This is a genomic window from Kribbella sp. CWNU-51 (assembly GCF_054073265.1).
On record NZ_JBSXMZ010000018.1, the window covers coordinates 5021 to 61243 of the forward strand.

At 68.6% G+C, this 56223-nt stretch carries 52 protein-coding genes and 1 pseudogene; 31 read left to right on the forward strand and 22 right to left on the reverse strand.

The window, feature by feature from the left end; all coding sequences use genetic code 11:
• From ACXC9Q_RS21090 to ACXC9Q_RS21130, 9 genes are all read left to right on the forward strand, one after another.
• Positions 1 to 250 (forward strand): hypothetical protein (locus ACXC9Q_RS21090; RefSeq protein ID WP_457058317.1); only part of this gene is annotated, 250 nt, incomplete at its 5' end.
• Positions 251 to 261: 11 nt separating this feature from the next.
• Positions 262 to 1026, forward strand: a complete 765-nt coding sequence (locus ACXC9Q_RS21095; protein ID WP_457058318.1) for an alpha/beta fold hydrolase — start codon at positions 262 to 264, stop codon at positions 1024 to 1026.
• Between the two features lie 104 nt (positions 1027 to 1130).
• Positions 1131 to 2231: an exo-beta-N-acetylmuramidase NamZ family protein gene (locus tag ACXC9Q_RS21100; RefSeq protein ID WP_457058319.1), complete on the forward strand. Its 1101-nt coding sequence runs from the start codon at positions 1131 to 1133 to the stop codon at positions 2229 to 2231.
• Complete coding sequence (locus ACXC9Q_RS21105) at positions 2231 to 3196, forward strand: GNAT family N-acetyltransferase (protein ID WP_457058320.1); 966 nt, start codon at positions 2231 to 2233, stop codon at positions 3194 to 3196. The genes ACXC9Q_RS21100 and ACXC9Q_RS21105 overlap by 1 nt, the downstream gene beginning before the upstream one ends.
• Position 3197: 1 nt before the next feature.
• Positions 3198 to 4475 (forward strand): extracellular solute-binding protein, encoded by a 1278-nt coding sequence (locus tag ACXC9Q_RS21110; RefSeq protein WP_457058321.1) that lies wholly within the window; start codon positions 3198 to 3200, stop codon positions 4473 to 4475.
• Entirely contained in the window at positions 4472 to 5410 is a 939-nt protein-coding gene (locus ACXC9Q_RS21115; protein ID WP_405068127.1) for a carbohydrate ABC transporter permease, read from the forward strand. The genes ACXC9Q_RS21110 and ACXC9Q_RS21115 overlap by 4 nt, the downstream gene beginning before the upstream one ends.
• Positions 5407 to 6285, forward strand: coding sequence for a carbohydrate ABC transporter permease (locus ACXC9Q_RS21120; protein ID WP_457058322.1), 879 nt, complete (start codon positions 5407 to 5409; stop codon positions 6283 to 6285). Before ACXC9Q_RS21115 ends, ACXC9Q_RS21120 begins: the two co-directional genes overlap by 4 nt.
• Before the next feature lie 10 nt (positions 6286 to 6295).
• Positions 6296 to 7024: a PIG-L deacetylase family protein gene (locus tag ACXC9Q_RS21125; protein ID WP_457058323.1), complete on the forward strand. Its 729-nt coding sequence runs from the start codon at positions 6296 to 6298 to the stop codon at positions 7022 to 7024.
• Between the two features lie 74 nt (positions 7025 to 7098).
• A complete protein-coding gene (locus ACXC9Q_RS21130; RefSeq protein WP_457058400.1) occupies positions 7099 to 7305 on the forward strand; it encodes a type II toxin-antitoxin system HicA family toxin in 207 nt (68 codons plus the stop codon).
• A gap of 734 nt (positions 7306 to 8039) precedes the next feature.
• Here ACXC9Q_RS21130 and ACXC9Q_RS21135 read toward each other — a convergent pair.
• Positions 8040 to 10721, reverse strand: a pseudogene (locus ACXC9Q_RS21135) (AAA family ATPase); the annotation flags it as partial.
• 154 nt (positions 10722 to 10875) lie between these two features.
• Between ACXC9Q_RS21135 and ACXC9Q_RS21140 the strand changes: the two are divergent.
• Positions 10876 to 11910: a DUF4331 family protein gene (locus ACXC9Q_RS21140; RefSeq protein WP_457058324.1), complete on the forward strand. Its 1035-nt coding sequence runs from the start codon at positions 10876 to 10878 to the stop codon at positions 11908 to 11910.
• 2 nt (positions 11911 to 11912) lie between these two features.
• Positions 11913 to 13004, forward strand: a complete 1092-nt coding sequence (nicT, locus tag ACXC9Q_RS21145) for a Nickel transporter NicT (RefSeq protein ID WP_457058325.1) — start codon at positions 11913 to 11915, stop codon at positions 13002 to 13004.
• Here the strand turns inward: nicT and ACXC9Q_RS21150 are convergent.
• The 5 genes from ACXC9Q_RS21150 to mce form a co-directional block, all read right to left on the reverse strand.
• Positions 12964 to 14445, reverse strand: a complete 1482-nt coding sequence (locus ACXC9Q_RS21150) for an AI-2E family transporter (protein ID WP_457058326.1) — start codon at positions 14443 to 14445, stop codon at positions 12964 to 12966. The genes nicT and ACXC9Q_RS21150 overlap by 41 nt on opposite strands.
• On the reverse strand, positions 14442 to 16460 hold the full coding sequence (locus tag ACXC9Q_RS21155) for a transposase (protein WP_457058327.1): 2019 nt from the start codon (positions 16458 to 16460) through the stop codon (positions 14442 to 14444). The genes ACXC9Q_RS21150 and ACXC9Q_RS21155 overlap by 4 nt, the downstream gene beginning before the upstream one ends.
• A gap of 117 nt (positions 16461 to 16577) precedes the next feature.
• A complete protein-coding gene (gene ccrA / locus ACXC9Q_RS21160) occupies positions 16578 to 17909 on the reverse strand; it encodes a crotonyl-CoA carboxylase/reductase (protein ID WP_457058328.1) in 1332 nt (443 codons plus the stop codon).
• A gap of 136 nt (positions 17910 to 18045) precedes the next feature.
• Complete coding sequence (locus ACXC9Q_RS21165; RefSeq protein WP_457058401.1) at positions 18046 to 18942, reverse strand: anti-sigma factor RsbA family regulatory protein; 897 nt, start codon at positions 18940 to 18942, stop codon at positions 18046 to 18048.
• Between the two features lie 58 nt (positions 18943 to 19000).
• Entirely contained in the window at positions 19001 to 19432 is a 432-nt protein-coding gene (gene mce, locus ACXC9Q_RS21170; RefSeq protein ID WP_457058329.1) for a methylmalonyl-CoA epimerase, read from the reverse strand.
• 116 nt (positions 19433 to 19548) lie between these two features.
• Between mce and ACXC9Q_RS21175 the strand changes: the two genes are divergently transcribed.
• From ACXC9Q_RS21175 to ACXC9Q_RS21190, 4 genes are all read left to right on the forward strand, one after another.
• A complete protein-coding gene (locus tag ACXC9Q_RS21175) occupies positions 19549 to 20763 on the forward strand; it encodes an acetyl-CoA C-acetyltransferase (RefSeq protein ID WP_457058330.1) in 1215 nt (404 codons plus the stop codon).
• On the forward strand, positions 20763 to 21719 hold the full coding sequence (gene meaB, locus ACXC9Q_RS21180) for a methylmalonyl Co-A mutase-associated GTPase MeaB (protein WP_457058331.1): 957 nt from the start codon (positions 20763 to 20765) through the stop codon (positions 21717 to 21719). The genes ACXC9Q_RS21175 and meaB overlap by 1 nt, the downstream gene beginning before the upstream one ends.
• A 296-nt stretch (positions 21720 to 22015) precedes the next feature.
• Positions 22016 to 22174, forward strand: a complete 159-nt coding sequence (locus tag ACXC9Q_RS21185) for a hypothetical protein (protein ID WP_328519234.1) — start codon at positions 22016 to 22018, stop codon at positions 22172 to 22174.
• A 106-nt stretch (positions 22175 to 22280) separates the two neighbouring features.
• Positions 22281 to 22985, forward strand: a complete 705-nt coding sequence (locus tag ACXC9Q_RS21190) for a PH domain-containing protein (RefSeq protein ID WP_457058332.1) — start codon at positions 22281 to 22283, stop codon at positions 22983 to 22985.
• Positions 22986 to 23001: 16 nt separating this feature from the next.
• Here ACXC9Q_RS21190 and ACXC9Q_RS21195 read toward each other — a convergent pair whose 3' ends face one another.
• The 4 genes from ACXC9Q_RS21195 to ACXC9Q_RS21210 form a co-directional block, all read right to left on the reverse strand.
• Positions 23002 to 24276 carry an RNA polymerase sigma factor gene (locus ACXC9Q_RS21195; RefSeq protein WP_457058333.1) on the reverse strand — a complete coding sequence of 425 codons (1275 nt, stop codon included), beginning with the start codon at positions 24274 to 24276 and terminating at the stop codon, positions 23002 to 23004.
• Positions 24276 to 24623, reverse strand: a complete 348-nt coding sequence (locus ACXC9Q_RS21200) for a YciI family protein (RefSeq protein WP_457058334.1) — start codon at positions 24621 to 24623, stop codon at positions 24276 to 24278. The genes ACXC9Q_RS21195 and ACXC9Q_RS21200 overlap by 1 nt, the downstream gene beginning before the upstream one ends.
• A gap of 72 nt (positions 24624 to 24695) precedes the next feature.
• Entirely contained in the window at positions 24696 to 25433 is a 738-nt protein-coding gene (locus ACXC9Q_RS21205) for a maleylpyruvate isomerase family mycothiol-dependent enzyme (RefSeq protein WP_457058335.1), read from the reverse strand.
• A gap of 31 nt (positions 25434 to 25464) precedes the next feature.
• Positions 25465 to 25911, reverse strand: a complete 447-nt coding sequence (locus ACXC9Q_RS21210) for a DUF4231 domain-containing protein (protein ID WP_457058336.1) — start codon at positions 25909 to 25911, stop codon at positions 25465 to 25467.
• A 32-nt stretch (positions 25912 to 25943) separates the two neighbouring features.
• Here ACXC9Q_RS21210 and ACXC9Q_RS21215 point away from each other — a divergent pair, with 32 nt between their 5' ends.
• The 4 genes from ACXC9Q_RS21215 (at position 25944) to ACXC9Q_RS21230 (ending at position 31168) form a co-directional block, all read left to right on the forward strand.
• Positions 25944 to 26447 (forward strand): MarR family winged helix-turn-helix transcriptional regulator, encoded by a 504-nt coding sequence (locus ACXC9Q_RS21215; protein WP_457058337.1) that lies wholly within the window; start codon positions 25944 to 25946, stop codon positions 26445 to 26447.
• Positions 26448 to 26616: 169 nt separating this feature from the next.
• Positions 26617 to 28290 carry an acyl-CoA mutase large subunit family protein gene (locus ACXC9Q_RS21220; RefSeq protein ID WP_457058338.1) on the forward strand — a complete coding sequence of 558 codons (1674 nt, stop codon included), beginning with the start codon at positions 26617 to 26619 and terminating at the stop codon, positions 28288 to 28290.
• Positions 28211 to 30004: an NAD-binding protein gene (locus tag ACXC9Q_RS21225; RefSeq protein ID WP_457058339.1), complete on the forward strand. Its 1794-nt coding sequence runs from the start codon at positions 28211 to 28213 to the stop codon at positions 30002 to 30004. Before ACXC9Q_RS21220 ends, ACXC9Q_RS21225 begins: the two co-directional genes overlap by 80 nt.
• 213 nt (positions 30005 to 30217) lie before the next feature.
• Positions 30218 to 31168: a co-chaperone YbbN gene (locus ACXC9Q_RS21230; protein WP_457058340.1), complete on the forward strand. Its 951-nt coding sequence runs from the start codon at positions 30218 to 30220 to the stop codon at positions 31166 to 31168.
• 3 nt (positions 31169 to 31171) lie between these two features.
• Here the strand turns inward: ACXC9Q_RS21230 and ACXC9Q_RS21235 are convergent, their stop codons facing one another.
• Complete coding sequence (locus ACXC9Q_RS21235; RefSeq protein ID WP_457058341.1) at positions 31172 to 31618, reverse strand: MarR family winged helix-turn-helix transcriptional regulator; 447 nt, start codon at positions 31616 to 31618, stop codon at positions 31172 to 31174.
• A 100-nt stretch (positions 31619 to 31718) separates the two neighbouring features.
• Here ACXC9Q_RS21235 and ACXC9Q_RS21240 point away from each other — a divergent pair, with 100 nt between their 5' ends.
• From ACXC9Q_RS21240 to ACXC9Q_RS21250, 3 genes are all read left to right on the forward strand, one after another.
• Entirely contained in the window at positions 31719 to 32768 is a 1050-nt protein-coding gene (locus tag ACXC9Q_RS21240; RefSeq protein WP_457058342.1) for an SMP-30/gluconolactonase/LRE family protein, read from the forward strand.
• A 73-nt stretch (positions 32769 to 32841) separates the two neighbouring features.
• Entirely contained in the window at positions 32842 to 33726 is an 885-nt protein-coding gene (locus tag ACXC9Q_RS21245; protein WP_457058343.1) for a MurR/RpiR family transcriptional regulator, read from the forward strand.
• A 47-nt stretch (positions 33727 to 33773) separates the two neighbouring features.
• On the forward strand, positions 33774 to 35153 hold the full coding sequence (locus ACXC9Q_RS21250; RefSeq protein ID WP_457058344.1) for a hypothetical protein: 1380 nt from the start codon (positions 33774 to 33776) through the stop codon (positions 35151 to 35153).
• Here the strand turns inward: ACXC9Q_RS21250 and ACXC9Q_RS21255 are convergent, their stop codons facing one another.
• Positions 35154 to 36314 (reverse strand): citrate/2-methylcitrate synthase, encoded by a 1161-nt coding sequence (locus ACXC9Q_RS21255; protein ID WP_457058345.1) that lies wholly within the window; start codon positions 36312 to 36314, stop codon positions 35154 to 35156. It lies immediately after the preceding gene.
• Positions 36315 to 36387: 73 nt separating this feature from the next.
• Between ACXC9Q_RS21255 and ACXC9Q_RS21260 the strand changes: the two genes are divergently transcribed.
• Positions 36388 to 37527 carry a citrate/2-methylcitrate synthase gene (locus ACXC9Q_RS21260; RefSeq protein WP_457058346.1) on the forward strand — a complete coding sequence of 380 codons (1140 nt, stop codon included), beginning with the start codon at positions 36388 to 36390 and terminating at the stop codon, positions 37525 to 37527.
• A gap of 5 nt (positions 37528 to 37532) precedes the next feature.
• On the opposite strand, the gene ACXC9Q_RS21265 is transcribed toward ACXC9Q_RS21260, so the two are convergent.
• Positions 37533 to 38975, reverse strand: a complete 1443-nt coding sequence (locus ACXC9Q_RS21265) for a flavin-containing monooxygenase (RefSeq protein WP_457058347.1) — start codon at positions 38973 to 38975, stop codon at positions 37533 to 37535.
• A gap of 196 nt (positions 38976 to 39171) precedes the next feature.
• Between ACXC9Q_RS21265 and ACXC9Q_RS21270 the strand changes: the two genes are divergently transcribed.
• On the forward strand, positions 39172 to 39546 hold the full coding sequence (locus ACXC9Q_RS21270; protein WP_457058348.1) for a YciI family protein: 375 nt from the start codon (positions 39172 to 39174) through the stop codon (positions 39544 to 39546).
• A 91-nt stretch (positions 39547 to 39637) separates the two neighbouring features.
• A complete protein-coding gene (locus ACXC9Q_RS21275) occupies positions 39638 to 40882 on the forward strand; it encodes an RNA polymerase sigma factor (protein ID WP_457058349.1) in 1245 nt (414 codons plus the stop codon).
• 37 nt (positions 40883 to 40919) lie between these two features.
• Here ACXC9Q_RS21275 and ACXC9Q_RS21280 read toward each other — a convergent pair whose 3' ends face one another.
• A complete protein-coding gene (locus tag ACXC9Q_RS21280; RefSeq protein ID WP_457058350.1) occupies positions 40920 to 41498 on the reverse strand; it encodes a MerR family transcriptional regulator in 579 nt (192 codons plus the stop codon).
• Between the two features lie 23 nt (positions 41499 to 41521).
• Here ACXC9Q_RS21280 and ACXC9Q_RS21285 point away from each other — a divergent pair, with 23 nt between their 5' ends.
• Complete coding sequence (locus tag ACXC9Q_RS21285) at positions 41522 to 42994, forward strand: MFS transporter (protein WP_457058351.1); 1473 nt, start codon at positions 41522 to 41524, stop codon at positions 42992 to 42994.
• On the opposite strand, the gene ACXC9Q_RS21290 is transcribed toward ACXC9Q_RS21285, so the two are convergent.
• Positions 42954 to 43916 (reverse strand): RNA polymerase subunit sigma-70, encoded by a 963-nt coding sequence (locus ACXC9Q_RS21290; RefSeq protein ID WP_457058352.1) that lies wholly within the window; start codon positions 43914 to 43916, stop codon positions 42954 to 42956. The two genes, ACXC9Q_RS21285 and ACXC9Q_RS21290, sit on opposite strands and share 41 nt — an antisense overlap.
• A 163-nt stretch (positions 43917 to 44079) precedes the next feature.
• Here ACXC9Q_RS21290 and ACXC9Q_RS21295 point away from each other — a divergent pair, with 163 nt between their 5' ends.
• Both ACXC9Q_RS21295 and ACXC9Q_RS21300 read left to right on the forward strand, forming a co-directional pair.
• A complete protein-coding gene (locus tag ACXC9Q_RS21295) occupies positions 44080 to 44478 on the forward strand; it encodes a DUF4870 domain-containing protein (protein WP_457058353.1) in 399 nt (132 codons plus the stop codon).
• Between the two features lie 10 nt (positions 44479 to 44488).
• Positions 44489 to 45304: a phosphotransferase family protein gene (locus ACXC9Q_RS21300; protein ID WP_457058354.1), complete on the forward strand. Its 816-nt coding sequence runs from the start codon at positions 44489 to 44491 to the stop codon at positions 45302 to 45304.
• Here the strand turns inward: ACXC9Q_RS21300 and ACXC9Q_RS21305 are convergent.
• Together ACXC9Q_RS21305 and glgB are read right to left on the reverse strand one after the other, a co-directional pair.
• Positions 45294 to 46172 (reverse strand): NUDIX hydrolase, encoded by an 879-nt coding sequence (locus tag ACXC9Q_RS21305; protein WP_457058355.1) that lies wholly within the window; start codon positions 46170 to 46172, stop codon positions 45294 to 45296. The genes ACXC9Q_RS21300 and ACXC9Q_RS21305 overlap by 11 nt on opposite strands.
• 10 nt (positions 46173 to 46182) lie before the next feature.
• A complete protein-coding gene (gene glgB, locus ACXC9Q_RS21310; protein ID WP_457058356.1) occupies positions 46183 to 48435 on the reverse strand; it encodes a 1,4-alpha-glucan branching protein GlgB in 2253 nt (750 codons plus the stop codon).
• 88 nt (positions 48436 to 48523) lie between these two features.
• Between glgB and ACXC9Q_RS21315 the strand changes: the two genes are divergently transcribed.
• Both ACXC9Q_RS21315 and ACXC9Q_RS21320 read left to right on the forward strand, forming a co-directional pair.
• Complete coding sequence (locus ACXC9Q_RS21315) at positions 48524 to 48760, forward strand: ribbon-helix-helix domain-containing protein (RefSeq protein ID WP_457058357.1); 237 nt, start codon at positions 48524 to 48526, stop codon at positions 48758 to 48760.
• 2 nt (positions 48761 to 48762) lie between these two features.
• Positions 48763 to 49164, forward strand: a complete 402-nt coding sequence (locus tag ACXC9Q_RS21320) for a type II toxin-antitoxin system VapC family toxin (protein WP_457058358.1) — start codon at positions 48763 to 48765, stop codon at positions 49162 to 49164.
• Positions 49165 to 49196: 32 nt separating this feature from the next.
• On the opposite strand, the gene ACXC9Q_RS21325 is transcribed toward ACXC9Q_RS21320, so the two are convergent.
• The 5 genes from ACXC9Q_RS21325 to arfA form a co-directional block, all read right to left on the reverse strand.
• Positions 49197 to 50609, reverse strand: a complete 1413-nt coding sequence (locus tag ACXC9Q_RS21325) for a maltokinase N-terminal cap-like domain-containing protein (RefSeq protein ID WP_457058359.1) — start codon at positions 50607 to 50609, stop codon at positions 49197 to 49199.
• Entirely contained in the window at positions 50609 to 52324 is a 1716-nt protein-coding gene (gene treS, locus ACXC9Q_RS21330) for a maltose alpha-D-glucosyltransferase (protein WP_457058360.1), read from the reverse strand. Before treS ends, ACXC9Q_RS21325 begins: the two co-directional genes overlap by 1 nt.
• 566 nt (positions 52325 to 52890) lie before the next feature.
• Complete coding sequence (locus ACXC9Q_RS21335) at positions 52891 to 53094, reverse strand: type II toxin-antitoxin system HicB family antitoxin (RefSeq protein WP_457058361.1); 204 nt, start codon at positions 53092 to 53094, stop codon at positions 52891 to 52893.
• Positions 53095 to 53117: 23 nt separating this feature from the next.
• Positions 53118 to 53834 (reverse strand): sunset domain-containing protein, encoded by a 717-nt coding sequence (locus ACXC9Q_RS21340; RefSeq protein WP_457058362.1) that lies wholly within the window; start codon positions 53832 to 53834, stop codon positions 53118 to 53120.
• Positions 53835 to 53950: 116 nt separating this feature from the next.
• Positions 53951 to 55039 (reverse strand): channel-forming protein ArfA/OmpATb, encoded by a 1089-nt coding sequence (gene arfA / locus ACXC9Q_RS21345; RefSeq protein WP_457058363.1) that lies wholly within the window; start codon positions 55037 to 55039, stop codon positions 53951 to 53953.
• Positions 55040 to 55609: 570 nt separating this feature from the next.
• Between arfA and ACXC9Q_RS21350 the strand changes: the two genes are divergently transcribed.
• Positions 55610 to 56206, forward strand: a complete 597-nt coding sequence (locus ACXC9Q_RS21350) for a winged helix-turn-helix domain-containing protein (protein ID WP_457058364.1) — start codon at positions 55610 to 55612, stop codon at positions 56204 to 56206.
• Positions 56207 to 56223 lie beyond the last annotated feature (17 nt).

A 56223-nucleotide genomic window follows, 5' to 3' on the forward strand; every position in this document is an offset into this window, starting at 1 on the left:
CCGCCCGCTGCTCGGTGGTACCCAGGCCCGTGAGGAGCGATCCGACGGCGAGTGGATCGTCCGCCGCCTGTCCGGCTCCGCGTCGGCCAAGTCCTATCGTTGTCCCGGCTGCGACCAGCAGATCCTGCCCGCCACGCCCCATGTCGTGGTCTGGCCGGAGAACCCCAGCCTGCTCGCCGCGATCGGCGGCGCCCAGTCCCTCGACGAGCGACGCCACTGGCACACTGCCTGCTGGCAACGCCGCCGCTGAAAGGTATGCGGATGAAGCTTCCGGTCACGTCGTACGGCGCATCGGGCACGCCCGTCGTGGTGATGCACGGGCTGTTCGGATCCGGCCGGAACTGGATGACCGCGGCCCGGCGGCTCGCGGACCAGCACCGGGTCTTCGCGTTCGACCTGCGGAACCACGGGACGTCGCCGCATACGGACACGATGAGCTATCCGGAGATGGCCGAGGACGTCCGGGAGACGATCGAGGCGCTCGGCGTCGGGCCGGTCGCGCTCGTCGGTCACTCGATGGGTGGCAAGACGGCGATGCTCACCGCGCTGCAGTTCCCACAGGTCGTCGAGCGCCTGGCCGTGGTCGACGCCGCACCGGTCGCCTACCCGCCGGCCTTCGTCGAGTACGCCCACGCGATGCGTAACGCCGACCTCTCCTCGGTGCAGCGCCGCGCCGATGTCGACGCCCAACTGGTTGCCGCCGTACCCAATCCCGGCACCCGCGCCTTCCTCCTGCAGAACCTCATCCTCGATTCCTCGGGTGCGCGCTGGCGCCCCAACCTTCCGGTCATCGAGGCCGCGCTGCCCGCCATCTCCGGCTGGCCGGCGGTCGAGGGACTCCGGTACGACGGCCCGACGCTGTTCATCTACGGCGGCAAGTCCGACTACGTCCAGCAGGACCACCGCGCCACCATCGCGTCGTACTTCCCGCACGTCCAGTACGCCGAAGTCCCCGAAGCCGGCCACTGGGTCCACGCCGAGCGCCTCGACGACTTCCTTGCCGTGCTGGCCCCGTTCCTGCCCTGATTTGGCAAACGGTTCCCGGTAATCCATTGACCTTTACCTGACCACGTCGGTAAGTTTTTGCCCAGTTCCTGTACGATCCACGATCTGGGGCGGCGGTGGTGGCGATGGCGGTCCGGACCGGTGCCGAGCGGTTGGCCGGAGAACCAGGGCTGGTGGCGGACGGGCGTCTCGGCCTGATCACCAATTTCACCGGCGTCGTGCCGGACCTGCGGCCGACTGCCGTCGCGCTGCTGGAGTCCGGACTTCGGTTGACTGCGCTCTTCGGTCCCGAGCATGGTCTGCGCGGAACGGCCCAGGCCGGCGCATCTGAGGCCGAGGGCAACGATCCGGACACCGGGCTACCGGTCTTCGACACCTACCTTCGGCAAGGGCCGGCGCTGGACGAGCTGTTCTCCGGCGTGGATGCGGTGCTCTTCGACATCCAGGACATCGGTGCGCGCTTCTACACCTACATCTGGACGATGTACGACTGCCAGCAGGCGGCCGCACGCCTCGGCAAGCCGTTCATCGTCCTCGACCGGCCGAACCCGCTGGGCGGCGTACGCGTCGAAGGTCCGCTGCTGCAGCCGGGCTTCGAGAGCTTCGTCGGTCGCGCCCCGATCCCGCTCCGGCACGGCCTGACCGTCGGCGAGTTGGCCCTTCAGTTGGGTGAGGCAACGGTCATCCCGATGGAGGGCTGGTCCCGCTCGCTGCCGTCCGGGCTGCCGTGGGTGCCGCCGTCGCCGAACATGCCGACGATCGACACCGCGCTCGTCTACCCCGGCACCGGCCTCTTCGAGGGCACCAACCTCAGCGAGGGACGCGGTACGACGCGACCGTTCGAGACGATCGGGGCGCCGTACGTCGACGATCGGCTGGTTCCGGCGTTGCGCTCGTGCGACCTGCCTGGAGTCATCTTCCGTCGTACGTGGTTCGAACCCGTCTTCAGCAAGTACGCCGGCCAGGCGGTGTCCGGCGTACAACTGCATGTGGTCGACCGGTCGGCGTTCGAGCCGGTGCGGACCGCGCTGGTGATGCTGCGGGTGCTGAATGAGCTCTACCCGGACGACTTCGGGCTGCTGCCGTCGCTCGACAGGCTGTGGGGATCCGACTGGCTCCGCAAGGCGCTCGAGTCGGGTGACGACCCGGTCGCTCTCTTGCCTGAGGCAACCACACCGGCCGGTTGGGTGCGGCCCGGCGTACTGCTCTACGAAGGGACAGCGTGATGATCCGCTCGTTCGAGGTCGGCGACGGCCCGGCGCTCGCCGCGGCCTGGACGGCGGCGGCCCCGGCCGATCCGATCGGCTATCCGCGCTTTCGTGACCTGTTCCTGCTCGACCGCAACTTCGACGCCGCCGGTCTCAAGGTCGCGATTGTCGACAATCAGATCGTCGGCGCGGCCTACGCCGTACGACGTCTGATCGCGGTCGACGCGGACGACCTGGAACCGGTGAGTGGGTGGATCCCGTTCTTCTTCGTCCACCCCGATCACCGGGGCCGCGGCCTCGGCCGGGAACTGTTGACCGCGGCAATGGACTGGCTCCGCGACCACGGGCGCTCCGAGGTCTTCTTCTCGTCGTACACCCCGAACTACTTCCTCCCCGGCCTCGACGCAGCGCGCTACCCGGCCGCCGGCCGGCTGCTGCCGGCGCTCGGCTTCGAGCGGCAGTACGACGCGGTCGCGATGGACCGGAGTCTGGTCGGGTACGAGATCCCGGCGGACGTCGGGAAACGGATCGAGACGTTGACGGCCGAGGGCTATAGCTTCGGCACCCCGACCGGCGACGAGCTGACGTCGCTGATCTCCATTGCCGGTGGCGAGTTCAACCCCGACTGGGCGCGCGCGATCCGCGAGGCCGTCGTCGCGGGGATGCCACTGGACCGCATCGTGGTGGCCCGTGATCCGGGCCGCGGGATTCTCGGCTGGGCGATGCACGGGACCTACGAGTCGGTGATCGATCGCTTCGGGCCTTTCGGCGTCCTGCCGGCCTCGCGCGGGACCGGGCTCGGCAAGGTGCTGCTGCACCTGACGCTCGAGCGAATGGTTGCCCTCGGCGCGCACAGCGCCTGGTTCCTGTGGACCGGCGAGAACTCGCCGGCCGGGCAGCTCTACCTGAAGACGGGGTTCAGCATCACCCGCACGTTCACCATCCTCCGGGCGCCACTGGCCCCGGCCGAAGGGACTGACTGACATGCGAATCTGCAAGGGACTCCGGCTGGCTGTCGTCGTGGGGCTGCTCGCCACGGGCGCCGCGTGCGGTGGTGGCAGCGGCGGCTCGGGTGGTGGCGGCAAGGTCGAGCTGACGCTGCTGAGCCACTACAGCGACGGCCCGTCGAAGACCGGTCTGGACAAGATGATCGCGGAGTGGAACAAGGACAACCCGAACATCCACGTCAAGGCGGAGGTCGTCAAGTTCGACGACCTGCTGACCACGATGACGGTCCGGCAGACCGGCGGCCGGGGCGCCGACATCGTCAGCGCCTACGGCTTGTGGGGCGGGCAGTTGCAGAAGGCGAACGTCGTCGCCAAGGTGCCGGACGACATCGCGTCGAAGATCAAGGCCGAGTACAGCCCGGCGGCGCTGGGCGCGGTCACCACCGGCGACACGCTGCTCGGATACCCGACCGAGCTGAACACCTACGTGCTCTTCTACAACAAGAAGATCCTCGCCGCCGCCGGCATCGCCAAGCCGCCGAGCACCTGGGCCGAGCTCGAGGACGCGGCGAAGAAGACGGTCAAGCGGGACAGCAAGGGCAACATCCAGGTCGAGGGCCTGAGCCTGATCCAGGACGGCGACAACAAGTCGGTGCACCCGTTCCTGTCGCTGCTCGACTCCGCGGGCGGGAAGTTCCTCGCTCCCGACGGGACGCCGCAGTTCGACAACGAGCAGGGCAAGGCCGCGCTGAAGCTCGAGAGCGACCTCGCGACGGCGAAGGCGACCAATCCGTCGATCTCGCCGACCAAGCAGTTCCGCAGCGGCGGGGTCGCGATGGCGATCCAGGCCGGCTGGTGGATCGGCAGCCTGCGGGAGCAGATGAAGGACAAGTACTCCGATGTCGGGGTCGCTGCGATCCCCGGACCGGCTGCGGGCGACAAGGGCTCGCTGGCCTACGGGTTCTTCATGGGCGTGAACCAACGCAGCAAGCACGCGGACGAGGCGTGGAAGTTCCTCACCTGGCTGAACGAGCACAAGACCGAAGATGGTGTCACCGAGGTCGGCAAGTGGCTGGCCGACCAGGGTCTGATCCCGCCGCGGACCGCGGACCAGGCGACGTACAAGAAGTCGCTCTCGGACCCGAACCTGATCCCGATCTACGACGCGACGACGTACGCGATGGCCGAGCCGAACCAGCCGGGGGCGTACGAGGCGAAGACCGCGCTGCACAACGCGATCATGACGGTGCTTGCCGATGGCAAGAGTCCTGACGACGCGCTGGCCCAAGCGGCCAAGGAGGTCAATTCCCAATGACCACCGCGGTCAGCAGGGTCGGCGCCGTCGCGGCGCCGGCCCAGCGGGTCGGCAGACTGCATCGCGAGGGCCGGGCGGCGTACCTGTTCCTCACGCCGGTGCTGCTGTTCTTCTGTGTGTTCCTGATCCTGCCGTTCATCTTCGCGATCGTGCTCGCGTTCTCGGACTGGGGCGGGTTCGACCTCGGCACGATCCAGTGGGCCGGCGTCGCGAACTTCCGGGAGGTGCTCAGCTTCGACGGCACCTTCGTCAAGCCGATCCTGGTGAACACGCTGCTGTTCGCCTTCGGGTCAGTGCTGCTGGCAACGTTCGGCTCGGTGCTGGTTGCCTACTGCATCGACCGGCTCAGCTTCCAGGGGTTCTGGCGAGTGCTGTACTTCCTGCCGGTGGTCGCGACAGTGGTGGCCATCGGCAACGTGTGGAAGATGATGTACCAGCCGGCCGGCTTGATCAACGGCGTGCTGAACAAGCTCGGCGTCAACAGCATCGGCTTCCTCTCGGATGCGTCGTACGCGCTGCCGTCGGTGACGATCGTCCATGCGTGGGCTTCGATCGGTGGCGCGGTACTGATCCTGACCGCCGGGCTGAAGGCGATCCCGGAGATGTACTACGAGGCCGCGGAGGTCGACGGGGCCGGGTCCTGGCACATGTTCTGGTCCATCACGTTGCCGTTGCTGCGGCCGGCGTTGCTCTTTGTGCTGATCACCCAGTTCATCGGTGGGCTGCAGTCCTTCGCGCTGATCATCGTGATGACGGGTGATGGTGGGCCGGTGAACGCGACGAACGTGGCGGCGTTCGAGATGTATCAGCGGGCGTTCAAGTTCGGCGCCTGGGGGACCGCGAGCGCGATGGCGATGGTGCTGTTCGTGATCATCCTCGTGATCACGCTGCTGCAGTTGTGGATCGCCCGCCGGCGGGGAGAGGAGACCTCGTGAGACGACGTCGTGGTGGGTTCCCGTGGTTCGCGTACCTGATCGTCGTCCTCGGTGCGGTCGCGATGGTGATGCCGTTCCTCGACATGGTGATGAGCTCGTTCAAGGGCCCGGGGGAGTACGGCGTCATCCCGTACAAGCTGCTGCCCAAGTCGTTCAACCTGGACAACTACCGTGACGCGATCTCACAGCTGGAGCTCGCCCGGTTGTTCCGCAACAGCGTGATCGTCACGATCAGCGTGACCGTGTCGGTGCTGATCACGTCGTCGATGGCCGGCTACGCGCTGGCGAAGCTGCGGTTCCGCGGGCGGGCGGTGATCTTCCGGTTCATCCTCGCCACGATGATGCTGCCGCCGTTCCTGCTGCTGATCCCGACCTTCCTGATCATGCTGAACTGGCCGCTGGCCGGCGGCAACGACATCCTCGGCCGCGGCGGCGACGGCGGACTCACCACCAGCCTGATCGCGCTGATCCTGCCGTTCGCGGTCAGCGGGTTCGGGATCTTCCTGATGCGCCAGTTCATGGTGTCGCTGCCGGACGAGATGCTCGAGGCGGCCAAGATCGACGGGGCCAACCAGTGGCAGATCTGGCGCCTGATCGTGCTCCCACAGACCAAGCCGGTCGCGATCACGCTCGGCCTGATCACGTTCATCGGCACCTGGAACGAGTACATCTGGACCCTGCTCATCTCGTCGTCCGACCCCGCTCTGCAGACCCTGCCGGTCGGCATCCAGCTGCTGCAGAGCTTCCTCGACCCCGACCGCACCATGCCGATCGTGATGGCCGGTCTGGTGATCAGCACCCTCCCGGTGCTGGTCGTGTTCCTGCTGTTCCAGAAGTACTACGTCCGAGGCGTCGTACTGAGTGGCCTGAAGTGAGGAGACCCCTTTGAGCAGAACAGTGCTTGCCATCGGAGCGCATATCGGCGACATGGACCTGACCGCCGGCCCGACGTTGGCCAAGCTGGTCCTGGAAGGCGCCAACGCCACCATCGTCGCCCTGACCCCGGGGGAGCGTGGCCACCCCCGGCTGTCGCCGTCGGAGTACAAGAAGCAGAAGATCGCGGAGGGCGAGGCCTTCGCGACCGCGATCGGCGCCGACTTCATGGTCCTCGACCACAGCGACGGCTTCCTCCCCGACACCGACGAGGTGGCCGTGGAGCTCGCCACGATCATCCGCGAGAAACAACCCGACACGATCATCACCCACTGGAAGAACTCCATCCACAGCGACCACGAACACGCAGCTCGTCTGGCCGAACGCGCCCGCTTCCTGGCCGGCCTCCCGATGGACCCCTCATCGGAGAACGCCGGCCCGGTGCGCAAGCTGGCCGACCTCCCCCGCCACGGCGTCCGCACCTTCCTGCACGCCGAGAACTGGGAGGACATGGAAGGCTTCCACCCCTCCCTCTACGTCCCCATCCCCGACGAAGCCTTCTATCGCTGGGTCTCCGCCATCCGCCACCAGGCCTTCGCCCGCGGCGAAACCTACGGCTTCCGCTACATCGACTACTACACCGCCCTCATGACCACAAGAGGCTGCCTGGCCTCCTACCCCCGAGCCTGCGCCTTCCACACCAACCCCACCCCCGAAGTAACCAAACTCGCCGGCCCATAGATTCATCCCACGCGCCGTTGTGCGCTGTCTAGTGAGATTGCCTTGAAAGTGGCTATCCCTCTAGACTATTATGTGTGGTCAGTGAGCAGCCGACGCGTAGGGTCGTCAAGGCCTTCAAGGACGCGGGCTGGCGGCGGGTTCGGACGGAGGGGTCGCACAGTGTGTATGGGTGTCCCTGTGGGCAGCACGTGTTCACTCTGCCCGATGGACATCGGGCGATCTCTCCTGGTGTCGTCCGCAAAGCCGGCAAGGCGCTCGCCGAGTGTGAGGGGCAGGGCTGATGAAGAGCTATGAAGCGGTGGTGACTCGCGAGGGTCGCTGGTGGATGATTGAGATTCCTCAGCTGGACGGTCTCACTCAAGCTCGCCGGCTCGACGAGGTTGAGAGGGCAGCGCGCGAGTACGTCGCGGTGACGACTGACGTTCCGCTCTCTCAGGTTGCGGTTGAGATTTCCGGCATCCAGGTTGCTGGGCAGGATCTCCTCGAGGCGAAGGCGCTCGTTGACGACTTGCGGGGCCGCGCAAGGCAGCTCGAAGCGCTCGTTGGCGATCTCACACGTGAGGTCGCGTCGGCTCTGACGGATGCGGACGTTCCCGTCAGGGATGTGAGCAGCGTTCTTGGGGTGTCGCACCAACGAGTCTCGCAGTTGGTGCAGGCAGTCGCTGACGGAGGAGCGTCTGACCTGGCACAACTTCTGCGCGCAGCAAAAGGTGAGTACGCGCACGATCTGGTTGTCCGTCTCAAGAACGGGCGGTCGTTGCGAATCCTCGAGGTGGAATCTCCGGAGACGGCGAAGGGCTCGAAGAAGCCGCGACCACGACGAGCCGCAGCGCAGGACGCCGGCCACTCGGTGACTCGGAAGGCTGCGAACGCGAGGAGTGCCAGGAGCGCTAGTAGCCCTGTTGTGGCCGGCCGTTCGGCGTCGAAGAAGGAAAGTCTGAAGAGCCGGATGGCGTGAGGCTGAGTGACGGGGGGACCAGGTTCTGTTGGCGAGGGCGTCGCGGAGGGCGGCTCTGGTGGTTATGCCTAGTTTGGGGAAGATTCTGTAGAGGTGGCCGCTCACGGTGCGGGGTGAGAGGTAGAGCCTTGCGGCGATCTCCTTGTTGGTGAGGCCGGAGGCGGCGAGGCCGGCGATCTGTAGTTCCTGGGCGGTCAAGGGCGCGCTTGACGGAGTGGAAGCAAGCCCGGTGGCTCGCAGCTCCCGCTCGGCTCGTGCGGTCCAGGGATCCGCGCCGAGCGTGCGGAAGACGGCGCGAGCGGCCTCGAGTTGTGCCTTGGCTTCGGTCAGCGCACGGGTACGCCGCAGCCGTTCGCCGTACGCGAGTCGCACGCGCGCGACATCGAAGGGCCACTGGTCGACCGTGGGGAGGTTGAGAGCTTCCTCGAACAACGCGGGCGCATCATCGTCCGCGGCCGCCATGCCCGCGGCGCCGGCGGTGAGGATCGCCAGTCGGGGTGAGAGCTCCGGCAGCCTCGCGTCCTGCAACGCGCGTACGTGACGTTCGGCCTCGGCCCGTCGATCGGTGCGCACGGCGGCCTCGACCAGATCCATCGCGATCCACAAGCTGTGCGGGACGTGGGACGCGAGCGTGCCGGCGGGACTGACCGTGGTCGCGTGGTGATACGCGCTCTCGAAGTCGCCGCGGCCGAGGTCGCCGAGGACGAAGGCATGGTGAGCGAAGACCCGCGCCGCGCCGACACCGCGCGGACCCGCCCAGCCGATCATCTGGTCGGCCAGCGCCCGGCTCGTCTCGAACCTGCCCCTGACCGCGGCCAGCAACGCCTGGTGATAGCGGAAGTACCAGCCGAAGAATCGACCCCCACCCTCCTCGGTAAGGGCCAGTCCTTCGGCGGCCAGGTCGCCGGCCTCGTCCCATCGGCCGCGGTGGAAGTCGTCGACGCAGATGTCCATCAGCGCCAGCAGATGCCTGCGCGCCGGGCCGCCCTCACGGCCGTTCAGCACCACTCGCCACAGCAGATCGCGCAGCTCCGCGAGACGGTCCGGGTACCACGCGGCCGCGGCGTGGCCCTGCACCAGGGTCTCGTCGTGATGACCCTGCAGCGCCGCAAGCAGTCGAGGGAGAGCGGCGACGCCTGTGCGGGCCGGATCGGCGAACAGGTCCACAGTCAGTGTGAGCGACGGCGGCGGCTCATGCGAGAGCCGGCCGAGTGCGTCGTACAGCGGCTTCCACAGTTCGCTGCGGCCGCCGAAGAAGCAGATCTGCAGCAGCGTCGCGAGCCCGTTGACGAGTTCGACCTCGTCGGCGTCGCCACGGTCCAGGCTGCCCTCGATGGCGCTGACCATCATGCGGTGGGCGGTGTCGACATGCGCGTCATTGCTGAGCATCACCAAGGTGGCCGCCGATGCGTAGTGCAGAGATGCGCTGCCGGCTCGTCGGCTGCCTTCGAGGAGTTCCGCCGTACTCCCGACCTCGCCCATGGCCTCCGCGCCGATGTAGGCGGCCGCGGCCAGCCGGCGACCGTGCTCGGCCGGGCTGGGGCTCAGATCGGAAGCGCGGGTGAGCAAGGCGACCGCGGTCGTGTAGTCACCTCGCGCGACGGTGCTGTGAGCTGCCGCCTCCAAGGCTGCGGCGACCTGTTCGTCCGGCTCGATCGTGGCCGCGCCGAGGTGCCAGGCCCGGTGCTCGGGCTGGTTCACGAGGACTGCGGCCAACCTGCGGTGCGCCGAGCGCCGTTCTGCCGAGGTCGTCGCGTCGACCACCGCCGACCGGATGAGCGGGTGCCGGAACACCACCCGATGCGAGTGCTCGGTCACTTCCACCAGTCGCTCCCGCTCGGCCGGCGCCAGATCATCGATCCGGTAAAGGTCGTTGCCCGCGGCCTCTAGTACGCCGAGATCCCCGGTGCCCTCGAGAGCGGCGGTGAGCAGCAGCGCCCTGGTTGCGTCGGGCAGCGTCGCCACCCGCGACGCGAAGTGCCTCTGCAAGTTCTGCCCGAGCGGCAGTACGGCGGGGAGCGGCTCGGCGGCCGCCCGTTGCGACTGGCTCAAGGTCCTCGGGAGTTCGAGCAGTGCGAGCGGGATCCCTTGCGCGGTGTCGAGGATCCGGGTCTTGACGGTCGCGTGCAGGTCGGGGAACCGAGCTGTCAGGAGGTGATCGGCAGCCGTGTCGTCCAGCGGCTTCACCTCGTACTCCGGCAGGCCCGCCCGGTCGAAGAACCCCTGGTCCTCGCCGGTTCGGCCGGACACCAGCAGCCCGGCTCTGCTGCCGGCGAGCCTCCGCGCTACAAAGCTCAGAACGCCGGCGCTGGCCCGATCGATCCAGGGGATGTCGTCGACGACGAGCAGCAGCGGCGACCGGGTCGCCGCCTTGCGCAGCAGGACGGTGGCGGCGTTGGACACCAGCAACCGGCCCGGGGGAGGCCCGTCCCCGAACCCGAGAGCCACCTGCAGCGCGTCACGCTGAGCGGCGTTCAGCTCGTCGAAATCCTCGATCAGTGGGTACAGCGCCTGGTTCAGCGCGGCATAGCTGAGCTCGCCCTCGAGTTCGGTGGCGACGACGCGCAGAACGGTCGTTCCGGATGCTCTCGCATTCCGTTCCGTGGCGTCGAGGAGTGCTGTCTTGCCGACACCGGGGCCACCCGAAACCAGCAGGGTCCCGCCGTTGGCGGCGGCCGCACGCACGAAGGCCTCGAGGAACTCCAGTTCCTCCAGCCGCCCGACCAGCGTGGGGCTCATCAGTCACCTCCCGGCACCCGCTTCGGATTCTATGGGCCCCGCCATCGGTCAACTGACTCGATCGCACGGAGCGAGTCAGATGACTCATCCGCGCCAGTACACCGATCCACGACTGTGGTCGTGCCGAATCACCACCCGAGGAAAGGGAACGACCATGTCGCACCATCTCGACTCACCGCTGGCACGCCAGGACGTCCGTCTGGACATCACCGATCTGTATGTGTTCCGCGGCGAGGCCGGCACCGTGCTGGCCATCAACGTCTGTCACTCGCTCGCTGGTGACATCCCGACGCCGGGCTACCACCCGGAGGGCAAGTACGAGTTCAAGATCGACCTCGACGACGACAGCGTCGAGGACCTCACGTACCGGTTCGTGTTCGGCGATCGCGACGACCTGGGCCGGCAGAGCCTGACCGTCCACCGCCTCACCGGCGCGGCGGCCTCCGACCAGTTCGCCACCGGCACTGTCGTCGCGACGGGGGAGACGGAGGAGACGCTGGACGGCGACGGCGGACTGCGCGCGTGGGCCGGCCAGGCCGGCGACCCGTTCTGGATCGAGCCCGACGTCCTGCACGCCGTCGGCCACGCCTTCCAGGACGGTACGACGATCGACCTCGGAAGCTGGACCCCCGACCGGGCGACGAACCTGTTCGCCGGGCACACCGTCTACTCGATCGTCCTCGAGATCCCCGACGCGGAACTGCTCGACGCCTCGCAGACGACGCGGCCGATCGGTGTCTGGGCGGTCGCGAGCCTGGCCACCGACGCAGGCGGCTGGCGCTCGATCAACCGGATCGGGCTCCCGATGATCCACCCGCTGTTCACACAGTTCAACGAGAAGCTTGGCGACGACCTCAACGGCGGCCGGCCGAGCGACGACCGTGACACCTACGGGAAGCTGCTGACCGACGAGATCGCCGGCGTCGTCCGCGCGTACGGCACCGCTGCCGACCCGGAGGCCTACGCGTCGGCCGTCGTACGGCGATTCCTGCCCAACCTGCTGCCGTACGTCGTCGGCACGCCGGCCAGCTTCGGCTTCAACTCCTGGAACGGCCGGTCGCTCACCGACAACGCGCCGAACGTGATGTTCTCCATCGCGGCCAACACGCCGGTCGCGCTCGGGATCGGCAAGGAATCTGTGACGTCCGAGCCGAGGGAATCCTTCCCGTACGTGCCGGCGGCGAGCTGACGATGAAGGCCAGGTTGAGCAGCACCCGCCGGTCGATCGCGGCAATGGCAGCCTTCATCCTGCTGCTGCACGTGACCGGATGGGGACTGCTCGTCGGACTGGTCGCGCCGGGGCACTACAGCCTCGGCGCGTCCGGTGGATTCGGGGTCGGTCTCGGGCTCACGGCGTACACGCTGGGGATGCGGCACGCGTTCGACGCCGACCACATCGCGGCGATCGACAACACGACGCGCCGGCTGACCGCGGCCGGTCAGCGGCCGGTATCCGTCGGGTTCTGGTTCTCGCTCGGGCACTCCAGCGTCGTCTTCGGGTTGTGCCTGCTGCTCGCCTTCGGTGTGCGGTCCCTGGTCGGTCAGGTCGAGGACGACTCGTCCACACTCCAGTCGGCCATGGGATTGATCGGTACGGCGGTGTCCGGCGTGTTCCTCGTCGTGATCGGCCTGGTCAACTTCGTCGTACTCGCGCGGATCGCGGCCGTCGTCCGCCGGATGCGGAAGGGGTACGACGACGAGGCGGAGCTCGAAGCGCAACTCGACCGCCGTGGTCTGCTCAACCGGCTGCTCCGCCCAGTGACCAAGGCCGTGCACAAGCCGCGCCACATGTATCCGGTCGGACTGCTGTTCGGCCTTGGTTTCGACACCGCCACCGAGGTCTCGTTGCTGGTCCTCGCGGGTGGAGCCGCGGCGTTCGCCCTGCCCTGGTACGCCGTACTCATCCTGCCGATCCTGTTCGCGGCCGGGATGAGTCTTCTGGACACGATCGATGGCTGCTTCATGAGCCTCGCCTATCGCTGGGCGGTCAGCAAGCCGGTACGCCGGGCGTTCTACAACCTCGTCGTCACGGCGTTGTCCGTGGCCGTCGCGCTCGTGATCGGCACCATCGAGATCGTGTCCATCGTGACCGATGAGCTCGGCATCCGGTCGGGGCCGCTGCCGGCCATCAGCCGTCTCGACCTGAACCATGCCGGCTACGTCATCACCGGTGCGTTCGTCGCGACCTGGGCCGTCGCGCTGCTGGTCTGGCGCTACGGCCGGATCGAGGACCGCTGGTCGACTAGGAGTCGTCGGCCTTGCGGACCCAGACTTCCCGGATGATCAAGAGGATCGCGGCGGCGGACGGGATGGCGAGCAGGGCGCCGACCACGCCGAGGAGGGCGCCGCCGAGGAGCGCGGCGATGACGGTGACGGCGCCGGGGATGTCGACGGCTCGGCGCATGATGCGGGGAGCCACGAAGTAGTTCTCGATCTGCTGGTAGACGATGCCGTAGGCGAGGCAGATGACGCCGGTCCAGAGACCGGTGGTGAAGCCGATCAGGGAGACGATCACGACGCCGATCAGGCCGCCGACCATCGGGATGAAGTCGCAGACCATCACCACGATCGCCAGCGCCACGGCGTACTGACCCAGGCCGACGATCTCCAGGAAGATGAACATGCAGAAGCCGGCGCACAGCGCCACCACGAACTGGCCGCTGACATAGCCGCCGACGCGGGTCAGGACCTCGTCGCCGAGGATGGACACGCGGGTCCTGCGGGAGCGCGGGACCAGGCTGTACGCCGCCCGCTTCACCGACGGGAGCGACGCGAGGAAGTACAGGGTCAGGATCAGGATCGTGAAGGTGTTGAACAGTGCGCCCGCGACGACCTTGCCGACGCCGAGGATGCCGCCGAACGCGCGCTGGGCCAGCGCCGGGTCCTGGATGTACTCCTGCGCCTTCTGGATGTAGTGGTAACGCTGGTTGAGGTCGTTCAGCGTCTTCGACTTCTCCAGCAGGTCGAGCCAGTCGGGGGCGTTCCTGATCAGGCTGTTGATCTGGTCGGTGACGACCGGGACGATCGCGAAGCCGACGCCGGTGACCGCGAGGATCATCAGCAGGAACACCACGCCGACCGACAGGCCGCGCTTCAGGCCGCGGCGCATGAACCACTCGACCAGCGGGTTCAGGCCGACGGCGATGAACATCGAGACCAGCAGCAGGATGAGCACCGAGCGGGCCTGGCCGAGGGCGTTCCACAGGCCCCAGGCGACCAGTACGCCGAGGGCCGCGAAGAACCCGAACACGAACGGATTCGATCGCCGCAACGATGGCCCGGGCAGCCCCATGCCGACATTCGGGTGCCGTTCCTCGATCAGCAACTGCGCGGCGAAGTCGTCCTCCTCCGCATGCTCGGCCCGGTCGGCAGCCTTCTCCGCGTGCTCATCGGACTTGTCCGCGTCCTCCTCGGACTGGTCGGCTTCATCCGCCGACTCATCCGCCTGACGCGCAGCTTCCCGAGCAGCACCAGCCGACTCGTCCGCCGTGCCGGCGGCGAGTGTCGCTTCGTCGACTGAGTCGCCGGCCTTGCTGGCGACGGCTGTCGCCTCGTCGGCGGAGTCCTTGGCCTGGCCGGCTGACGACTCCGCCTGCTCGGCGGCGTGTTCACTCTTACCGGCGGCGGCTTGGGCCTCTGCGGCAGCGGTCTCGGCTTCGCGGGCGGCCTCGGTGAGGTCCCGGTCAGGGGTCGCTGTGGAGGTGTCGTCGCCGGGTGGCGTCACGTCGTCTTGTCCTTCGGGGATCGCGAGCCTGCCTTGGCCTCGTCGGTCTTCTTGTCCTCGGCGGCCGAACCGTCCGGCCGCGCCTGCACCCGAGTCTGCTCGTTCGTGAGGTCATCCAGCCGCAACTCGTCGACCCGCGTCGAGTCCGCCGGCTCGTCGTCATCCGCGACAGAAGCCGCCGGGGACGGGGACGACGGGGACGATGACGACGCGGACGCCCCGGAGGACGAGGCACTACCGGCGCCGGAGCGCGCAGAGCCGGAGCCGGGCCGACCTGCCCGCGCCGAGCCGGATGCCCCAGAGCCCGAGCCGGACGCGGTGCCCGAGCCGGACGCGGAGCCCGAGCCGGACGCGGCGCCCGAGCCGGATGCGGAGCCCGAGCCGGACGCGGTGCCCGAGCCGGATGCGGAGGCCGAACCAGCCGGCTTGGAGTCGGCACCCGAGAGCGCGGAGTCGTCATCCGAGACCGTGGAGTCGGTGGCCGAGGGCTCGGACTTGGAGGCTGCGGACGTCGAGGTCGCGGAGGTGGACTTGATGGAGGAGGTGGACGTGGGGGAGTCAGAGGGCTCGGCGGGGCCGCCGGCGGTCTTGCTGGCAAGGTCGTCGGCGTCCTTCGGGTCGACCCGCAGGCTGGTGTCGATCCGGGTCTCGTCGACCCGCGCATCGCCTGCACTGATCCCGACGAACGGGCTGGCCCCGGTGAACGGTCCATCCTCTTCCTCGTCGTACGACGAAGCACCTGCCGCGCCACCGGCGAACGGGCCGGCGGTCGGAGCCGGTGACTCAGGGAACGGCCTGGCCGAGGATGTGGCAGGCGTCGCGGAGCTCGCCGGGTCTGCCGCCGGCGCTTCGGTGAACGGGGACGGCGAGGGGGACGGGCCGGCGAAGGGGGCGGGGCTGTTGAGGGCGTCGGTGGGTGGGGTCTGGGGGCGCCTGAACGGGTTCACGTACGCCGGGGCGGCGGTTTCGGAGTCGAGTTCGGCGGCCTGGCGGGCGATGTTGCTGGCGATCTCGTTCAGCCCGGCGATCTGGGTGAGGATGCCGTCGCGCCGCTTCGCCAGGCGCTCGGTCTCCCGGGCGACGACCGTCCGCGACCGCTCCGCTTCGTCCGCGGCGTTCGCCAGCTCGGCCTCGGCGCGGGTCCGGGCAGTCGTCAGCAACTGTTCCGCCTCCCGCCGCGACCGCGCGATGGTCCGCTCGGCCGATTCCTCGGCCTCGGTGCGGATCTTGCGCGCCTGCTCGGTCGCCTCCGCGACCCGCCGCTCGGACGCCTCCGCGGCCTCGCGCATCTGGGTGGTCAGGTTCTCGGTGTCGGCCGCGATCTGCTGGTGCTTGTCGGCCAGCTCCTTGGCCTGCTGCTCGCGCTCGTCGGCCAGCCGCGCCCGCAGCGCCGCGGACTCGCGCTGGATCGCCGTCCGGATCTTCTCCGCCTCGTGCAGCGCGCCGTTCTTCAGCGTGCTCGACTGCGACTCCGCGGTCAGCTGCAGCTGCTCGGCCTTGCGCCGCGCTGCCTGCAACACCTCGGACGCCTCGGTCTCGGCGGTACGGCGAAGCTCCGCGGCGTCGCCCTCGGCGGTCCGGCGCACGCTGTCGGCCTCGTTCAGCGCGACGGTGCGGATGTCCTCGGCCTCACGTTCACCGGTCGCGCGGCTGGCGGCCGCCTCCTTGGCGGAGTTGGTGCGCAGCTCGTCGGCCTCGCGGCGGGCCTCCTCGAGCGCCTCGGACGCCTGGTCCTGGGCGAGCCGGAGGATCTGCGCGGCCCGGTCGCCGAGTCCGGCGTACGACGGGTTCGCACTGGCGTCGAGTTGACGCCGGGTCTCCTCGAGCTGGCGCTGCATCGGCGCCACGCTGCCTTGGAGCTCGTCGGCGCGATTACGTGCCTCGGCGAGTTGCATTTCCAACGCGCGGACGTAGTCGTCCACCGCCTGCTTGTCGTACCCACGGCGACTGACCGGGAAGCCCCCGGCCGCGGTCGCCGTACGGTCGAAGAATGGCAGGCTCGACTCGTCAGGCATTTTCCCGAGTTTCCCTTCTGGCGGCTCAGCGTGAATCCCCCACCTTAAGCCTGTCAGAACCCGGGTGTAACCGCCCAATCGGCCCGGTACGGAACCGGCGGCGCAGCTCTCGGCAAACTATCTGTCGCGGAAGCGATTGATCGCTTCCTCATGCTGTGCCCGCAGTTCCCGGTCCCGAACCCCGAGACCTTCGGCCGGCGCCAGCGTCAGCACGCCGACCTTGCCCTGATGCAGGTTGCGGTGGACGTCGTACGCGGCCTGGGCGGTCTCCTCGAGCGGGTAGACCCGGCTGACGGTCGGATGAACCATGCCCTTGGCAATCAGCCGGTTCGCCTCCCAGGCTTCGCGATAGTTGGCGAAGTGCGAGCCGATGATCCGCTTCAGGTTCATCCACAGGTAGCGGTTGTCGTACTCGTGCATGAACCCCGATGTCGACGCACACGTCACGATCGTCCCGCCGCGCCGGGCGACGTACACCGACGCCCCGAACGTCTCCCGCCCCGGGTGCTCGAACACGATGTCGGGGTCGTCCCCACCGGTCAGCTCGCGGATCCGTGCCCCGAACCGCTTCCATTCCTTCTGATCCTGGGTCACCGGGTCCTTCCAGAACCGATACCCCTCGGCGGACCGGTCGATGATCAACGACGCCCCCATGGCCCGGCAGATCTCCGCCTTCTCCGGCGACGACACCACGCACACCGGGATCGCCCCGCCGTTCAGCGCGAACTGCGTCGCGTACGAGCCCAGTCCACCGGACGCGCCCCAGATCAGGACCACATCGCCCTGCTTCATGTTCGCGCCGTTGGCCGAGACGAGCTGCCGGTACGCCGTACTGTTCACCAACCCTGGAGACGCGGCCTCCTCCCAGGTCAGGTGGGCCGCCTTCGGCATCAACTGGTTCGACTTCACCAGAGCGATCTCGGCGAGGCCGCCGAAGTTCGTCTCGAATCCCCAGATCCGCTGCTCGGAGTCGAGCATCGTGTCGTTGTGCCCGTCCGGCGACTCCAGCTCCACCGACAGGCAATGTGCGACCACCTCGTCGCCGGGCTTCCAGGCGTTCACGCCCGGACCGGTGCGCAGGACGACGCCGGCCAGGTCGGAGCCGACCACGTGGTAGGGCAGGTCGTGGCGGGCGGTCAGCGGCGACAACTTCCCGTACCGCTTCAGGAAGGAGAATGTCGACACCGGCTCGAAGATCGACGTCCAGACGGTGTTGTAGTTGATCGCGCTCGCCATCACCGCGACCAGCGCCTCGCCCGGCCCGAGCTCGGGCGTCGGCACGTCGTCGAGATGCAGGCTCTTGCGCGGATCCTTGTCCTTGCTGTCCAGGCCCTCGAACATGCCCGCCTCGTCGGCGTGGACGGTGATGCCGCGGTAATGGTCCGGTACGTCGAGCTCGCCGACGGCCGCGGTGTCACCGGCGAGGATCGCGTCGAGGATCTGCTTCACGTCGTACCTCCTGCAGCGGCGGTCTGTGTGAGCGGAACTTACCGCTGAGTATGCACGCACCGCTGTGCCCTGTAACACAGCGCGGGACCGGTGAGACGACCGTCACTTTTGCAGTCCACCGTTGTCAGTGGTCTTATCACCACAGGCGAGTGTGCAACCGCACCTGGGTGAAGTCGTCCGCGGACCGCAGCTGGACCAGATCGCAGAGCTGGTTCGCCAGCCAGACGCCGCGGCCGCCGAGACCGTCGAGCGGCGGCAGCACGCGGCCGACCAGGAGGTCGTCGATCCGGCCGCAGTCGGCCACGTCGCAGATCAGCGTGCCCTCCGCGATCCACACCGACAGCGTCCCGCTACCGCCGCCGAACCGGATGCTGTTCGTGCAGATCTCGTGCAACGCCAGCTCCAGGTCGTCGAGCCGGTACCGTGACACGCCGTACGCCGTCGCCAGCGCGTTGACCCATTGCCGCACCTGACCGAGGTCGGCCAGCCCGAACTCCCACCGCTCGGCCCGATCCGGTACGTCGCTCAGCGCCGTACGGAATGTCTTCTCCGCAAGGGCTTCCGCGCCGGAGTGGGTGGCGGTCGGGTCGATACCGACGGACGCATCGTAGGGGCAGCGCAGCCGGAACGACCGGGCGTCCGCGAACGCGATGTCCAGCAGCGCCTCGTGCAGCAGCGCCTCCTCGTACTCGGGCGCGCTCCGGCCGACGTAGGCCGGCTCACCCAGGCCGCGCAGCGGACGGCCGGGGTGCTGCTCGAGCGCCTCGCGCCAGAGGGGGATCAGCCGGGCTGGGTTGCCTCCGGCAACAGTCATGTCGATGAAGGCCACCTGATCGCGGGCCGCGCCGAGGCCGTCGCGCAGCAGCGCGGTCTGCTCGGGGGGCAGCACGGCCACGATCGATTCAGCCGTCGCCAGACCGTCTTGCACGAACGGCACCGCGAGTCGCACGAACTCCTCGTCAGACGTGTAGACGAAGGCGTCGTGCTGGAACCCGGCCGGCGCACCGTGCAAGGAGTCGGTGGCGCTGTCCATCAGCACCCGAACAGCGTAGTCCGCTCCCCCCGACTCAGCAGTGTGACGGCGCGCGCCGTCACCCCCTGTTCGAGGCCGGTGGCTCCACGAGTTCGACCAGGACTCCGCCGGCCGACTTCGGGTGGATGAAGTTCACCCGCGACCCACCCGTGCCGCGCTTCGGCACGTCGTACAGCAGCTGGGCGCCGCGCTCGCGCAAGGTCGCCGAGACGGCCTCGATGTCGCGCACCCGGTAGGCGAGCTGCTGGATGCCAGGACCGCGCTGCTGGAGGAATTTCGCGATCGGCGACGCGTCCGACAGCGGCGCCAGCAACTGGATCGACGAACCCGAGTCGCCGACCGACAGCATCGCCTCGCGAACGCCCTGCTCCTGGTTGATCTCCTCATGCGCGACCGTCATGCCGAACACCTCGGCGTAGTACCGGACGGCTTCGTCGAAGTCGGCCACCGCGACCCCGACGTGGTCGATCGCATCGAAGAGGGCTTCCATGACGTCAGCCTGGCCCAGGACGGTGGTGGGAGGCCATCGAAAGTGGCCGAGCTGACACGACCTGTGTGACTTGATCGACAGCGGCGTACCAGTGCCGTCGCAGGTATCGTGACAACATGTCTGACGCCACCCGCAGTTCACAGCACACCAGTGTCATAGTCGCCGGCGCACGCACCCCGATCGGGCGGCTGCTGGGCGGCCTGAAGGGCTTCACCGGCGCCGAGCTCGGCGGGTTCGCGATCAAGGGCGCCCTGGCGAAGGCCGGCGTCGCACCGGACCAGGTCGAGTACGTGATCATGGGCCAGGTGCTGCAGGCCGGCGCCGGTCAGATCGCCGCCCGGCAGGCCGCGGTCAAGGGCGGCATCCCGATGAACGTCCCGGCCATCACGATCAACAAGGTCTGCCTGTCCGGCCTGAACGCGATCGCGCTCGCGGATCAGCTGATCCGCGCCGGCGAGTACGACGTCGTCGTGGCCGGCGGCATGGAGTCGATGACGAACGCGCCGCACCTGCTGCCGAAGTCCCGCGAGGGCTTCAAGTACGGCGATGTGCCGCTGGTCGACTCGATGGCGTTCGACGGGTTGTGGGACGCGTTCACCGACCAGGCCATGGGTGCGCTGACCGATCAGGCCAACAACGACGGCCTCAAGCTGACCCGCGAGGAGCAGGACGAGTTCAGCGCCCGCTCGCATCAGCAGGCCGCGGCCGCGTGGAAGAACGGCGTGTTCGCCGACGAGGTCGTCCCGGTCGAGGTGCCGCAGCGCAGGGGCGACCCGATCGTGGTCGACAGCGACGAAGGTGTCCGCAGTGACACCTCGGCCGAGTCGCTGGCCAAGCTGCGGCCGGCGTTCGGCAAGGACGGCACGATCACGGCCGGTTCGGCGTCGCAGATCTCCGACGGCGGGTGTGCCGTCGTCGTGATGAGCAAGGCGAAGGCCGAGGAGCTCGGGCTGAGCTGGCTCGCCGAGATCGGCGCGCACGGTTCGGTCGCCGGACCGGACTCGACGCTGCAGAGCCAGCCGGCCAACGCGATCGTCAAGGCCTGTGGCAAGGAGGGCATCGAGCCCACCGCGCTGGACCTCATCGAGATCAACGAGGCGTTCGCCTCGGTCGGTATCGCGTCCGCGCGGGAGCTGCAGGTCGACATCGACAAGGTCAACGTCAACGGTGGCGCGATCGCGCTCGGCCACCCGATCGGCATGTCCGGCGCCCGCCTGGTGCTGCACCTCGCGCTCGAGCTGCAGCGGCGCGGCGGTGGCGTCGGCGCGGCCGCGCTGTGTGGTGGTGGCGGCCAGGGCGACGCCCTCATCGTCCGGGTCCCGAAGAGCTGATGCCGCGCCGGACCGCGCCGGTCTCGGAGCTGGTCGAGCGTGCCCGGGAGGGTGACTCCCGGGCCGTCGCCCGGCTGATCTCGCTGGTCGAGGACGAGTCGCCGCTGCTGCGTGAGGTGATGGCGGCGCTGTCGCCGTACGCCGGGAACGCGCACATCGTCGGCATCACGGGCTCGCCGGGGGTCGGCAAGTCCACGTCGACGTCGGCGCTGGTTTCGGCGTACCGCGAGTCCGGGAAGCGCGTCGGCGTACTCGCGGTGGACCCGTCGTCGCCGTTCTCCGGGGGAGCGTTGCTGGGCGACCGGGTGCGGATGCAGGACCACGCGACGGACACCGGGGTGTTCATCCGGTCGATGGCGTCGCGGGGGCATCTGGGCGGGCTGGCGTGGACGACGCCGCAGGCGCTGCGGGTGCTGGACGCGGCCGGGTTCGACGTCGTCCTGGTGGAGACGGTCGGGGTCGGGCAGTCCGAGGTGGAGATTGCAGGGATGGCCGACACGACGCTCATCCTGCTCGCGCCGGGTATGGGTGACGGGATCCAGGCGGCCAAGGCCGGGATCCTCGAGGTCGGCGACATCTACGTGGTGAACAAGGCGGATCGCGACGGCGTGCAGAGCGTGACCCGGGATCTGCGGGCCATGCTCGCGCTGGCCGAGCGAGGCGAGGGCGCCTGGACTCCGCCGATCCTGAAGACGGTTGCCTCGCGCAACGAAGGGGTCGCCGAGGTGGTGGCCGCGATCGAGGACCGGCTCGGCTGGATGCAGGCGAACGGCGTCCTCACCGAGCGGCGCCGGGGTCGCGCCCGGGACGAGATCGAGGCGATCGCGATGACCGCGTTGCGGTCCCGGTTCGCGCACCTGCACGGGGACGCGCGGCTGGACGTGCTGGCGGCGAAGGTGGCCGATGGGGACACGGACCCGTACAGTGCCGCGGACGAGCTGATCGCGGCCCTGTGATTCCGGTCTCCCGGTTGGAACACTCGACCACGGAGTGTCACATTGTGTCTTTGCTTTCCGTTCAGCGGTTGGTGTGCCGAATTCGGGCAAATGCCGCACGTTTCCGGCGGGCGGCATGATACGCCGTCTCACGGCGGCGCGCCGGTGGGTGCCGTGGCCCCGAATCCGTTACAGAATGGACCTTGTACCTGGTGAGCATTGTGCAGTGGGCTGTGTTCAGTCAGTGACAATTGGTGACGGTCCGTGATACAACACAAACACAGTCGACCGAGTGGTTGCGAACGAGGAGTGGTGACATGCCGAAGAAGCTGTTGATGTGGTCGGTCATCGCCTTTGCGGCCTTCTATCTGTTCACTCAGCCGACGAACGCCGCCAACGCTGTGGGAGGCGCGTTCTCGGCCATCGGCAACGCGTTCGACAGCGTGATCACCTTCCTGAGCGCGCTGTTCAGCTGATCTGCGGTTCGAGTGTCCCGTTTCGAGCAATCGTGCGGGACACTTGGCTGTGAGAGACGCAACCCGGGCCGAGCGGCCCGACAGCGTGTGACAGGGGAGTGAACGGATGGCCGGAATAGGCCTGTTCCGGATCTTCGACCCGAAGGTCCGGCGCCATCTGATCTCGGACGAGGGCGAAGTCGTCATCGACGAGGTCCGGCAGCACTGGGTGGTGTACGGGTTGCCCATGCTCGAGGTTGCGCTGGCGACCGCCCTGCTGGTGGTGCTGGCGACCACCTCGATCGGCGGCACTCAGGTGCTGCTGGTGATCGTGCTGCTGCTGCTGTCGCATGCCTTCTGGCAATTCCTCACCCACCACCGGGACCGGTTCGTGGTCACCAACATGCGGGTCATGCGGATCCGTGGCGTCTTCTCCCAGAGCATCGCGACCACCCCGATCGCGCGAGTCCTCGACATCACCCTGAAGAAGCCGAGCATCGGCCGGATCCTCGGCTACGGCCACTTCGTCTTCGAGTCGGCGGCGCAGGATCAGGGCTTCCGGGAGATCAGGTGGGTCAGCCGCCCGGACGACCGGGATCTGACCATCCAGCGAGTCATCCAGCGCACCGGTCTGCGCGCCGCGGCGAGCGTCGACGTGCTGGAAGGCGACGAGGACTCCGACGACGACGGCACCGGCCCGATCGGGATGGACTCGGCGCAGGAGGTCACCACCACGGTCGCGCCGGCCCATCACGCCGCCCGGCCGGCCCCCACAGGCCCGAAGTCGATCTTCAACAGCGAACGCGGCAACTGGACCGACGACGGCGACTGAGCCGCTGCGTGCCGGCTCAGCCGGTGGGCGGGTGCTCGGCGGCTCGTGACTGCTCGGCGGCGTGCCGGCGGAACAGTGCGCGGCGGCGCTCCCGATGCGCACGTTCTGGGTGATTGGCCGGCGCGCTCGCCAGGGCCTCATCCAGTTCCGCGACTGCCTCGGCGTACTGCCCCTGCCGGGCCAGCAACTCCCCACGAACTGCATGCCAACGAGGACTTCGCGGTACGCCGTCCAGTTGCGCCAAGGCTGACGTGATGTCGCCGGTCTCGGCCGTCGCCACAACCTGGCCCAGCTGCGCTGCCGGGCTGGGCGCGATCTCGATGAGCAGTCCGTACAGGCGCTGGATCTCGCGCCAATCAGTCGCGGTATAGCTGGGGACGCGGTCGTGCTCGGCGGCGATCGCGGCCTGCAGTTGATAGGCATCAGCCTGCCGATTCGATCGCTGCAGCGAGTCGTTGAGCAGGGCGACCCCGCGAGCAATCAGTTCCGCGTCCCAGCGGCCACGGTCCTGCAGATCGAGCGTGACCACCTCGCCGTGCTCATCGAGGCGGGCCGGCCGGCGTGCTTCGGTCAGGAGCAGCAACGCGAGCACCGCGGACGGCATCGGCTGATCGGGCAGCAGGCTGTGCAGCAGTTCGCCCAACCGGATCGCCTCCGCACAGACGTCCACGTCGTACGCCGCCTCGCCCTCGACGGGGGCGTGGCCCGCGGTGTAGAGGCTGTGGATCACCGCGCACACGGCTGGAAGGCGATCGGGGAGCTCCGCCTCGGCCGGTACGCGGTACGGGATGCGGGCGGCGGCGATCTTCTGCCGGGCACGGGTCAGCCGCTTGGTCGTGGCGACCTCGGTAGTCAGGAGTACGCCGGCGATCTGGGCGGACGACAGGCCACACAGCGTGCGGAGCGCGAGCGCGACCCGGGTCGGGGGTGAGATCGCGGGATGGCAGCAGGTGAAGATCAACCGCAGCAGATCGTCCTGCACCACGTCGTCGGCCTCGAGTTCCTTGGTCGTCGTGAGCTCGATCAGCTCCGAGCCGTCCCGCTCCTTACCGGCCCGCGCCTGCTCGCGGCGGATGATGTCGATCGCCTTCCGTCGGGCCGTCACGGTCAGCCAGGCGCGCGGCTCGGGCGGTACGCCGGTGACCGGCCAAGCCCCCAGCGCCGCCAGGGTCGCCTCCTGGACGGCGTCCTCGGCGAGCTGGACGTCACCGACGGTCCGGATCAGGGTCGCGAGGATGCGGGTCCCCTCGATCCGGATCGTCTCGGCGACCGCGTCGTACCGCTGGTCCACTACCTGGCCAGGATCACCGGCCGGACCTCGACCGCGCCGCCCCAGGCCGCCGGGAGCTGGGCCGCGATCGCGACTGCTTCCTCCAGGTCCTCGGCGTCGATCAGGTAGTACCCGGTCAGTGCTTCCTTGGTCTCGGCGTACGGACCGTCGGTCGTGATCACCGGTCCGCCGTGGGCGCCCTCGACCCGGACGACGGTCGCCGTCGAGGTCGGGTGCAGTACGGCGCTCGCCTTGATCCGGGCGGCGTTGTCCACGGCGAACTGCCGGTACTCGGCCAGCTCGTCCGCCTGCTCAGGCGCCCACCAGTCCACGTCCGCGGTGTAGGTCAGTGCAAGGTACTGCGGCATCGGAATCCTCCTTCTGCTGAGACCACTGTGGTCCCTCAGGAAAGGAACGAACAGGCAGACCCGCGGAGGACATCAGCCGGTGGCTTCTTTGAGCCGTCCCCGGAACGCCCGTACGACGTCCTCGTCGCCGGCGGTCTGGATGGCGTCGTCCGCAACGCGACCCCAGAGCCAGAGGTAGACCGGCACCGCCTCCCCGAAGATCTCGGCGTCCGCGTCACCCTCGGCTCCCTGACGGATGTCGACGCTCGTGCTGTTCGCGCGGATGGTCCAGGAGCGCCCGGCGGCGGTGATGCGCACGGTCGCGTCGATCGGGTGGGCTGTATCGCCTTCCTCCCACCACGGGCCGCCCAGGTTCGGATAGAGCAGCTCGTCGATGCCGTCGAGCGCCAACTCGGCGTCGATCGGTGTGGCGACCGCGTGCGCCTGCTCGACGTCGATCCGGTGCACCACGCTCTCGAACGCCATCCGCCGGTACCAGAACCCGGAGGTGGTGTCGCGTGGGTTGAACGTCCACGTCTCGAGCCCGGTCCCCGCCTTCTCCAACGCGTCGACGATCGCCGCTCGAGCCTCGTCGTACCACTCGAACGTCTCCCGTCCACTGAAGTCCGGCGGCCAGTCCTCTGGCCGCGCCCCCAGCCGCAACACCTCGACCTTGTGCACGTAGACCTGCGCCACATGCCGCACCACCGTCTCCACCGTCCACCCCGGACAACTCGGCACCGCGGCATCGAGCCCCATCCGCGCCACCTCACCCAACCGCGCAGACTCGGCTTCAACGTGCCGCAGGTAGATCTCCGGTGACAAAGTCATGTTCAGACCCTCGCAGACGTCGTGGACAGTTTCAGACACTGCGCTGCTTGAGCGCGGCCTCCCAGTCCTCCGTCTCGGTATGACTGATCTCGACAACCCGCTCGGTCAGCAGCTTGCTTGGCTCGGCGGCGGTCGCGTATCGGCCGGCGCGCTGGACATAGAGCCACGCTTCGTTGCGCAGGTCTTCGGCGGTCCGGCGGTAGGTCGGATAGGAATCCTTGAACCCGAATAGGGTGCGGATTCCCTCCGCCAGCGCGATCACGCCACCGAGCGCGGGAGCGAACCAGGTGGGGGTGTTGATCGCGGCCGAGATCGCGATGAACAGGGCCGCGACGAGCTGGACGGTGCCGAGCCCGCGATAGGCGATGCGGGCGTGGTTGGCCTGCCGGTGATACCAGCGAAAGCGGAGGGTGATCAGCTCCTCCGCGGGCGCGTCGGTGCCCAGCGCCGGGAAGTCCGAATCTCTGAGGGTCGCCATGATGTGGCTAGTCTCCAGCTAACCTTCGGCTCATGGCGAGGAAGAGGGCGTTGCCGTTCGATCCGATCGAGGAGGCTTCGCGGCAGTGGGGGCGGCGGTGGGGGGCGGTCGAGCAGATGCGGGCCGTGACGTCGCTGATGCGAGCCCAGCAGATCGTCATCGGCGAGCTGGACGAGATTCTGCGCAAGCACGGGTTGACGTTCGCGCGGTTCGAGGCGCTGGTGCTGCTCACGTTCTCGCGGCGCGGGTCGCTGCCGCTGGGGAAGATGGGGGAGCGGCTGCAGGTCCATCCCACCTCGGTGACCTCGATCGTACGGCGGCTGGAGTCGGCCGGACTGGTGACCCGGACGCCGCACCCGGACGACGGCCGCGCCGTGTTGTGCGAGATCACGCCCGAGGGGCGTGAGCTGGTCGAGCGCGCCACCGCCGACCTGGTCGCCGCCGACTTCGCCCTGTCCGGCCTCACCGACGAGCAACTCGAGATGCTCTGGTCCGTCCTCGAACCCCTCCGCCACAACGCCGGCGACTTCACCTGACGAGCGAGTCCCGGATCCCCACGCCATCACAAGGAGCTGCTCAGTGCCCCTCCACGCGGCGCGCTCGGCCGCCGCGGCGCGATTGTGATGGCCTGGCGGCCCGGTACCAGTTGGAAATAGTTGGACGTCCTAGTATTTTGGGAACCAGTTTCCCGAGGAGGTCTGACTGATGGATGCCGAGCAGATTGCCGCCGGCCGGAGCCGGTGGCAGCAGCGGTACGACGCGGCACGCAAGCGGGAGGCGGACTTCACCACGCTGTCCGGCACCGAGGTCGAGCCGGTCTACGGGCCCCCCGACGGTGTCGCCGATCCGCGGATGGAGCGGATCGGGTGGCCCGGGGAGTTCCCGTTCACCCGCGGGCTGTACCCGACCGGGTATCGCGGCCGGGCCTGGACGATCCGCCAGTTCGCCGGCTTCGGCAACGCCGAGCAGACCAACGAGCGGTACAAGATGATCCTGAACGGCGGTGGCGGCGGCCTGTCCGTCGCGTTCGACATGCCGACGCTGATGGGCCGCGACTCCGACGAGCCGAAGTCGCTCGGCGAGGTCGGCCACTGCGGCGTCGCGATCGACTCGGCCGCCGACATGGACCGGCTGTTCAAGGACATCCCCCTGCAGGACGTCACGACGTCGATGACGATCTCCGGTCCCGCCGTACCGGCGTTCGTGATGTATCTGGTCGCGGCCGAGCGGCAGGGCGCCGACATCAGCAAGCTCAACGGGACGCTGCAGACCGACATCTTCAAGGAGTACATCGCGCAGAAGGAGTGGCTGTTCCCGCCGGAGCCCCACCTGCGCCTGATCGGCGACCTGATGGAGTACTGCGCGTCGACGATCCCGGACTACAAGCCGCTCAGCGTCTCCGGCTACCACATTCGCGAGGCCGGCTCGACGGCCGGACAGGAGCTGGCCTACACGCTCGCCGACGGCTTCGGGTACGTCGAGCTCGGGCTGTCCCGCGGTCTCGACGTCGACGTGTTCGGGCCCGGCCTGTCGTTCTTCTTCGACAGCCACCTGGACTTCTTCGAGGAGATCGCCAAGTTCCGCGCGGCCCGCCGGATCTGGGCCCGCTGGCTGCGCGATGTGTACGGCGCGAAGACGGACAAGGCGCAGTGGCTGCGGTTCCACACGCAGACGGCCGGGGTGTCGTTGACGGCGCAGCAGCCGTACAACAACGTCGTACGCACGGCTGTCGAAGCGCTGGCCGCGATCCTCGGCGGGACCAACTCGCTGCACACCAACGCGCTCGACGAGACGCTCGCGCTGCCGAGTGAGGAGTCGGCCGAGATCGCCCTGCGCACGCAGTCGGTGCTGATGGAGGAAGTCGGTGTCACCAACGTCGCCGACCCGCTCGGCGGCTCCTGGTACGTCGAGGAGCTCACCGACAGGATCGAGGCGGAGGCCGAGGAGATCTTCGCCCGGATCAAGGAGATGAGCCCGGACGAGACGATGACCGGCGGCATCCTGCGCGGCATCGAGGACGGCTGGTTCATGGCCGAGATCGCCGACGCCGCGTTCGAGTACCAGCAGAAGCTGGAGAAGGGCGAGAAGAAGATCGTCGGCGTGAACACGCTGACCGACACGGTTTCCGGCGAGCTGGAGATCCTCCGGGTCTCCCACGAGGTCGAGGTCGAACAGTGCCGGGTGCTCGCGGCGCGCAAGACCCGCCGCGACGAGGACCGGGTACGCCGTACGCTAACGGCTCTGGTGGAGGCGGCCAGGGGTACTGGCAACCTGATCGAGCCCATGCTGGAGGCAGCGCGTGCGGAGGCCACGATGGGGGAAATCTGTCACGTTCTTCGGGACGAGTGGGGGGAGTACCGAGAGCCCGCCCGATTCTGAGGAACTGCTGGCCCCAACCGTCGAGGCGGTCGCCCGGGCCGCGATCGGTCCACTCGACGGGCGCAGCGTGGTCGTGTGTGGTTCGGACCGCACCATGCTGCGGGTCGTCACGGAGCTGGTGAGTTCGGGCGAGCGGGTGACCGCGATCGTCAACCCGGCCTCGCGGCACTACGACCGGATCAGCGAGCTGGGTGCGCAGGTGATGGGCGTCCGGGTCGTGAGCGAGGGACTGCTGCGCCGGGCCGGGATCGACGCGAACGACGGGAGCTCGTCGACCGCACGAGCCCTCGTGCTGCTGGACACCGACGACGTCCACAACGTGCACACCGCACTGACCGCGCGCGAGATGGATCCCGAGCTGCGCATCATCGTCCAGATGATCAACCCGCGGCTGGGCAAGCAGTTGCACAGTCTGCTGGGCGACTGCGTGGTGATCTCGGGGCCGTCGCTGGCCGCGCCGGCGTTCGTCTCGGACGCGCTGGAGGACGACGAGCTCACCTGGCTCGAGATCGGCGGCAGGCGGCTGGTCGCCGGTCAGGCCGACCTGATCCGGGCACCGCATCTGACTGTGCTGGCCGACACCACCTCGTCGGCGACGCCGGAGCTGCTGCCGCTGTCCACCTCCGACCCGGAGGGCGACATCGTGCTCGGCACCGGCGTACGGTCCGTGTGGCGGACCAAGGACGTCCGGCGGGCGGGCTGGCTGATGGGAGTCCGCGACATCTTCGACCGGCGGGTCCGGCGGATCGCCGCGGTGATGGCCGTCCTCGTCCTCGGTGGCACGGTGCTCACGCATTTCATCGCGAGGGTCGAGTGGCTGCGGGCCCTCTACCTGGCGGCCGGCGCGGTGACGTCGGCCGGCATCGAGGACAACACGTTCTCCGATGCGGCTCCCTGGGCAAAGGTGGCGGCCGTCTTGGTGCAGCTGACCGGCATCCTGCTGATGGCGCTGCTGACCGCGGTGATCGTCGACTCACTGATCGGTGCGCGGTTGTCGCGCGTGATCGGCGGGGTCCGGGGGCGGCCGCGTAATCATGTGGTCGTCTGCGGCCTCGGTACGGTCGGCGCCCGGGTGCTGGAGATCCTCGCCGAGCGCGGGGTCGCGGTCGTCGGGGTCGAGCAGGACGACGACGCGCCCGGCGTACAGACCGCGCACCGGCTGCGGATCCCGGTGGTGATCGGTGACAGCAGCAACGAGGAGACGTTGCGGTCGGCCGGCGTACAGCGGTGCCAGTCGGTCCTCGCGATCACCAACGGCGACATCACCAACCTGGAGTCGGCGATGGTGGTGCGCGATCTGAACCCGGACGCGCGGATCACGATGCGGATGTTCGACCACGACCTGGCGCAGCGGGTCGAGCGGCAGCTCGGGCTCGGGCACAGCCGGTCGGTGTCGATGCTGGTCGCGCCGGCGATCGCGGCCGCCGTGGCGAACCGGCGCAGTCAGGTGACGGTCCCGGCCGGTCGGCGTGTTCTGCTGCTCACCGAGGTCACGGTCGAGCCTGGCTCGGTCGCCGCCGGTCTACGGTTGGGCGAGCTGGACGAGGCCGGCGGGCTGCGAGTGCTCGCCCGGCAGGACAATGGCGCAGGCTGGAACTGGGACCCGGCGCCCGGCAAAGTCGTCCGGCCGGGGGACCGGATCGCCGTCGCAGGCACCCGAAGCGGCCTCGCTCGGCTCCTCCTGGCGACCCGGCCGCAGCACGGTTCCACCTAAGTCCTCACCACCGGACCTCCGCACGCCATCTCCGGCGCCCATGCGGGCACCTCGCTGCGTTGGAGGGCAGGGCACGATGAACCCCGCATCGAGCCCCGCCCTCCGCCTTGCGATGCACCCACCTGGACACCGGAGCTGTCGCACGGATTTCCGGTGGCGAGCACTCTCGTAGAGGATGGACCTTGTGAACGTGAACGGAATGCGAGGGCAGTCGTGAGTCAGTCGAACTTCTCCCGTCCCGGGGCGATCGATCTGTCGTCCCTGCGCAAGCCCGCCGGACCGGGCGGCCCAGCCGGTCCGGCCGGTCCCGGTGCGCCGGCCGGCGGCGGTGGTGTCGCGGGGTCGTACGTGCTGAACGTGAGCGAGCCGACCTTCCAGGCCGATGTGATCGAGCGCTCGCTGCAGGTGCCGGTCGTGGTCGAGTTCTGGTCGCCGCGCTCGGAGGCTTCGATGGCCCTCGGCCCGGTGCTGGCCCGGCTGTCCACCGAGTACGCCGGCAAGTTCCTGCTGGCCCGGATCGACATCGACGCGAACCCGCAGCTGGCCCAGGCGGTCGGCGTCCAGACGGTGCCGTTGGTGATCGCCGTACTGCGCGGTCAGGTGGTCCCGCTGTTCCAGGGCGCGGTGGGGGAGCCGGAGGCGCGGCAGTACTTCGATCAGCTGCTCACCGTGGCAGTCGCGAACGGCATCACCGGCCGGGCCGATCCGGTCGGGCCCGCGGACGCCGTGTCCGACGACGAGGAGGAGCCGCCGCCGAACCCGCGGTACGAGAAGGCCGAGAACGCGGTCGGCGCGGGTGACCTGGAAGGCGCGATCGCGGCGTACGAAGAATTGCTCAAGGAGACGCCGGGCGACGCGGAGGCGAAGGCTGGGCTGGCGCGGGTCCAGCTGGTCAAGCGGACGCAGGACGTGCCGGCCGAGGTGCGGACCCGCGCGGCCGACAACCCGTCGGACGTCGAAGCGCAGATGCTGGTCGCTGACGTCGACCTGATGGGCGGGCACATCGACGACGCGTTCAACCGGCTGATCAGCACGATCCAGGTGACCGCGGGCGACGAGCGGAACACCGTCCGGCTGCACCTGCTCGAGCTCTTCGACGTGGTCGGCGCCGACGACGACCGGGTGATCAAGGCGCGCCGGCGGTTGATGGCCGCGCTGTTCTGAGGCTCAGCTCTTCAGGATCGGATCGGTGGTGAGCGCCGTGGAGACGCGGGCGAGGAGGGCTCGGAGGGTGTCGAGCTCCTCCTCGCTGAAGGCCGCGGCCAGCCGGCGCTCGACGCCTGCCGCGCGTTCGTCGGCCTGATCCAGGGCCTTGCGGCCCGTCGGGGTCGGGCGGGTCTCGATCACGTGTCTGTGCAGCGGATGTGGGGTCCGCTCGATCAGTCCTGCCGACTCCAGGTTGCGCAGGATCGTCGTCATGGTCTGCGGCGTGACCGCGCATCTGCGGGCCAGCTCCGCGGCCGAGATGCCGGGTTGCTCGTCCAGCACGAAGAGAGCGGCGTACTGCGGCACTGTGAGGCCGGCCGGCTTCACGGCGGCCGCTTTGGCCGATTGCAGCTCTTGCTCGACCCGCTTGAGGTGACTGCCGAGCCGCTTGTCGAAGGACATCCGCATGCGGACCATGGTACGAATCGCGCTGGCTATATATGCATTGACTAGCATCAGAGCTCTGATTAATCTCTGTGTTCGTATCCGCTCACGAGAGAGGTTCTTCATGAGGTTTCGTCTGCTGGCGGTCCTGCTCACGCTGACCGCCGTACCTGCTTCCGCGGCCGCGGCCGCTCCGGCCGGCTCCGCTCACCTTGCGTCTACTCACCTTGCGTCTACTCACCTTGCGTCTGCTCATCCGGCGGCTGCTCACCCGGCGTCCGCTTGGCCGGTGGAGATCGACGGCCGGACCGCCGACCGCTACCCGGAGGGGATTGCCTGGGACCCGACCCGGCGGGCCTTCCTGATCGGCTCGATCGCCACCGGCCGCGTCTCTGTCGTCCAGCCGGACGGCTCGACGCGCGTGCTGGCCCAGGCGCCCGGCGTCTCCACCTTCGGCCTGCACGTCGACGCCGTACGCAACCGCTTCCTTGTCACGTACGGCGACATCGGCAACGGCGAGCGCTCGTCGGACGCGACGGCGTACAAGCAGTCCGGTGTCGGGATCTACAACCTGCGCACCGGCCGGCTGGAGCGCCGCGTCGATCTCAACACGACCCGGCTCAACCCGGCCGGCGGCCGGCACGGTGTGAACGACCTCGCCATCGATGCCGTCGGCAACGCGTACGTCACGGATCCGGCCGGCGACGCGATCTACAAGATCACGCCGCTGGGGCGGGCCTCGGTCCTGGTCCGCGACGATCGGCTCCGTAGCGACACGATCGGCGCCAACGGCATTGTCTGGGACTCGGCCGGCTATCTGGTGACGGTCCGCTACGACACCGGCCAACTGTTCCGGATCTCTTCGGGTGGCCGGATGTCTGAGGTTGCTGTTGGCAAGCGTCTGGTCGGCGGCGACGGGCTGGCACTCACCCGGGACCATCGATTGGTTGCCATCACCAACAAGCTCGGCGCTCCCGGTGTCGAGGCCGTAACCGTCCTGACGAGTCATGACAACTTCCGCAGTGCTCAGGTGCGGTCGACCGAGGCGTGGCCGGTCCCAGGTCCGACCACGGCCGCGGTCACGCCCCACGGCAGCTATGTGCTGAGCGGCCGCATCGACGTCCTGATCGGCGGTGGTCGGTCCGACGAGTTCACCATCCGCCGGCTCCCTTGATCCTTGGCGCTGGCCGGAATCGGACAGCGTGAACTCTTGTAATCGAGTGTGAGTCGCTCTGAGAATAATTCACATGACCGCCCTCGCCGAGTCGCCGCCGCCGAGTCTGGAAGCGCGGATCCGTGGTCTCCTGCCCGCGCTCAGCCCGGCACAGGCCCGGATCGCGACCGAGGTCCTGCGTGATCCGGCGGCGGTGGCCTCGTCGACGATCGGGCAGCTCGCGGCCCGGTGCGGTACGTCGCTGCCGAGCGTCACCCGGTTCTGCCTCGCTCTCGGCCTGTCCGGGTACGCCGAGCTCCGGCTCGCGCTCGCGGCCGAGAGCGGGCGGAGCAGCCACAGCTGGGAGCGGGGGACCGGGTCCGAGGTCGGGCCGGACGACTCGCTCGAGGACGTCCTCCGGACGTTGCTGCGCGCCGACACGCGCGCTCTCGAGGACACCGTCGCGTCGCTCGACGTCGACGCGCTCGGGCGGGCGGTCCGGGCGATCTCCGACGCCCGCCGGATCGATCTGTACGCCGTCGCCGGGTCGGCGTCCGTCGCCGAGGATCTCCGCCTCCGGCTGCACCGGATCGGCCGGGCCACCAGTACGTGGAACGACGTCCACACCGCGCTCGCCAGCTCGGCGCTGCTGGGCATCGGCGATGTCGCGATCGGCATCTCGCACAGCGGCGAGACGATCGAGGTCCTCGAGCCACTCGGCCGGGCTGGCCGGCAGGGCGCGACGACTGTTGCCATCACCAACTATCCGCGCTCGCCGCTCGCGCGGATGGCGGACGTCGTCCTGGTCACCGCCGCGCGCGACGTCACGTTCCGGACCGGCGGTCTGTCCGGCCGGCATGCGCAGATGATCGTCCTCGACGCGCTGTACCTCGGGGTCGCTCAGCGCGACTACCCCTTGGCGGAGCAAGCCTTCGACGCCACCGCCGACGCCGTCGCGGACCACCGCCGACGGTCCTGAACCTCCCGCCTGCCCGCTCCACTCGACCCGCCCTTCGAAGGAGAACCATGCAGAGCCCGCACCGCTCCCTCGGCCCCACCCGCCGCTCCCTCCTCCTCGGCGCCGGCGCCACCGCCCTCACCACCGCGGCCGCCGGCACCCTCCCAGCCGCCGGCACCCTCCCAGCGGCCGCGTCAGCCCCCTCGCCCGCTGCCATCCCCTCGCCGGACGAGCTTCCCCTGACTGGTGGTGTTGAGTTCCCGATCGGGTTGTTCTGGCCGCCGCATCCGTACGCGAGTACGGCGGAGCGGTACGCCGAGATCAAGTCCGCCGGCTTCGACTTCATCATCTCGGGCAACTACGCCGGCGACGGCAACATCTTCCAGTACCAGCTCGATCTCGCCCGCACCGCCGGCCTGCAGATGCTGATCTCCGACGACATCCAGATCCGCAACATGTCGCGCTGGCTCTCGATCTCGGACAACACCGCCGACTTCCTCAGCGTCACGCCGGCCGAGGCGAGCGCCCTCTACATCCGCGCCCGCGACGCCTACGGCCCCTACTCGTCGCTGGCGGGCTTCAATCTGTACGACGAACCCGGCGCGGGCTGGTTCGGCACGCTGGCGAAGGCCGTGGCGATCTCGCGCGAACTGGCGCCAGGGCTGCTGCCGTACATCAACCTGCTTCCGTCCGACGACCCGGCGTACTACCGCACCTTCGTCGACGCGGTGAAGCCGTCACTGATCTCGTTCGACCGGTACCCGCTGCTGTCCGAGGGCCGTGAGGACGCGAATTACTTCCACAACTGGGCGATCATCCGGGACGCCGCGCTGTACGGCGACATCCCGTCCTGGGTCTTCATCCAGACGCTTGCCTACAACAACCACCGCGAGCCGACCGCGGCCGAGCTGCTCTGGCAGATCAACATCAGCCTGGCGTACGGCGCGAAGGGCATCCAGTACTTCACCTACTGGACTCCCGAGGCTGCTCGCGGCGAAGGATTCGGCCCGGCGCTGATCACCGTCGACGGCCGCCGTACATCCCGGTACGCCGCGGCGCAGAAGATCAACACCACTTGGCTTCACCAAGTCGGCCGTGAGCTCAAGCCACTCGTCTCCGAGTCCGTTGCCCACGCCAACGAAACTCCGCTGCCCAACGGCGCTGTCGGCTTCACTCCCACCAATCTGGTCACCGGCGTCTCGGGAAGCGCGGTGGTCATCGGCACCTTCCATTCGCGCGACACCACCTCCGCCGACCGCTGGCTACTGGTCGCCAATCGCTCGCACAGCGCCCGCGCCCGAGCCGTCGTCACGCCGAACCAGCAGACGGTTGCCTCCGTCGGTCTCTTCCAGCCTGCTGGCCAGACCTACGCGGCTCGTCCGGTTGCTCCCATCCCGTTCGACCTGGCACCTGGTGCGGCCGCCCTCGTGAAGCTCGGCGCCAAGTAGTCAGCCGGTCGGGCCGGTGTAGACACCCATGGCACGGAAGCGGAGGGCTGGGGCCGCGTACTCCTCCAAGGCGTGCGCGGTCCAGCCGATGATGCGGGCCAGGGCGAACAGCGCGTCCCCGGCGTCGGGCCGGAAGTCGTAGGCATGCATCATCGCCGCGATCGCCAGATCGCTGTTGGGGAAGCCCGGTGTCCGGGCAGTGACCTTGGCGATCGTCTCGACGATCGGATGGTCGTCGAGCAGCCCCAGCAACACTTCGGCCCGCGGGTCGCGCTCCTGGTAGATCTTGTGTCCGAAGCCGGGGACCGGCTCCCCTGATCGCAACTGATCCGACAACGCACCGAGCGGATCCCGCTGCGCCCGCTGCAGGAACTCGTAGGCCAGAGTCGGCGCGGCTCCGTGGTACTGCCCGTCCAGTGCCCCGAGCCCCGCCGACACGACGGCGTACAGGTTCGCCCGGGCACTGGCGGCCACTCGCGCCGCGACCGTCGAGACGGCCAGTCCGTGATCGGCCAGCAGGATGAGCGCCGCGTCGAGCACCTCCGGCCGCGGCAGTTGCGTTGACAGCTTCGGCCAGAGCCTCGCGCCGACCGTGTCCCGGGCGGATGCCGTCGGGCCGGGCAACGCGGTGACCAAGGTGCCGAGCAGCTTCTCGGCCGCTGCGGTCACCGAGCCGGGGGACAGGTCGAAACGCAACGGATCAGCAGCTCCCAGTACGGCGACCGCCACGCGCAGCTTGTCCGTCAAGCGTGCCGTGCTCGGGACCACATCCATCGCGTCGCGAGCCAGCTGCACCGACTCGCGCTGCACCGGGAACTTCGGTCGCTCGCTGAGCTCACCGGTCCACAGCAGGTGGGCGACCGCCTCGACGGTGCACTCGGTCGCGAGCTCGCGGACCGAACGACCGCGGTAGTACAGCTCGTCGTCCTGCAGCAGGGTGAGCTCGGACTCGATCCGCTCGACGACTCCGGAGTGCTCGACGGAGCGGCTCGCCAGCCGCTCGACGTCAGCTACTGCGAACAGGCTGCCGCGTCGCCCCCGGGCGCGGACGCTGGTCAGCAGGCCGCGGCTCACGTACGCGTAAATCGTCTCCGGTTTCACCTGCAGCCGGCGCGCGACCTCGGCCGTGGTCAGGTAATTCTCGTCACTCTGCGGCGGCATCCGCGCTCCTCCGGGCGTTCATGTTGACTGGATCAATATTGACAATAGTTGATTGCGTGTCAACTCTGAAGATATGTCAACAACAATCAATGTTCCGCCCGGCCTCCGCAATGTCGTCGTCACCGAGACGACCCTCGGCGACGTCCGTGGTGACGAAGGGTTCTACCACTACCGCGAGTACTCGGCGATCGATCTCGCCAAGTCGAAGACGCTGGAAGACGTCTGGTTCCTGATGTTCGAGGGCCACCTCCCGACCGCCGCCGAGCGCGACAGGTTCGTCGCCGAACTCGCGCCGCTCCGCGTCCTGCCCGACGAGGTGCTCGCGGTCCTGCCCGCGATCGCGACCGCGGGATCGTCGTTCAACCCGTTGGCCGGTCTCCGCACTGCGTTGTCACTGCTGGCCGCCGTACGCAAGCTTCCGCCGCTGTGGGACGCCGACCCGGCACGCCGGAAGGCCGACGCGATGCTCGTCTGCGCGGTGACGCCGACCATCCTCGCTGCGCTCTACCGCCTCCGCGAAGGTCAGCAGCCTCTGGAGCCCCGGCCCGACCTCACCGCCGCGGCCAACTGGCTGTACCTGGTGACCGGCAGCGAGCCGAGCGCCGTACAGGCCGCGGCGATCGAGCACTACCTGGTCGCCACCGTGGACCACGGGTTCAATGCGTCGACCTTCACCGCGCGAGTGATCGCGTCCACCGGCGCCGATGTGGTCTCCGCGGTTGCCGGGGCGATCGGAGCCTTCTCCGGCCCGCTTCACGGCGGCGCACCGGACCGTGCGCTCGCGAGCCTCGACGAGATCGGCACCCCGGACCGGATCGACTCGTGGGTCCGCGAAAAGGTGTCCGCCGGCGACCGCATCATGGGCTTCGGACACGCGGTGTACCGGACCGAGGACCCACGCTCACTGATGCTGCGCGACATCGCCCGCGGCCTCGGCGGAGACCTGGTGGACTTCGCGACCACGGTGGAGCAGCGCATCGTCGACGTACTGGCCGAGCTCAAGCCGGGCCGCAACCTCTACGCCAACGTGGAGTTCTACGCCGGCGTCGTGATGGAGCTGTGCGGCCTCCCGCGCGCCATGTTCACCCCGACGTTCGCCGTCAGCCGCATCATCGGCTGGTCCGCCAACATCCTCGAGCAGTCCACCGACCCCAAGATCATCCGCCCGATCGCGATGTACGTCGGCCCGCAGCCGCCGGTCCCGGTGCCGTAGGGCGATCAGGCGGCGCGTTTGAATCGCATGGTGCCGTCGGCAACCGGACTGAAGCGAAGGACGACGAGGTCGCGGGGGTAGTTCTGACGGAGGCGCCAGGGGCCGGTGGAGCCCTGGCGCGGAAGGATGGCCGCGGCCCGCCGGATGTAGCCGGACGAGAGGTCGACCACGGGACGCGCGGGAGCGTCGTACTCGGCCGGGTCGATCTCGGGGACGCAGATGCTGGTGCCGGTGGCTGCCAGGTGGTTGAGCAGGCGGCACACGTACTGCGAGGTCAGGTCGGAGCGCAGCGTCCAGGAGTTGTTGGTGTAGCCGATGCACCAGGCCAGGTTCGGTACGCCGCTCAGCATCATGCCCTTGTAGACGAAGGTGTCGTGCGGGTGCACCGGCCGGCCATCCACCGTGACCTCGATCTTGCCGAGGGCAACCATGCGGAGGCCGGTCGCCGTGACCACCAGGTCGGCCTCGAGCTCTTGACCCGACCGCAGCCGCAGACCGGTCGGCGTGAAGGTCTCGATCTCGTCGGTGACCACAGAGGCCGAGCCATCCCGCAGTACCTCGAACAGATCCGCATCCGGCACCAGACACAGGCGCTGGTCCCATGGCTTGTAGTGGGGAGTGAAGTGCGGGTCCACGGGGATCGACTCCGGCAACTGCTTGGCCACTGTGCTGTTGAGGAGCCAGGCGGCGTGTGCCGGCCATTTCCGGAACGCGCTGTAGAGCGCCGTACTCAAGGCGACGTTCTTACCGCGGATGACCCGGTGTGCGAGCTTCTCGGGCAGTAGGGCACGCAATCGGTCCGAGAACGCGTCATGCGCAGGCCTGGACGCCACGTAGCTCGGTGTGCGCTGCAGCATCGTCACGTGCTCCGCCGTACGAGCCATAGCCGGCACAAGCGTCACCGCGGTCGCACCGCTGCCGATGACAACTACGCGCTGACCTGCGTAGTCCAGGTCCGCGGGCCACTGTTGCGGATGCACCACGCGCCCTCGGAACTCACTCTGCCCCGGGAAGTCGACCACATAGCCCGAGTCGTAGTCGTAGTACCCGCTGCACACATACAGGAACGAGCAGGTGTACGAGCCCTGACTCGTCTCCACAGACCACTGCGCGTCCTCCGACGACCACGACGCCCGTACGACGCGCTCGCCGAAGCGGATGTGCTTGTCGATGCCGTAGGTGGAGGCGGTCTCGTGCAGGTACTCCAGGATCGACGGCCCGTCCGCGATCGCCTTGGCCGCCTTCCAGGGGTGGAACGGGAACCCGAGCGTGAACATGTCGGAGTCCGACCGGACCCCGGGATAGCGGAACAGATCCCAGGTGCCGCCGATGCTGTCCCGCGCCTCCAAGATCGCGTACGTCCGGTCGGGGCTCTGCGTCTGCAGCCGGTAGGCCGCGCCGATCCCGGACAGTCCGGCGCCCACGACCAGGACGTCGAAGTGCTGCATGAATGCCTCCTGGATGCCGGTTGAGTTCCTGGTCCACGGTAGGCGAGACCGGGAGGATGGTGCTGTCCGTATCCGCCGTGTCACGTGAGGTGAGCCGGGATGATGAGTGAGAAAGTCGTTGCCGGAGCTGTCGATTCCGTTTGGCGTCGTTCGTCAGCAAGATGTCCAGTAAGAACCCTAGACAAGGGAGCCAGAGATGGCGCAGTACATGTTCCTGCTGTACGACAGCGAAGAGTGGTACGACAACGTCGTCACGGCGGAGGAGTGGCAGCAGGCGATGAAGCTGCACGGCGCCTTCGCGGAGGCGGTCGAGAAGGCCGGGGCGCGGATCCTCGGTGGGGAGGCGCTGGAGCGGTCGAGCACGGCCAGCACGGTCAAGCAGCGCGAGGGTGCCGAGCCGCTGGTCACCGACGGGCCGTTCATCGAGACCAAGGAGGCCCTCGGCGGCTACTACGTGATCGAGGCCCGCGACCTCGACCAGGCGCTCGAGCTCGCCAAGATCTGCCCGTCCGGCAACGTCGAGGTACGCCCGGTGATGGACACCTCGATGGACTCCGGGCCGTCTGTCTGACCATGCCCGCCGGCCGGGTACACCGACGGTCTTCGTCGTCGGCGTACCCGTCGGGCCTGGGCCGGTGGGGATCGAAGGGGGTTGGCCGGGGGTGAATGAAACCGGGGGCGCGCTGTCGGCGGTCGAGGTCGCCCGGGTGGTCGATCGGGCGCACCGGGAGAGCTGGTCGACCGTGCTCGCCTCAGTGGTGCGGCTGACGCGGGATCTGGACCAGGCGGAGGACTGCACGCAGGACGCGTTCGTGCAGGCGTTGCGGACCTGGCCGGACGGGATCCCGGTGAACCCGGGTGGATGGCTGACGACAGTGGCGCGGCGACTCGCGCTCGACGGGTTCCGGCGCGAGACGAACCTGCGACGGAAGCTGCCGTTGCTGGTGGAGGATCCGGTCGCGCCGGGGGACGAGGAGCAGCCGACGGATCCGCTGCGACTCGTGTTCACCTGCTGCCACCCTGCCTTGGCGCGGGACTCGCAGGTGGCGTTGACGTTGCGGCTGATCTGCGGACTGACCACGCGCGAGGTCGCGGCCGTGCTGTTGATCAGCGAGTCGACGGCGGCCGCGCGGATCACCCGGGCGAAGAAGAAGATCGCCGCGGCCGGCATCCCGTACCGGATCCCAGCGGATCACGAGTTGCCGACGCGGTTGGACGTCGTCCTGACGGTTGTGCACCTGGTGTACACGGCAGGACATGTGGCGGCCGGGCCGGAGTTGCGGCGGACGGACCTGACCGGGCGGGCGGTGGAGCTGTCGCGGATGCTCGTGCGGTTGATGCCGGATGAGCCGGAGCCGCAGGCGTTGCTGGGGTTGCTGTTGATGACGGAGGCTCGCGGTGATGCGCGGGTGAGTGAAGACGGGGAGCTGGTGCTGCTGGCGGATCAGGACAGGTCGCGGTGGGACGCGCGACTGCTGGCGGAAGGAGTGTCGCGAGCGACTGCCGCTTTGCAGCAGGGGCAGGGACGGTTCGTGTTGCAGGCGGCGGTCGCCGGGCTGCATGTGACCGCGCCTTCGTGGGAGCGGACGGACTGGACTCAGGTGGTCCGGATGTACGACGCGATGATGCTCAGCTGGCCGACCCCCATCGTCGCGCTCAACCGGGCCGCCGCGCACAGCCTCGTCCCTGGCGCCGACCTCGAGGCGGCCCTGGCCGAATTAGATGCCCTCAGCAAGGAGACGGCGCTCGCGTCCTACGCCTACCTCCCGGCAGCCCGAGCTGACGTGCTCGTCCGCCTGGGACGCGCCGACGAAGCAGCCGACGCCTACCAAACAGCTATCACCCTGACCGCCAACGAGACCGAACGCCGCTTCCTGACCCACCGCCTCGCCACCCTCACCGCCTGACCCGCCCATCACCCACCAGGTCGGCCTGACGCACGCATCACTTTCCAGGTCGGCCGGGAGCCCAGAGCTGGTCGGCGTCGCCGGCTTCCAGGCGACCTCGGTAGACGTCGATCTTGTGGTCGATGAGTTCGAGGTTCTCCTGTAGTTCGGCGAGTTTGGTGAGCACCTCGGCGCGATGGGTCTCGAGGAGTTCCAGGCGATCCTTCTCGTTACCCCGGCCGGCGGTGACGAGTTCGGCGTACTGGCGGATGGTTCTGATCGGCATGCCAGTGGCGCGGAGCCGGGTGCACACCTTGATCCAGTCCAGATCCAGCTGGTGGTAGCGCCTTCGCCCGCTCGCGGTCCGGTCAACGGTCGTGACGACCAGGCCGGCACGCTCGTAGTACCGCAGGGTGTGCACGCTCACCCCAGTGCGCGCCGCAGCCTCAGCAATGGTCACCCCCGCCCCACCAGGGGCAAGCGAGTCGCGGCTCCTGTCGGTCTTGCCGGTGTCGCGGCTTGGTGCGGTCTCGCCGGGCGCGCGGGAGTCGCGGCTGATTGCCGCCTCGCCGGGCTCGTTGGTGCCCGGGCTTGCCTTGGGCTCGGGGGGTTTTGAGGAGGGTTTGACTTCGAGCACGCTCTAAATTCTAGCTTCGGGGGATGAGTGTTCCAATGCTTCAGCGGGCGGCAGTGGGTGAGCTCAGTCGGCGGCGTCGGCTGGGGGTACTGGCGATTTGTTGCGCCAGCATCGTCGTCGTGGTGATGGATATTTCCATCGTCACGGTGGCGTTGCCGGCGATTCGGGCGGATCTGGGGGCGTCGGTCGCGCAGTTGCAATGGACGGTTGACGCCTACACCTTGGTACTCGCGAGCCTGCTGTTGCTGGCCGGGTCCACGGCTGACCGGGTCGGGCGGCGGCGGGTGTTCCAGATCGGGCTGGCCGCGTTCGGGTTGGGGTCGCTGCTGTGCAGCTTGGCGCCGACGGCGGGGTGGTTGATCGCGGCCCGCGCGGTGCAGGCGGTCGGCGGCACGATGCTCAACCCGGTGGCGATGGCGATCGTCGCGACCACGTTCCCGGACCGGACCGAGCGGGCGCGGGCGATCGGGGTGTTCGGGGCGATGTCCGGGTTGGCGCTGGCGTTGGGCCCGATCCTCGGTGGAGCCCTGGTCGACGGCGTCGGGTGGCGGGCGATCTTCTGGATCAACGTGCCGGTGGTGATCGTGGCGATCGTCCTGACGGCGTTCTTCGTGCCCGAGTCGCGGGCGCCGAGAGCGCGGCGGTTCGATCCGGTCGGGCAACTGCTGGTCATCCTGATGCTGGGATGCGTGGTGTACGCGATCATCGAGTCCGAGAAGCGGGGCTGGACGTCGCCGGTCATCCTCGGACTGCTGGGAGTCGCCGTACTCGCGGTGCTGGCCTTGCTTGTTTATGAGCCACGCCGAACCGATCCGATGCTCGAGTTGCGGCTGTTCCGGAGTGTGCCGTTCAGTTCGGCGATCTTGATGGCGTTGTTCGCGCTGTGCGGGTTCGGCTCGTTCTTGTTCGCGACGACGCTGTATCTGCAGAACGTCCGTGGGTTGTCCGCGCTCGCGGCGGGGCTGTGTCTGCTGCCGGTGGGAGCGGTGATCATGATCGTCTCGCCGTTCACCGGCCGGTTGGTCGGTACGCGCGGCCCGCGGTTGCCCCTCGTGGTCGCCGGGTCGGCGCTGGCGATCGGAGCAGCCAGTTCGTTGTGGCTCGGGCCGACGACACCATGGCCGGCCGTACTCGCGGTCTATCTGTTCTTCGGGATCTTCCTCGGCACGGTCAATCCACCGATCACCAATACGGCCGTCTCCGGTATGCCGTTGTCCATGGCCGGTCTGGCCGGCTCGGTGGCGTCCGCGGCTCGCCAGACCGGCACCACGTTGGGAGTGGCGATCGCCGGCACGATCGTCGGCTCGACCGCTGCCGGGAACTCACAAGCCTTTACTCAAGCTGAGCATCACCTCTGGTGGCTGGTCATGGGCTTGGGGATCGGCCTCGTCGCGTTGGCTCTGCTGAGTACGACGAGGTGGGCGCGCGCGACGGCCCAGCGGACTGCCGAGCTGTTCAATCCACCGGCAGCGACGCCGGAAGTCCGAAGCGGGTGACAAGGCTCGGGATGCTGAAGACGTGGATGTGCGTCAGACCGGTAGGAGTCGGGGTGAGTACGGCGACGCCATAAGGTTCGTAGGAGTCGGAGGAGGTGCGGAAGTAGGCGCCGACCGCCGGTTGGCCGTTGGCGGTGATGGCGAGCATCCGCCAGTCGCCGGGTGAGCCGACGGCCCCGCCGAGGAGGCGGAGGCACATCACGCGGCCGTTGAACCAGGTGCTGGTGCCGACCATCTCGATCGCGGCGTCGGCGCGGAGGGCGCGCTCAAGAGCGGCGGTGTCTGCGTTCTCGAAGCCGGTGATGTATTCGGCCAGCAGGGCTTGAGCCTCTGGATCGGTCGGCTCAAGGATCTCACCACGCGACGGAGCGGTCTCGTCGAGTCGGGCGCGGGCCCGCTGTAGCGTGCTCTTCACCGCAGCGACCGAGGTGTCGAGCATCGTCGCGACCTCGGCCGCCGGGAACGCGAGTACCTCACGAAGGATCAGTACGGCGCGCTGCTTGGCCGGAAGGTATTGCAGCGCCGCGATCAGCGCTAGCCGAAGGCTCTCCCGCGTGGTCACGATGGTCGCGGGGTCGGCGGACGAGCTGACCAAGGAGTCCGCGATCGGCTCCACGAACGCCACGCCGGCCGGCGCGGATCCCGGGGTGAGGTCCGTGGCCGGTGCGCCGAGGCCGGACGGGAGGGCGCGCCGGCCACGCTGCTCGAGCGCGGTCAGACACGCGTTGGTCGCGATGCGATAGAGCCAGACCCGGATCGACGAGCGGCCTTCGAAGGTCGAGTACGAACGCCACGCCCGCAGGTACGTCTCCTGGACGACGTCCTCGGCCTCGTCCACCGCCGCCAGCATGCGATAGCAGTGCGCCAGCAGTTCCTTCCGGAACGGTTCGGTACGACGAGCAAACTCGGCCTCGCCCGTCATCAGCGCTCCTTCAAGCATCAGTCCACCAGCCCCGGCAGCGGGCGGACCCAGCCTGCCATGCGCCGGATCGCATCGGCCTCGGACTCCTTGCTCGCCATCGTTCTGGTCCCTTCTCGATGAGTTGTCACGGTAAAGACCGGTCGTCCCACGAAAAGGAATCGGTGTGCTTCACTGGATCATGAGTACGCCGAACGCCGGGTCGTCCTTGTCGGCCTCGGAGGAGCGGACGTGGGCGATGGTGGCTCACATCGGGGTGTTCGTCGCGGCCTGGTTCGCGATGGGGTTCCTGTGCCCCCTGGTCGTGTGGCTGGTGTATCGCCATCGGTCGGACTTCGTCCGGCGGCACTCCCTGGAGTCGCTCAACTTCCAGTTGTCGCTGCTGATCTACACCGCGATCGCGGTCGTTCTGATCCTGATCACGTTCGGCCTGGGCGTGCTGATCATCATCCCGCTGATCGTCATCGGCGCGGTCGCGGCAGTCGTCTTCATCGTGCTCGCGACCATGGCGGCGTCGAGCGGCAACGAGTACCGCTACCCGCTCACGATTCGCCTGGTCCGCTAGGGTCTGGCCGGTGGAGCTCATCGGCCAGGGCATGGAAGGCGCGGTCTACGACCTCGGCGACGGGACGGTCCGCAAGATCTGGTTCGACCGCCGGCCGGACGATGTCCGGCCGCTGCAGGCGTTCCTCGACGAGTTGCCGCCGCTGCCGTTCCGGACGCCGCGGATCCGCGAGATCACTGCCGACGACAACGGTCAGGCGATCAGCGTCGAGGATAAGCTGACCGGCACACCGATGAACGACGCGGACCTCACCGAGGATCAAGCGCTCGACGCCTTCGTCGCGATCGTCGAAGCCTTGGGCACAACTGTCGCCGGTCCCGCGAGCCAGGCGCTGCCCGTCCTCAACCAGCCGTTCTGGCAAGGGTCCTGGGGCGAGTCGCTGGCAGCCCTCGTACGACGCCGTGCCGCAGCCGCCCGCTTGCACCTGGAGCGGGACGTCCCCGGCTTCGCCGACCTGCTGGACCGTCTCACAGCCGGGCTCGCGCAGATCCGGCTCGACCGACTGAGTGTGGTCCACGGTGACATCTGCCCACCCAACCTGCTCATGGATGGCGATCACACCGCAGCCGTGCTGGACTGGGGTTTCTACACGACTGCCGGCGACAACACCTTCGATGCCGCGTTGGCGGCCGGCTTCTTCGACATGTACGGCCCGGACGCCCGGCGTCTCGACAACCTGCTCCTGGACCGCTTCGAGCAGTTGGGTCACGACCGCGATCGCATGGACCTCTACCGCAAGGCCTATGCCATCACCACCGCGACCATCTACGACGCCGACGCCACGGACGGCCACTACGCCTGGTGCGTTGCCCAGCTCACGAGGTGATGGTCGAGCCGTTGCTCAGGTTGTGGAGCTGTGACGGCGCGGCCAGGATCAACGGAAGCCGGCGGGCGTTGAGCGGCGAGACCAGACCGTCGAGGGCGTCCGGCGAGTGCCACGAGATTCCGCGGATCTCGAAGCCGTCCGGCTGCAGCGTGTCCAGCAAACCCGGGTCGTGGACGCCACCGTCGTACAGGATCTCCACGGCGTCGCCCCAGCCTTCCCAGCGGGGGAGCCAGTCGATCGCGAGTACGCCGAGCAGCGGCAAGGCGACCCCGAGTTCCTCGTGCATCTCACGGGAGGCCCCGCTGGCCGGGTCCTCATCCGGCTCGACCACTCCGCCCGGGAGCTCCAAGTCGTTCTTGTAGCTGACCTGGCACAGCAGCACCCGCCCGGTCGTGTCCCGCACGATCACATGCGCGATCACCCGCTTCTTCGGCAGCGTGGAGTCCATCAACGCCGTCCAGCCCGTCACTGTGTCCGGGCGCGGGTCGTCCTTGCGCATGCCGTACACCGCCACGTCGCGACGCTCGTCCTCGACCAGCGCCGCGCCACGTAGTACGCCCTCGCGCCGGAAGCCGGACCGGATCGCGACCCGCGCAGACGCGTGGAGTGCCGGGTCCACCTCGACCTGCAGCCGCTCCAGCTCGAGCTCAGCGAAGGCGAACTCGCTCACCAGCCGAACGGCCCGCTGCGCGACCTCGGGCCCGCCGTCCAGCTCCCAGACGACCAGGCCGACGCCAGGCGTGGTCCGTCGTACCTCGACGGTGCCAAGTGGCTTGCCGTGCTCGACGTCGAAGCTCACCACCTGCTGATCCTGCCGCGACAATCGCAGCGTCAACTCACCATCGGTCAGCGGGTGTACGGCGGTCACTCCGTGAACGCTACCCGGTGAAGCGCAGGTACACCGTCGCCAGGGGTGGCACCGACAGCTCGGTGCTCGTGGTCATCCCGTGCCAGCCCGGGCCGTCTGCCTCGACGGCACCGTAGTTGCCGACCCCGGATCCGCCGTACACGTCTGCGTCCGTGTTGACCGCCTCCTCCCAGCGGCCGCCGTACGGAAGACCGAGGCGGTAGCCGTGGTGCGGGATCGCGGAGAAGTTGGCGACGCAGGCCACGGTCGGTTCGCCGTCGTCGCCGTACCGGATGAACGAGAAGATGTTGTTGCTGGCGTCGTTCGCGTCGATCCAGGTGAACTTCTCCGGCGCGTGGTCGGTCCGCCAGAGCGCCGGGGTGTCCTTGTAGACACCGTTCAGGTCGCGGACCAGCTGCTGCAGGCCGAGGTGGTCGCTGTGGTCCAGCAGCCACCAGTCGAGCTCGCCCTTCTCGGACCACTCCGACTCCTGGCCGAACTCACAGCCCATGAACAACAGCTGCTTGCCCGGGTGCGCCCACATCATCGCCAGGTAGGCGCGCAGGTTCGCCAGCTGCTGCCAGCGGTCGCCGGGCATCTTGCGCAGCAGCGAACCCTTGCCGTGCACGACCTCGTCGTGGGACAGCGGGAGGACGAAGTTCTCCGAGTAGGCGTACATCATCGAGAACGTCAGCTCGTGGTGGTGGTACTGGCGATGGATCGGCTCGTGCTCCAGGTAGCGCAGCGAGTCGTTCATCCAGCCCATGTTCCACTTGAAGCCGAACCCGAGGCCGCCCAGATGCGTCGCCCGGGTGACGCCCGGCCAGGAGGTCGACTCCTCGGCCACGGTGATCACACCGGGCATCCGCTTGTAGAGGGTGGCGTTCATCTCCTGCAGGAACGACACGGCCTCCAGGTTCTCCCGGCCGCCGTACTGGTTCGGCACCCATTGACCCTCTTGCCGCGAGTAGTCCAGGTAGAGCATCGACGCGACCGCGTCCACCCGCAGGCCGTCGATGTGGAACTCCTCGGCCCAGTAGAGCGCGTTCGCGACCAGGAAGTTGCGCACCTGCGGCCGGCCGAAGTCGAACACCAGCGTGCCCCAGTCCGGCTGCTCGCCGCGGCGCGGGTCCGGGTGCTCGTACAGCGGTGTCCCGTCGAAGCGCGCCAGCGCCCAGGCGTCCTTCGGGAAATGGGCCGGCACCCAGTCGACGATCACGCCGATGCCGGCCTGGTGCAGCCGGTCGACCAGCAGCCGGAAGTCGTCCGGATCGCCGAAGCGCGACGTCGGCGCGAAGTACGACGTCACCTGGTAGCCCCACGAGCCGCCGAACGGATGCTCCATCACCGGCATCAGCTCGACGTGGGTGAAGCCCATGTCGTTGACATAGGCAACGAGCTCGTCGGCCAGCTCGCGGTAGGACCTGCCCTTCCGCCACGACCCGAGGTGCACCTCGTAGACACTCATCGGCTCGGCGTAGGCCTCCGCGGCCTCGCGTCGCTCCAGCCAGGCCGCGTCGTCCCAAACGTAGGACGACTCGTGCACGACGGAAGCGTTCGCCGGGGGAGTCTCGGCGAGGTTGGCCATCGGGTCGGCCTTCTGCCGCCAGACGCCGTCCCGGCCGCAGATGTCGAACTTGTACCGCGTCCCCGGGCCGACGCCGGGCACGAAGATCTCCCACACGCCGGACGAGCCCAGCGAGCGCATCGGATGCGCGCGGCCGTCCCAGAAGTTGAAGTCCGCGGTCAGCCGGATGCCTTGCGCGTTCGGCGCCCAGACGGCGAACGACGTCCCGGTGACTGCTCCGCCCGGACCGTCGTACCGGCGGACGTGGGCGCCCAGTACGGTCCACAGCTGCTCGTGGCGACCCTCGCCGATCAGGTGCAGGTCGACCTCACCGAGCGACGGGAGATAGCGGTACGGATCGTCCAGCTCCACCGCGGGACCGTCGGTGTAGGTCACTTCGAGCCGGTAGTCCGGCACCTTGTCGATGTCGAGAACGCCGACCCAGACACCCTCGAACTCGTGCCGCAGGTCGAGCCGCCGGCCTTCGTACAGCACGGTGACGGTCTGGGCGAACGGGCGGAGCACGCGTACCGTGACGCCGTGCTCACCAAGATGGGGACCGAGCACCTGATGGGGATCATGGAACGTCCCACCGACCAGCTGCTCCAACACGGTCCGATCCACCAGAACCGCTGTCACCACAGGCTCCTCGACCGCTGTCGCCGGCTGCTCGAAAGCGTCCGTCGTCGGTCCGGCGTTCTGCTCGCTCGATCCCATGAACCCCATCCTGCCCGATCCGCGATCCATTCACCGCACCCCGTACCCGTCGAATCCCGACGTACACACGCTGGTATGCTGGCATACCATGAAGAGGACTACGGTCAAGCTGCCAGACGAGCTCGACGCGCAGTTGCGGCACGAGGCCGCGAGGCGCGGGATCACCATCTCGGAACTGACCCGGGAAGCGGTGGAGACGCACCTCGCCGCGGGGCGCGGGCGACGACGTCGGCTGCTCGCGGCCGGGGCCGGGCGCAGCGGGCACTCGGACGTCTCGGAGCGGATCGAAGAGATCCTCACGGCGGAGGTCGACCGATCGCACTGATCGTGGATGCGGGTCCGCTCTATGCGTACGTCGACGCGGACGACAAGCATCATGAGGAATGTCTCGAATTGCTGGCAACCCATCCGGGTCCACTGCTGGTTCCGATGCTCGTGATCACTGAAGTCACCTACTTGCTTGCCAGTCGCTTGGGTCCGGTGCCGGAGATCCGCTTCCTCGGCGACCTCGCGAACGGCAACCTGGTGGCCGAGCCCGTCGTGCCCCGGGACTGGCTGCGGATCGCGGAGCTGGCGTCGGTCTACCGTGATCTTCCGTTGGGGACGGCTGATGCGTCGGTCGTCGCGGCCGCCGAGCGGCTGCAGGCCGAGCAGGTCGCGACCCTCGACCGCCGGCACTTCAGCAGTGTGCGGCCGACCCACGTCGAAGCTTTCGAGCTACTGCCCTAGCCCCTCCGTGCGGCGTACCGGGGCCAGGCGAATCAGTGTTCGGCCAGCTGGGCTGCCGCGGCCAGCGGGATCGGCAGCCAGGTCGGCCGGTTGCGGGCCTCGTAGAGCGTCTCGTAGATGACCTTGTCGGCCAGGAACGCGCTCAGCAGCACGCTCTGCTCACGCGGGTCGGTGCCCGCGACCTCGGCGTACCCGTCGCAGAACGCCTCCTGGTTGCGGCTCGCCCACTCGGCGGCGCGGTACGCGATCTGCTGGTCGCCCTGGTGATCGGCCAGCAGCGACCGGGCCGCGTAGTCGAACGACCGCAGCATCCCGGCGATGTCCTTGACCGCGGTGTCCAGCGCCCGCCGCTCGATCAGCGACTTGGCCGGCTCACCCTCGAAGTCGATCAGCTTCCAGCCGTCGATCGTCCGCAGCACCTGGCCCAGGTGGAAATCACCGTGGATCCGCTGCACCGGCACCGGCTGGTCGTACGCCGCGAGTGCCTCGAACCACCGGGTCAGTCCGGGCTTGTACGGCGCGAGGTCGGGGATGGCCGCGGCCGCCAGCTCGAGACGGCGCTGCATCGCGGCGGCGTGCTCCACCAGCTTGGCCGGCTCCCAGATATCCGTGCCGAGGGCCTTGGCCAGCTCGGAGTGGACCTGCGCCGTGCTCGCACCCAGCCGATGCGACTCGGCCGCGAAGTCACCGCCGACCTCCTCGGCGTGCAGATCCGCCTCGGCATACAGGTCCCGCACCGACGAGGTCGCGAACGACCAGCCGTCGGTCGCGTTCTTCTGGAACGCCGTCATCATCGCCAGCTCGCCGCTGTCGGTGCCGCCGCCGGCCCGCGGCCAGCTGCCGCGCGCCGATCCGAGCACCTCCGGGACCAGCTCGGACCCGGACTCGGTGAGCGCCGACTCGATCTCGACCCCGGGGTTGCTCCCGGGCTCGAGCCGGCGGAACACCTTCAGCAACGCCACGTCGCCGAACACCAGCGACGTGTTGCTCTGCTCGACGGTGAGGACGAGCGAATGCGCGTCCTCGGGTACGACGATGGTCCGATCCGGAGCGTGGACGGGATGGAACTCCAGCCCGTCCAGCCGCCGTCCGTGCGTCAGCCCGTCGAGCCAGTACGGAGTCGCTTCCTTGTCGTGCAGAGCGTCGTACACCCAGACCTCGGCGTCGCCCAGGTCCGGCTCCGCCCACTCACCGATCAGCGCGTGGCCGAGGTTCTCGACCGGGGTGCGGTGGTAGCTGAGCGGCAGCTGGTACACCCGGATCGGGAACTCCGACCCGGGCGGACCCGAACAGTAGACGAACCCGATCCGGACCGCGGGCCAGACGTCCGCATCGGACAGCCACACCGAGGTGGCCATCGCGTCGACGTGGACGTCGTGTCCCTTCTCGCCGAACCACCGCTGGCCGGCGCAGAAGGACTGGACCTGGTCCAGATGGGAACTCACTACATGCTCTCCTCGTGGTCGGCCGGCTTCGGCAGCCGGAACCAGTAGAACCCGTGGGCGCTGAGCGTCAAAAGGTAGGGCAGCTCCCCGATGGTGGGGAAGTGCACGCCGCCCAGCAGCTCGATCGGCTCCACTCCCTGCCAGTGCCGCAGGTCCAGCTCGATCGGCTGCGGGAACCGGGACAGGTTGTTCACGCACAGCACCACGTCGTCACCGAACTCGCGCACGTACGACAGCACGCTGGGGTTGGAACCCCCTAGGTCTGTGAAGGTACCCATGCCGAAACACGGGTGCTGCTTGCGGGTCTGGATCATCCGCCGGGTCCAGTGCAGCAGCGACGACGCGTTCTCCATCTCGGCCTCGACGTTGACCGCCTGGTAGCCGTAGACCGGGTCCATGATGACCGGCAGGCTCAGCTTGCCCGGTGTCGCGGTGGAGAAGGACGCGTTCCGGTCCGGCGACCACTGCATCGGCGTCCGGACGCCGTCGCGGTCACCGAGCCAGATGTTGTCGCCCATGCCGATCTCGTCACCGTAGTACAGGATCGGCGAGCCCGGCAGGCTGAGCAGCATCGCCGTGAACAACTCCATCTTGTTGGTGTCGTTGTCCAGCAGCGGTGCGAGCCGGCGGCGGATGCCGATGTTCGCCTTCATCCGCGGGTCCTGCGCGTACTCGCCCCACATGTAGTCGCGCTCCTCGTCGCTGACCATCTCGAGGGTGAGCTCGTCGTGGTTGCGCAGGAAGATGCCCCACTGGCAGGTGTCCGGGATCTCCGGGGTCTGGGCCAGGATCTCCGAGATCGGGAACCGCGACTCCCGCCGTACGCCCATGAAGATGCGCGGCATCAGCGGGAAGTGGAACGCCATCTGGCACTCGTCACCACCGGAGCTGCGGTCGCCGAAGTACTCGACCACGTCGGCCGGCCACTGGTTCGCCTCGCAGAGCAGGACGCGGTCGGAGTAGTTCGCGTCCACCTCCTTGCGGACCCGCTTGAGGAACTCGTGGGTGCGCGGGAGGTTCTCGCAGTTCGAGCCCTCGGACTCGAACAGGTACGGCACCGCGTCCAGCCGGAAGCCGTCCACGCCGAGGTCGAGCCAGAACTTCAGTGCCTCGATCATCGCGTCGCCGACAGCCGGGTTCTCGAAGTTCAGGTCCGGCTGGTTGGAGTAGAACCGGTGCCAGAAGTACTGGCCGCGGATCGGGTCCCAGGTCCAGTTCGACGTCTCGGTGTCGACGAAGATGATCCGGGCGTCGGAGTACTGCTCGTCGGTGTCGGACCACACGTAGAAGTCGCCGTACGGGCCGTCCGGGTTGTTCCGCGACTCCTGGAACCAGGGGTGCTGGTCGGAGGTGTGGTTCATCACGAAGTCGACGATGATCCGGATCCCGCGCGCGTGTGCGGCCTCCATGAACTCGGCGAAGTCGGGGATCGTGCCGACCTCGGGCATCACTCCGGTGTAGTCGGAGATGTCGTAGCCGCCGTCGCGCAGCGGCGACGGATAGAACGGCGGTAACCAGAGACAGTCGACGCCGAGCCACTCGAGGTAGTCGAGTTTCTCGGTCAGGCCTTGCAGATCGCCGATGCCGTCGGCGTTCGAGTCCTTGAAGGACCGCACGAGGACCTCGTAGAAGACGGCCCGCTTGAACCACAGCGGGTCACTCTTCGTCAGTCCGTGGTGCTGCTCCGGCAGCATGTCGGTCACGCTCACCTCCATCGGGTGTCTCCAAACCTAGCGGTACTGCGGCTTGTCGCCACGACGTGACGACGGTGTGTGGACTCGCCCGGACCCGCACTGGTTCCCGTACCCCGTCGTGGGGTTCGTACTCCCTCGCATCGGAGTGCGAGGGGGACAGCGCGCGGCTCCCGGGTGGGCCCGGTGATGTGGTGGACGCCCCGGGACGGACGGTTCCGGCAAGGCGTTCCGCTCAGTGTGACGGGCCTCCACCAGTACAAGCAAATAGGGGCCCAATCCCCCTATCCCACAGGGCCATTCAGCGCCTCCGCGGCGACCGTTCTTCCCGGTTCCGCCCCGTCTGTTTGGTCGCGCGCCGCCCACTGGATCGCTGCGTCCGGCGCTTCGGATCCACCGCCCCGGCCGCCTCCGCGACGCCCGCGTTGACGTCGTTCGGCGTCAACTCCCGCTGGCCCTTCGGCTTCTCCCCGAAGAGCTCGGCGGGCGTCACTGCCCTTGCCCCGCTGTCTTGGCGGGCACCATCTCGAACCCGGCCTCGAGGTCCTTCTTGACGTCGCCGAACGGCTTCGGGTTCCAGTCGTGCGGCATCAGTCGACCTCGACGACCAGCTGCTCCGGTACGCCGACCTCCGCGGCCAGGACCGCGATCGCCTCGCGGAGGTCTTCGATGGCGGCTTCACGGGTGTCGCCCTGGCCGTTCGCGAACGCGTCCGGGGTCAGGGCGGCCTCGGCGGCCCAGACCCCGTTCTCGTCCGGCTCGACGGTGTAGGAGACGTGGATCTGGCGCGTCACGTGGTGTCCTTCGGGTCCGGGCGTCAGTCGTGGGGGTTCGCGGACTTGCGGGGGCGGCGGGTGTACTTGGTGAAGCCCGCGCGTTCGGCGTCGGACTCGGTGCGGAACCAGACCTCGGGTTTGGTCCGGCCGTAGTACGGCGAGTCGGGAGTGTGGAACAGCATCGACTGGGCGTTGCCCTTGATGGTGAACCCGTCCGGCGGACCTTGATGAGGCACCGCGTCGGCCGAGCCCTCACCGTATCGCCCGGGTGGCGCATCGGCCCGCACCTGCGGCTCGGTCGCGTCTGTGTCGTCGCCGCCGACCGGGTCGAGGTGGTCGAAGAGGGTCGGCTCCGCCTCCATCAGCCGGGAGAACACAGGACCCGGCTGCTCGCGTACGACGGGCGCCGGCGCCTCCTGGACGCGCCTCGGCTCGGCGCGGGCCGGCGTCGGCTCCACACGAACGGGTCTCGGCTCCCCGCGGACCGGTGTCGGCTCCGCGCGTACGACGGGTTGCGGTTCGGCTCGTGCGACGGGTTCGGACTCGGCTCGTGCGGCGGCTAGGGACTCGGCTCGTGCGGCGGGTGGGGACTCGGCGATCGCCGCTCCGACGAGGACCTCTTGCTTCTCGTCCGCCGGCTCCTCGACCTGGGCCTCCGGCGCCGGCTGGCGGCGTTCGAGGAGGATCCAGGTGATGGCGGCGCCGATCAGGAAGGCGATCAGGGACCACAGCCAGTTGTCGCGAAGTAGCCAGCTCATCGGCGGGCTCCTCTCGCCGGGGTGCGGACCAGGCGGTGCAGCAGCCAGGCGGCCGCGCTGCCGAGCACGAACGCGACCAGCAGCAGGATCCAGATCTGTGCGATCAGCCAGCTCATTCAGTTCCCCTGCAGTACTCGGATCTCGGCCCGGCGATTGGCGATCCGGCCGGTGGCGGTGGTGTTGGGCGCGATCGGAAAGGCCTCGCCGTACCCGTTCGCGTGGATGTGACCGGCGGCCACGCCGAGCCGGACCAGTTCGGCCTTGACCTCGGCGGCCCGGCGCTCGGACAACGGCAGGCTGCTCGCGGGCGAGCCCAGGTTGTCGGTGTGGCCGGCCACCTCGAAGAACGCGGCCGGACAGGTCTTCAGCAGTGCGGCGGCCTTGACCACAGTGGGCTTCGACGCGTCGTTCACGATCGAGGTGCCGGACAGGAAGTTGATTCTGTGCTGCCGGTTGAACTCCGACAGCCGGGTCTGCAACGTCCGGCACGGCTCGCTGACTGTGGTCGTCGGCGGCGCGGGGATCTCCAGCTGGTTCGCGATCACCCCGCCGGGCACGGCCTTCGCCGCTGCCCGGGCGACCGTGGCCTTGCTCGCCTGATCCGGCACCTCACCCGTCAGCGTCACGGTGCTGCCGTCGTACCGGACCGAGGCGTCGCCGGTCCCGATCGCGAGCGCCTGCAGCACGGTCGACACCGCGGTCGCGTCGGCCAGCCCGTTCGCGGGGTCGATCGTCGTCCGGTCGTCGTACTCACGGTCTTCGCCGCGCACCTTGTCGACCTCGGCGGCGATCGCATCCTTGACGCCTTGATCCTTCACCGCGGCCTGCACCCGGATCGACTGATCCGTCCGGCCGACCTCGAACGGTGCGACGGTCGGCTCGGCGGGCGGCTCGCTCGGCGGGGGAGTGGGCGTCGTCGACCCGCCCTCGATCCGGACCGAGCGAACGCCTTCAACCGTCCCGACGACCTCGCGGACAAGGTCGGGGTCGACGCCGGCCGGTACGACGATCTTGGCGTCGCGACCGTCGAAGTCGACGGACCCGGACTCGATGCCCCGGGCCTGGAGCGCCGCCACGGTCTGGTCGCGGAGATCGTCCTCGGTGGTGCCCGCCCTGGCCGGAATCAGCACGGCCGTCAGCAGCACCGGGACCGCGAGGGCCGCGAGCAGCCAGATGACGATCGGCCGCCGAACGAGACCGGGCACTGTTCCTCCGTCGGGTGCGGTCAAGAGTGACCGTGCGCGAGGAGATTACTCCGCCGCGCGCCCCGTCTGCACACCTCTCGAAGGAGCGTCGTGATGATCACGAGAACATTTTTATTCGGTTAACTTCTTTATTTAACTGAATGTGCTCGATAGAGTGCGGACAGTTCCTCCCCCGAACGGCCAGGGGACTGTGCCGGCCGGGACACCGGCACCGATCCCCGGGACCTGGGACACCATCTGGAGACCTCGGACAGGGTGTGCCGTGTCCGAGGTCCCCACTACCTGTCCGAGGTCGCGGCGATACCACCGATCGACATCCAGGGTCCGCAGCCATTTCAGGACTCCGGCACTTTGGCCACGGGCTGTCTCAAGTCACCGGACCAGGGCCCGCCCGACGACCACGACACGGCAGATCGGCCACCACGCACACACCGGGCAGAAGGTCCGTTCTGTCCTGACTCGGACAGGTCGCATTTGTGCCAGCCCGGGGTGCGGGGAATCCCTTGACTTACTTCGCGCCGTAAACCGTACTTATGGCTGGCCGGCGTTGGATCTGGGGAGGGGCTCGCCATGGAGAGGTCGTCGGATTCGTCCTTGATCATCGGCGTGGCCACGTCCACGGCCGAACGTGTGCAGCTCGCGCGGCTGCTCGGCACGACCGACGCGCTGCTGCTGGTGTCCAGTGCGGACCAGGCCCGCGCGTTCCTCGAACTCACCGCGATCACCTCGCCGGCCGGTCCCGTCGTACTCGCGCCGACGGTGCTGCCGGCCTCCGATGAGCAGCCCGCCCAGATCGAGGCAGTGCCCGCTTCCGTGGTCGCCGTACCGGCGACGATGGCGATGCCGGCGGCGCGGGCCGCGGTGGTGACCGCGCCGGAGCCTGAACTGTTCCTGGACGTCGACCGCCGGGTGGTCCGCTGGAAGGACCGCGAGGTGTCGCTGACGCGTCTGGAGCACGACTTCCTGCACTGCCTGGTCGAGGAACCCGGCCGGGTCTGGACCTACCAGCGTCTCCACCACGCCGTCTGGGGCAACGAACACCTGGGCCACGGCTCGCACATCCACTCCGTGGTCAAGCGCCTCCGCCAGAAGCTCGCCCACCTCGGCGCCACCGTCACCATCCACGCCGTCCGCGGCGTCGGCTTCCACCTCCTCCCCACCACCTGACTGAGGTAGCGTCCCGG

Coding starts and splice junctions, on each gene's coding strand:
- ACXC9Q_RS21095 (WP_457058318.1), top strand. CDS start 262: ATGAAGCTTCCGGTCACGTCGTACGGCGCATCGGGCACGCCCGTCGTG.
- ACXC9Q_RS21100 (WP_457058319.1), top strand. CDS start 1,131: ATGGCGGTCCGGACCGGTGCCGAGCGGTTGGCCGGAGAACCAGGGCTG.
- ACXC9Q_RS21105 (WP_457058320.1), top strand. CDS start 2,231: ATGATCCGCTCGTTCGAGGTCGGCGACGGCCCGGCGCTCGCCGCGGCC.
- ACXC9Q_RS21110 (WP_457058321.1), top strand. CDS start 3,198: ATGCGAATCTGCAAGGGACTCCGGCTGGCTGTCGTCGTGGGGCTGCTC.
- ACXC9Q_RS21115 (WP_405068127.1), top strand. CDS start 4,472: ATGACCACCGCGGTCAGCAGGGTCGGCGCCGTCGCGGCGCCGGCCCAG.
- ACXC9Q_RS21140 (WP_457058324.1), top strand. CDS start 10,876: ATGTCGCACCATCTCGACTCACCGCTGGCACGCCAGGACGTCCGTCTG.
- nicT (WP_457058325.1), top strand. CDS start 11,913: ATGAAGGCCAGGTTGAGCAGCACCCGCCGGTCGATCGCGGCAATGGCA.
- ACXC9Q_RS21155 (WP_457058327.1), bottom strand. CDS start 16,460: ATGCCTGACGAGTCGAGCCTGCCATTCTTCGACCGTACGGCGACCGCG.
- ACXC9Q_RS21165 (WP_457058401.1), bottom strand. CDS start 18,942: ATGGACAGCGCCACCGACTCCTTGCACGGTGCGCCGGCCGGGTTCCAG.
- mce (WP_457058329.1), bottom strand. CDS start 19,432: ATGGAAGCCCTCTTCGATGCGATCGACCACGTCGGGGTCGCGGTGGCC.
- ACXC9Q_RS21175 (WP_457058330.1), top strand. CDS start 19,549: ATGTCTGACGCCACCCGCAGTTCACAGCACACCAGTGTCATAGTCGCC.
- meaB (WP_457058331.1), top strand. CDS start 20,763: ATGCCGCGCCGGACCGCGCCGGTCTCGGAGCTGGTCGAGCGTGCCCGG.
- ACXC9Q_RS21185 (WP_328519234.1), top strand. CDS start 22,016: ATGCCGAAGAAGCTGTTGATGTGGTCGGTCATCGCCTTTGCGGCCTTC.
- ACXC9Q_RS21190 (WP_457058332.1), top strand. CDS start 22,281: ATGGCCGGAATAGGCCTGTTCCGGATCTTCGACCCGAAGGTCCGGCGC.
- ACXC9Q_RS21200 (WP_457058334.1), bottom strand. CDS start 24,623: ATGCCGCAGTACCTTGCACTGACCTACACCGCGGACGTGGACTGGTGG.
- ACXC9Q_RS21205 (WP_457058335.1), bottom strand. CDS start 25,433: ATGACTTTGTCACCGGAGATCTACCTGCGGCACGTTGAAGCCGAGTCT.
- ACXC9Q_RS21210 (WP_457058336.1), bottom strand. CDS start 25,911: ATGGCGACCCTCAGAGATTCGGACTTCCCGGCGCTGGGCACCGACGCG.
- ACXC9Q_RS21215 (WP_457058337.1), top strand. CDS start 25,944: ATGGCGAGGAAGAGGGCGTTGCCGTTCGATCCGATCGAGGAGGCTTCG.
- ACXC9Q_RS21220 (WP_457058338.1), top strand. CDS start 26,617: ATGGATGCCGAGCAGATTGCCGCCGGCCGGAGCCGGTGGCAGCAGCGG.
- ACXC9Q_RS21235 (WP_457058341.1), bottom strand. CDS start 31,618: ATGCGGATGTCCTTCGACAAGCGGCTCGGCAGTCACCTCAAGCGGGTC.
- ACXC9Q_RS21240 (WP_457058342.1), top strand. CDS start 31,719: ATGAGGTTTCGTCTGCTGGCGGTCCTGCTCACGCTGACCGCCGTACCT.
- ACXC9Q_RS21245 (WP_457058343.1), top strand. CDS start 32,842: ATGACCGCCCTCGCCGAGTCGCCGCCGCCGAGTCTGGAAGCGCGGATC.
- ACXC9Q_RS21250 (WP_457058344.1), top strand. CDS start 33,774: ATGCAGAGCCCGCACCGCTCCCTCGGCCCCACCCGCCGCTCCCTCCTC.
- ACXC9Q_RS21255 (WP_457058345.1), bottom strand. CDS start 36,314: ATGCCGCCGCAGAGTGACGAGAATTACCTGACCACGGCCGAGGTCGCG.
- ACXC9Q_RS21260 (WP_457058346.1), top strand. CDS start 36,388: ATGTCAACAACAATCAATGTTCCGCCCGGCCTCCGCAATGTCGTCGTC.
- ACXC9Q_RS21265 (WP_457058347.1), bottom strand. CDS start 38,975: ATGCAGCACTTCGACGTCCTGGTCGTGGGCGCCGGACTGTCCGGGATC.
- ACXC9Q_RS21270 (WP_457058348.1), top strand. CDS start 39,172: ATGGCGCAGTACATGTTCCTGCTGTACGACAGCGAAGAGTGGTACGAC.
- ACXC9Q_RS21285 (WP_457058351.1), top strand. CDS start 41,522: ATGAGTGTTCCAATGCTTCAGCGGGCGGCAGTGGGTGAGCTCAGTCGG.
- ACXC9Q_RS21290 (WP_457058352.1), bottom strand. CDS start 43,916: ATGACGGGCGAGGCCGAGTTTGCTCGTCGTACCGAACCGTTCCGGAAG.
- glgB (WP_457058356.1), bottom strand. CDS start 48,435: ATGGGATCGAGCGAGCAGAACGCCGGACCGACGACGGACGCTTTCGAG.
- ACXC9Q_RS21315 (WP_457058357.1), top strand. CDS start 48,524: ATGAAGAGGACTACGGTCAAGCTGCCAGACGAGCTCGACGCGCAGTTG.
- treS (WP_457058360.1), bottom strand. CDS start 52,324: ATGGAGGTGAGCGTGACCGACATGCTGCCGGAGCAGCACCACGGACTG.
- ACXC9Q_RS21340 (WP_457058362.1), bottom strand. CDS start 53,834: ATGAGCTGGCTACTTCGCGACAACTGGCTGTGGTCCCTGATCGCCTTC.
- ACXC9Q_RS21350 (WP_457058364.1), top strand. CDS start 55,610: ATGGAGAGGTCGTCGGATTCGTCCTTGATCATCGGCGTGGCCACGTCC.